The organism is Algoriella xinjiangensis, assembly GCF_900115015.1.
GTDB lineage: Bacteria > Bacteroidota > Bacteroidia > Flavobacteriales > Weeksellaceae > Empedobacter > Empedobacter xinjiangensis.
The window spans coordinates 1-57671 of sequence record NZ_FOUZ01000009.1 but is presented as its reverse complement, the minus strand read 5'-3'; the positions used below and the strand labels follow the sequence as shown (position 1 = coordinate 57671).

Below are 57671 nucleotides of genomic sequence, written 5' to 3'. Positions count from 1 at the left end.
TTGATCGTTTGTTTTTAAGCGAATTTTTAGAGCTTCTTCAAAATAATAAATTGCCGAAACAGATTCCTTTTTTTCTAAATAACAAATTCCAAGATTATTAAAAAGATTCGCTTCTAAAGCAACATCGTTTATGGTTTCGTTTATTTTACTTGCTTTCTCGAAATAACTTAATGCTTTGTCAAAATTTTTCTTTTTCAAGTAAATTCCACCACTATTATTTAGAATTTTAAGCTCTAAAATCAACTTCTTTTTGGTGTCTTTTAATTTTGCATGATCTAATTCTACAAGTGCTTTATCATAAAATTTTAAAGCTTCTCCAAAATTATGTTGCAATTGATAAACGTTTCCTAAGTGGATAAATAACTCTACTTTATATTCTAAGTATTTTTGATTTGTAGGCGATGACAAAAGCTTTGTTTCGATAATTTTTGCAGCTTTCAGATAATATTCGAGCGAAGTCACATAATTTCCACGAGCTAAATAGATATTACCTAAAAGTCGGTAAACATCTACTTTATCTGTGTCATCGGATAAATTATCAATTAGTTGATTTGCCTTTTTGCTGTAAAACAATGCAGAATCTAAATTTACATTTATAAGTTCGTCCGATTTTTTTAGATACTTCTCTATCTTATCTTTTGCAGAAGGTTTTGAGGTAATTTTATCTTGTGCATTTAGGTTGGTAAAAAGAAAAATGATTAAAAAAAATAACTTACAATTCATCTGTGTTTCCGCTTAATTTTCCGAGAATATTTTTTTGCTAATAGTTCAAATATACTACGAAAAAAAGCATCTTCGCTTTACAACGAAGATGCTTTTTTATATTAATTTACTATATTTTTATTGTTTACTTAACAACAGTATCTTTTTTAACTACTGTAGAATCTTCAACTGGTGCGGCTATAGGTTTTACATCGCTAGAATATCCAACAACAATTCCGTCTAACTTATCAACTTTTTTTACTTTAAACGTTTCGGTACCTGATGCGCCTTTAAAAGAAACTTTATAAACAGCTTCATAAACAGTTTTATCACCATCCTCTAAAGGTGTTACCTTTTCGATATTATAAACATCTACTGGTCCAAATGCTTTAATCGGAGCCATTAAATCTTCTACATTTACACCTTCTACTTTTGAAGAAAGCGAATCTGGTTTTTCTGCTCTATATTTATACACGTCCAAAACAGCTTCTTCCACTTTATATTGTGGTAAATCCGTATTTTTATTACATGCTGTTAAGGCTAACATACCTCCTACCATAAGTACAATACTTGCTTTCATAATTCTATATTTTGTGTTAATTCATTATAACTAATATAGTAATTATTTGAATTATAAATAAGTATTTTTTTAAAATTCAATTAGATAGATAATAAAAAAGTGAATTTTTCACAAAATTCACTTTTTATCTTTTCTCTAAAAATCTTTTAAACATCAAGTTTCACATAAAAACCTTCGTGCCCTCTGACGTTAAAAACGCTGTTATCCTCAAAGATTAAATATTGTGCTTTTATACCTTTCAAAACGCCTTCTATTTCGGGTGTTTTTTTAAGGTTTAATGATTTTACTTTTTCTGGATAAGAAATAACCGGATAATCTAATTGATAAACAGTTGGCTCTTCAACCAAAAATTGCTGAAAATCTGTTCCAATTACATTTTTTATTTCTTGGTATTTTTCAAATAAATTAACTTTAGGCACTTCGTTTTTCAACATACGTTGCCAATTGGTTTTATCTGCAATTACATCTTTCAATGCAACCTCTATCATTCCTGCTTCGTAACGATTAGCTGTTCGTGCAATAACAATAGCTTCGGATGCGCCTTGATCTATCCAACGTGTCGGAATTTGTGTTTCGCGTGTTACACCAACTTTTACACCCGACGAATTTGCTAAATAAACAATATGCGGTTGCAACTCAAACTTCTGTTCCCATTCCAAATCACGTTGCGCAATTCCTAAATGAGCCGTAGAAAGTTCTGGACTAATAATACTTGGATTAGCTTCTGGCAATGTAAAAAAACAGTTTTTACAATATCCCATACTATAAACTTCTTTATCCAAATGACAACCCAAACACTCGTAGTGATCAAACGAAATTTTAATCTTTTTACCCAATAATTGGTTCATGACAATAAAATCATTCTTGAAATTCCAATAATACTTTATCGGATTTCCATTTTCTGTCATCATTTTACGAATTTGTCCTTCAAACTGCATCTTACTATCTAAAGTTTAATTATTTTTGTGTAAATCTACAAAACTTTTAGCGGATGGGAATAGTCAATAAGATTATGGAAATTATGATGCGTAGCAAAATGAATGTTATCGAAGAAAGCATCAAAAATCCGATTGGTACACAAGAACGTGTATTGTTTGACAACATAAAAAAAGCTAAATCTACTATTTATGGAAAAGAGTTTGGTTTTGATGAAATAAAGAAAATTCATCAATTTCAACAACAAGTTCCAGCTGTTCATTACGAAGATTTTGAGCCTTATATTGAGCTTGCTCGTAAAGGCGAAAAAGATGTAGCTTGGCATGGTAAAATCAAATGGTTTGCAAAATCATCTGGAACAACGAATGCCAAAAGTAAATTTATTCCGATTAGTGACGAATCTCTCGAAGATTGCCATTATGCGGCAGGAAAAACAATGTTCGCGTTGTATTTAAACGCTTATCCCGAGACGGATATTTTTATGCACAAAAACCTACGAATTGGTGGTAGTAGCGAGTTATATCAAAAATATGACACACGTTTTGGCGATTTATCAGCAATTTTGATTGATAATCTTCCTTTTTATGCAGAAATGAAAAATATTCCGAATCGTGAAATTTCGTTGATGCCAGATTGGGCAACTAAAATGCAAGCAATTATTAATGCAACAAAAAACGAAGATGTTGGCTCTTTAACAGGCGTACCTTCGTGGATGATGGTTGTTTTACAAAGACTTTTAGCCGAAACGGGTAAAAATTATTTGGATGAATTATGGCCTAATTTAGAAGTATTTTTTCATGGTGGAATTAGTTTTAAACCTTACCAAGAAAACTACAACTCTATAACGCAAAAAAAATTAAATTACTTCGAACTTTATAATGCTTCCGAAGGTTTTTTTGGAATTCAAGATCAATTAAATAACAAAGATTTATTGTTGCTTTTGGATAACGGAATCTTTTACGAATTTATTCCGATGGAAGAATTTGGCTCATCAGATCAACGTTATTTAACAATTGCCGATGTAGAAGTTGATAAAAATTACGCCATGGTTATTACGACAAATGGTGGTTTGTGGCGCTATATAATTGGCGACACCGTTCGTTTTACGTCAACCAATCCGCATAGAATTGTGGTTTCTGGTCGAACAAAACATTATATCAATGCGTTTGGTGAAGAATTAATGATAGAAAATGCCGAAGAAGCTTTGAAACGCGCTTGTGACAAAACAAATGCAATTGTTTCTGAATATAGTGCTGGCCCTATTTTTATGAAAGATAAAGAAAAAGGCGCACATGAATGGGTGATAGAATTTGATAAAGAACCTACCGATTTTGATACTTTTATTGATGCATTAGATAAAAATTTACAAGAAGTAAATTCGGATTACGAAGCAAAACGTTACAACAATATGACGCTTAATCGCCCTATTGTACATAAGGCAAGAAAAAAATTGTTTATCGAATGGATGGCTTCTCGAGGAAAACTCGGCGGACAAAATAAAGTTCCTCGTTTGGCAAATACAAGAGAATATATAGAACCACTTATTGCATTAAATAATCAAGGTTAACAAAAAAGAGAATCAAAATTGATTCTCTTTTTTTATTGGTAAATAACGATTTAGGAAATTAAAAAAAACTAAATTTACTAAAGAGAAAAAATACCTATTAATGCTAAATAAAAATTTATTAGAACTTAAATTTCATCAAATTGTTGAAAATAAGTTTCAAATCTACAACAGTCTTTTCATGAGTTTGCCTTATGAAAAGATGTTGAACATCGGTTCGCTAATTCCTTTTTTGTACGATGAAAGTCAAAAAGGATTACCCGAAGGTAAATCGCCAACAGAGATTATTACTAACTTTTTTGAGAAATACACCGATTTAAAAACAGAAAAGGAACAAATTGATTTGATGTTTCGAATGATACAATACATCGAGCGCCAAGTAGTTTTGTTTGATAGTATAGAAGATGCTGCATTTCCTTCGTTGCATTCTGAAAACGAAAAAGGAAGTTTAGAAAGCATTTACCATATTGCGCAATCGCAAGGAAAACTGAAACAAGTTAGAGAGCGTATCGAAGATTTTACGACAAGAGTTGTCTTTACAGCGCATCCAACACAGTTTTATCCGACAAATGTTCAGCAAATTATTCAAGATTTGCGCGATGCAATTCAGCAAGATTCGGTGAGTAAAATTGATATGTTGTTGCAACAATTAGGAAAAACTCCTTTTATAAACGAGGAAAAACCAACACCTTACGACGAAGCTGTTTCGATTATTTATTACCTACAAAACGTTTATTATCAAACTATTGGCAGACTATACAATGAAGTAAATCAATTGTTTTTTACAGAAAAACATCCGCTTAAATCGCCGATTATACAATTAGGTTTTTGGCCTGGTGGAGATCGTGACGGAAATCCATTTGTTACAGCAGAAATCACTTGGAAAGTTGCAAGTTTACTGCGAACAAGTATTTTAAAAGTCTATTATAAACATTTAAAAATAGTTCAGCGTCGTTTAACATTCAAGCATGTTTCTCAACCGTTGAAAGAATTAAATGATTTGATTTATAAAAATATGTTCGATGAAAATGGAACGATTTATTTGGATGACATCAAATCAAGATTACAACGAATTCGCACAATTTTGATTGAAGAACATAATAGCACTTTTCTGAATATTTTAGATGATTTTATTATGCGCGTCGAGATTTTCGGGTTGCATTTTGCATCGTTAGATATTCGTCAAGATTCGCGTATTCATCAAAAAGTAATCAATCAAATTGTCGAAAAATATACTGGAATTAATTTGGACAATGCTACAGAAGATGAAAAGATAGAAATCTTAACAAATCCTTCATTTGTTGCAAATCCAGCCGATTTTGAAGAAGAAATTGTAGTTGATACCATCAAAAATGTCTATCAATTAAAAGATATTCAAAAACGAAACGGTGAAACAGGCGTTAATCGTTACATAATCTCCAATTCTGAAACAATTTTTGATGTCTTAAATGTTTATGCTTTATTCAAATTTTGTGGTTATAAAGATGAAGATATTAAGTTTGATATTATGCCACTTTTCGAGACTATTCATGGTTTAGATGGTGCAGAAACAACAATGAATAAACTGTATAATTTACCCGTTTATCAAGCTCATTTAGAAAGACGTAATAAAAAACAATCTATTATGTTAGGGTTTTCTGATGGAACAAAAGATGGTGGATATATAAAAGCGAATTGGGAAATTTATCGTACAAAAGAAATCTTATCAAGCATTTCTGAGAAAAATCAAATCGAAGTTATTTTCTTTGATGGTCGTGGTGGACCACCTGCTCGAGGCGGTGGAAAAACGCACGAGTTTTATGCTTCGCAAGGAAAAACAATTGCAAATCACGAAATTCAAATTACGATACAAGGACAAACAATTACATCAAATTATGGAACTTTGCCTCAAGCAAAATACAATTTTGAACAATTGTATACGGCGGGTATTATTTCGGATGTTTTTTCATCAAATACAAGTCAAATTTCTCCTGATGAACGTGTTTTGATTGATAAATTGGCTACAATTAGTTATCAGAAATACGAAGATTTAAAAGCTCATCCTGCGTTTTTACCATATTTAGAAAACATGAGTACGCTAAATTATTACGGAAAAACAAATATCGGAAGTCGACCAAGTAAACGTGGTGGAGATAAAAAATTAGCGTTTGAAGATTTACGCGCCATTCCTTTTGTAGGTTCTTGGAGCCAATTAAAACAAAACATTCCGGGTTATTTTGGTGTTGGAACGGCTATTAATGAACTTAAAAAACAAGGACATTTAGACGAAGTTAAAGATTTATTTAAAAACTCAGGCTTCTTTAAAACCTTAATTCAAAACAGTATGATGTCGATGGAAAAAACATATTTTCCGCTAACATCTTACATGAAAGATGATGCAGAATATGGCGAATTTTGGACGATTTTATTTGATGAATATAATCTTTCTAAAGAATTATGTTTAGAGATTTCTGGCTATTCTAGCTTGATGCAAGACGAACCGTTAAACAAATCGTCGGTACAATTGCGCGAAAAAATTGTATTGCCTTTGTTAACAATTCAGCAATTTGCATTAAACAAAATTCATCACGATAGTCCATTAAAAGAAACCTACGAACAAATGGTGATGCGTTCGTTATTTGGAAACATCAATGCAAGTAGAAATTCGGCTTAATTCTAAAAATATCTTAATACCTTCGCATTGATGGAGAAAATTATTTTAGGAATAGATCCTGGAACAATGGTGATGGGTTATGGTTTGATTGAAGTAAAAAACAACAAAGTTCGACTGATTACTTTGGACGAATTGTTGTTGCATAAACTTCCGAATCAGGAAATGAAATTGAAAAAGATTTTCGAAAAAACATTGGCCATTATCGATCAATATCATCCTGACGAATTAGCTATCGAAGCGCAATTTTTTGGTGTAAATGTACAATCAATGTTAAAACTTGGTCGTGCGCAAGGCGTTTGCATTGCTGCGTGTTTGTACCGCGACATTCCGATTGTAGAATATGCGCCAAAAAAGATTAAAATGGCGATTACAGGAAACGGAAATGCATCAAAAGAGCAAGTTGCTGGGATGTTGCAACATTTACTTGGTTTGAAAGAAATTCCGAAACGTTTGGATGCCACCGATGGATTAGCGGTTGCGGTTTGTCATTATCTAAATTCGGGAAAAGCATCGTCTAGTTCTACTGGTACAACAAAATCGAGCTCGAGCTGGGAATCATTTGTAAAAAATAATCCTAAACGAGCAAAATAAAAATATATTTGTAGTTGAATAGGTTAAACCAATTCATATAAAAATTAAAACGTCAAATGAAAAAATATGTAATCGTTGCCTCTGTTTGTGCAACACTTGGAAGTTCGTTCATCTTTTCTTGTAAAGACAATAATGCCAAAAATAACACGGCAATTACCGAAATTGTTTCTAAAATAGAACAGAATAAATATAAAATTGGGGATAAAATAATTATTCCGATTAATGATTTAGAAGGCGTTACAAAAGTTGTTGTTTCGGTTGACGAACGCGAAGTTCCAGCTGATTTTACAATTGATGGAAAAACAGTTGGTTTAGGAAATCATACCGTAAATTTAAAATTTTACAAAGGCGAGGAAGAAACTAATTCGCGCGATTTTACCTTTGTTGTTTATGCAAGCGAGCCTGCTAAGCAAATGACCTACGAGGTTGTAAATACATATCCACATAATCCGGATTATTTTACGCAAGGTTTCTATTTCAAGAACGGAAATATTTTTGAAGGAACTGGTTTACGCGAAGGTAAAACACGTTTGATTGAGTATAAATTAGGTGCAACAGAACCTACAAAATTATACCAAATAAAAGATGATGTTTTTGGTGAAGGAATTACAGAACTTAATGGATTTATTTATCAATTAACTTGGCAAGATCGTGCAATTTATAAGTATGATTTAAACTTTAATCAAATTGAAAAATACGATATGCCAGGACAAATTATCGAAGGTTGGGGAATTACAACTGTTGGTAACGAATTGGCGATAACAGAAGGTACGCAACGTATTCACTTTTTTGATGCAAATCTAAAATATCTAAGAACAATACAGGCTTTTGATAACGAACAACCGTATAGTTATTTAAATGAAATTGAATTTCACGATGGTTTAATTTATGCAAATGTTTACCTAAAAAGTGGACATTCTAACAATGATAACATTGTAGCAATTGATCCTGCAACTGGTGCTGTAAAAGGTGTTTTTAATTTTGCTGAACTAAAAGGAAAACAAGGAAATCCGCAAGCGAATGAGCTGAATGGAATTGCATTTAAAGACAACGGAAACATGTTGTTAACCGGTAAAAACTGGGATAAGATTTTCGAAATAAAAATCAATAAATAGAATTTTAAAAAAGGTTTGCTGTAAACAGCAAACCTTTTTTAATGAGAAAAGCTCGACCTGCAAAATCGAGCTTTTCTTAAACAAAAATCATCTAAAAAATTATAAGTAATATATTGATTGTGGAAAATTATATCCAAAATTGATCTTTCCAATCTGAGTTGGTTAACAGTAAATTAAAATGTTCTTTAATTACTTTTAACTTAGATTGTGTACTATTTTTTTCGAATTCTGGAAACATTTGTTTTTCCTCGAAACGAATATGCAAATCCAATTCTTCTTCTATATAAATCAAGCTTTTCATTGGATTTTTAACATCGATTTTGAATAATCTTTTCAATCGACGATGTTCTTTTAAAGCTCTTTTTACCAAATAATGTTCTTCATCTAGCAAAGCAAAAAGATAGTTTTCTTCTATCTCAAATTTCTTGAATAATATATTTTCTCCGTACCAATTTACATAATCTACCATGCGCTGCATTTCTACACCTTTATCAATTCCTGCACGGATATTCCAACAAAAAAACAATGTTTTGTGGTGTCTTTCACAAGCTTCATTCAGTTTCAATCCAACTTTATAGGTTGAATTAGAAAGATTGACTTGTGGCACATCGATAGTTAATTTCATGGTATGATTATTTATATTATTTTTTTAAATCGGATATTCGGATACGTTTATCTTATTTTATAAGAAACTTTTTTAATGTTTTAAGAATGCTAAGCCATTCTCGATATCATCAATCAAATTAAACATGGATGTTTGCTCAAGCATTTTTCTTAAATCATTACGAATTTCAAAAACACGACTATGCAAAGCACATGGTTTTTTGGCATCACATTCTACCAAACCTAAAATACAGCTGTGGTACAAACCGTCGCCATCTATTGCCTTGATGATATGAACTAGTTTTACTTCGTTTAAATGATCTGGATCCATCTCAAAACCTCCCATTTTTCCTTTTACAGATGCGATTACATTGGATCTTACCAATTGTTGCAAAATTTTTGCAGTGTATGCTTCTGGAGAATTAATGGATTTTGAGATTTGCTTTAGATTTACACGTTTTCCTGCAACAGATTCTTGTGCAATAAATACACAAGCCTTAATACCATATTCGCACGCTTTTGAAAACATCTATTTAACTTTCTTAATTATGGTTCAAATATACGTTTTATTTTAAATCGGACAAATTTATCTTTATTAAATTTTAAGAAATAAAAAAACCACTCAAAAATTTGAGTGGTTTAATTGTTATGATGTTAAATCAGAAATTAATCTTCATCTTCGTCTTGAGCATCTTTAACAGCATTACGAGAAGTACGGATAGCCACTACTACTGCGTTGTCTGGATGTGCGAATGTATAGTTTTCATTTTTCAATGATTCTACATACATTTTGTGACCAATTCTCATTGGTGTGATATCGATAACGATTTCATCAGGTAAGTTTGCAGGAATAGCACGAACTTTTAATTTACGCATGTTGAAACGTAAAACCCCTCCAACTACTAAACCACGAGCACGACCTACTAAACGAACTGGAACTTCCATTGTTACTGGTTTGTCGTCGCTTAATTGATAAAAATCTACGTGTAAGATTTTATCATTAACTGGGTGAAATTGGATATCTTGTAAGATAGCTTGAATTTTAGTTCCATCAGCTAACTCGATAGAAGCTGTATGAGCATCTGGTGTATAAACTAAACCTTTGAATGCTTTTTCTTCAGCTGAAAAGTGGATAGGATCTCCTGAACCATAAACCACACAAGGTACTTGTTCAGCATTACGTAGGTTACGTGTCGCCACTTTACCTAAGTCTTCTCTTTTTACACCTTGAATTGTAATTGACTTCATAATATAATATTTAATAAAAATTTATTAATTTTAATGTAACCTATTAAATAACAAAACGTTGACTAATAGATTTGTTGCTATGTACTAAATGCATAACATCAGCAAAAAGCGGAGCGCAAGATAATACTTTTATTTTAGAAACTGAATTATTTTTTAATGGAATACTATCAGTTACAGCAATTTCGTCTAACATAGAGTTTTCTAAACGCTCGTAAGCTGGTCCAGAAAGTACAGCATGTGTCGCAATAGCACGAACAGATTTTGCTCCTTTAGACATAATCAATTCAGCCGCTTTAGCTAACGTACCTGCAGTATCAATCATATCATCAACCAAAATAACGTTTTTACCTGTTACATCTCCAATCAACATCATACTGTCTACTTGGTTGGCAACTTTACGTTCTTTGTGACAAATAACAATATCTGCACTTAGATATTTTGCATAAGTATTTGCACGTTTTGCACCACCCATATCTGGAGAAGCAATACAAATATTATCTAAACCTAATCCTTTAATGTACTCAACAAAAATTGTTGATGCAAAAATATGATCTACTGGTATTTCAAAAAATCCTTGAATTTGATCAGCATGTAAATCCATTGTCATTACACGAGTTGCACCTGCTGTCATTAACATTTTTGCGACCAATTTTGCTCCAATTGGAACACGAGGTGCATCTTTACGATCTTGACGAGCAAATCCAAAATAAGGAATAACTGCTGTAATGCTTCTTGCTGATGCACGTTTTGCAGCATCACACATTAATAACAATTCCATTAAATTATCATTTGGTTGCATAGTAGAACCAATTAAGAAAACGCGCGCGCCACGAATTGGTTGTTCGAAAGCTGGTACGAATTCGCCATCGCTAAACTCGACGATTTTAGATTTACCAAGTTCTTGACCATATTGTTCAGCAATTTTAGTTGCCAATTCTATTGATCCTCTAGTTGTGAAAAGAAATGCAGATTGTTCCATTGTTTTGTTTGGGAATTAATTATGCAAAATTAATTGAAATGAATCAAAAAATAAAGAAAATTTATGAAATTTAATTTTAGGCACGATGTTTGAAAATTATACGGCATAATGTTTGTGAAGCAATATATGACATTTGTTATGTTTAGGCGTTTTTTAACACTTATTACAAGCATTTTAACAGTAAAGTGTATAATTTTGTATTTAAATATATCCTCATGAAAAAGATTTCATACCTATTAAGTATAATTGGATTAGGAGTTTTAGCTCACGCACAAGAAGTTGAAGTTTCTGAACCGGTTAGTAATGATTACAACAAATGGTCTATCGAGGCCAATGGTGGTGCTGTAAAAGCTAGAAAAGCATTTGCGCCAGGTTACTATTCTGAAACACCTAGTTTTTTCCACGCTGATTTTGGTGTACGTTATATGTTCAACCCAAAGTTTGGTTTAAAATTAGATGGTGGTTACGACCGTATTAAAGAAGGTGAAGGTGTTAAAAACTTCAAATCTAATTACTATAGAGTAGATTTACAAGGGGTTGTTAACGTAGGTCGTGTTTTAAATTTTGAAACATGGACTAACAGACTTGGATTATTAGCACACGGTGGTGCTGGTATCTCTATGATGAATAATGATGCAACTGATGGTGCTGATGGTAAATTATTCAAAGACAACGATAACATGGCAAATGTTATGGTTGGTTTAACACCACAATTAAGATTAACTGATCGTGTAGTTTTAACAGGAGATTTATCTTATATCAGAAACATTCGTCAAAATGTAACTTTTGATGGAACATCTGAAACTTCAGGTTCAGGATTTGGAGGTGAGATTTGGAATGCAACAGTAGGTTTAACATTTTACTTAGGTAAAAACCAAAAACATGCAGACTGGGTTTACGAACCAACAAGATCTGACTTAGAAGATAGAATCTCTAACATCGAACAAATGTTAAAAGATACTGATGGTGATGGTGTTGCTGATTACTTAGATCAAGAACCAGATTCAGCTCCAGGAGCAGTTGTAGATACTAAAGGTGTTACAATTGACCATAACGGAAACGGAATTCCAGATAATATCGAAGAATATATCAAACAAAATACTGGTGGAAATACAACTATCGTTAACGATGCTGATTTCTTAGAGCAAATGATTAACAGTGGTATTATCAACGTATATTTCGATTACAATTCTGATAAACCATACCAACAATCAGTTGGAGGTATCAAATTTGTATCTGAATTCTTAAAAGCTAAACCAAATGCTCAAATCGACATCTTAGGTTTTGCTGATCCAGTTGGAGGAGACGCTTTCAATAAAGATTTATCTCGTAGAAGAGCAGAAAACGTAAAAGCAATTTTAGTTAGTCAAGGTGCTAATGCATCTCAATTAAATACAGTTGCAGAAGGTGAAGACAAAGAATTTAAAAATTCTCAAGTTTCTTCTCATCAATTAGCAAGAAGAGTTGTTTTCAGAGTAAAATAATTCATACTTAATATAAAATATTAATCAGGAATAGATTTACCCTATAAAAGGAGGTCTATTTCTGATTTTTTTTTATCTTTACCTTTACTTAAAATTACTATAAATTTGAATCCCTTTAACCAACATTTTAACGCGCCTAGATGGGTCGTGTTAATAATTGATATACTAATAGTTTTTATTAGTTATATCGCGAGTAACTTTATTCTTAATAGTTTTTTGAACACATTTAGTTTAGAAAAATTATTGTTTAAGTTACCTATTGTTGTTATTCTATATTTTATATGTTTCTTATACTTTAAAACATATAAAGGAATTGTTAAAAAAACAGGATTAAAAGATGCTGAAAATGTATTTATATCAAATATTTCTGCATTTCTTATACTTTTACTTATCTCATTTGTCTTTCGAAAATTTATCGAAAGTGGAAGTCAAGAAACAAATATATTTTCACTTCTATTTAGAATGTCCTATTCTGTAATCTTCGTACACTTATTCATCACAACAGTTATAATGGTTGTAGCAAGATTATACTACAAATGGATTTATGATTATTTTTTTAGTAAAAACATAGGTATTGAAAAAGTATTAATTTACGGAGCTGGAGATTCAGGATATATCACAAGAGATATACTTCAAAACGACACACAATACAATATAAAGGTTATTGGATTTATTGATGATAATCCAAGTAAAATCGGGAAAATTGTAGATGGAGTTAAAATTTATTCAATAAATGATATAACGAATCAATTTGTTGAAAAACATAACATTTCTGAGATTATTATCTCAATACAAAATGTAAAAACGAATCAATTACTAAATTTATCTAAATCTTTAGAAGAACTTCCTGTTAAGATTAAAATAATTCCTCCAATATCTAAATGGATTGATGGAACTTATAAATCAAAACAAATCAAGGAATTAAAAATTGAAGATTTATTAGGTAGAGAATCTATAAAACTCGATAATCCAATTATTAATCAAAATTTACAAGGTAAAAAAGTATTAATTACAGGAGCTGCAGGTTCTATCGGAAGTGAGATTGCGAGACAAATAGCTGTTATGGATATCGAACAATTAATTTTGATAGATCAAGCGGAATCAGCATTATACGATATACAACAAACTTTAAAAAATAAGATCAGCGAAGAAAAACAAGACAAAATACATTATATTGTTTCGAGCGTTAGAGATCAAAAAAGGATGTCTAGCCTTTTTAACAAGTATAGACCACAGGTTGTTTTTCATGCAGCAGCGTACAAACATGTACCGTTAATGGAAAAATTTCCTTACGAAGCAATTAATACAAATATATACGGAACCAAAATTATTGCTGATTTAGCAAATGAATTTGAAGCTGAAAAATTTGTTATGGTTTCTACAGATAAGGCCGTAAACCCCACTAACGTTATGGGCGCGACAAAAAGAGTTGCCGAAATATATGTTAATTGTATAAGCAGAATTTCGAAAACAAATTATATTGTAACACGATTTGGTAATGTTTTAGGCTCAAACGGATCGGTTATACCATTGTTTAAAAGACAATTAGATTACGGCGGACCATTAACTGTAACACACCCAGATATCACTCGATTTTTCATGACAATTCCAGAAGCTTGTCAATTAGTACTAGAAGCTGCAATTATGGGAAAAGGTGGCGAGATATTTGTATTTGACATGGGCGAATCGATGAAAATAATTGATTTAGCAAAAAGAATGATTAGACTAAGCGGCTATAAATATCCTGAAGAAATTGATATTAAAATTGTAGGTTTACGACCAGGAGAAAAAATATACGAAGAATTACTAGCTACCGATGAAAATACGGTTAAGACACATCACGAGAAAATAATGATCGCAAAAGTAAACACAGATAAATGCGATAAAAATAAAATTTTAATTGAAGAATTGTGCCTAATGTCTTCGCAAATTGATAAACATGAGCACGTTGTTAATTTGGTTGCTAGAATAAAAGAAATTGTACCCGAATTTAAATCTAAAAATTCAGAGTTTGAAAAACTTGATAATTTAACTTATGAAAAATAATATTTCTAAAATTTTAATTGTACTAATCACACTGATTATCTCTTCTTGTGCATCTAAAAAAGATTTGGTCTATTTTCAAGGCGAACAAGAATCACATACAAAATACGAGGATTATATTCCTAGAATACAATCTTCAGATATGTTAGCAATATCAATAACTGCAGCTGATATAAAAGCAACTGAGCCTTTTAATCAACAAAGTGTTTATCAACTAAATTCTGCTGTACAAAATAATCCTTATGCTAAAGTTTATACGGTAGATGAGCAAGGCAATATTAACTATCCTATTATTGGACAAATAAAAGTTGGTGGATTAACACGTACAGAAGCTGAAAACGAATTAAAATCAAAATTATCAAAATACATAGTTAATCCAGGAGTTAATATCAATTTCACTAATTTTAGAATTAGTGTTTTAGGAGAGGTAGCAAAACCAGGTAACTTTACAGTTCCTAATGAACGAGTTTCTATACTTGATGCAATTGGAATGGCTGGAGATTTAACTATAAACGGTGTTCGTAGCAATATAATGGTCATTAGAGAACAAAATGGTCAGAAACAAACATATAATGTTGATTTAACATCTAAAGATGTTTTAAACTCTCCTGTTTACTACTTAGCTCAAAATGATGTTGTATACGTAGAGCCAAATAGTGCCAAAATTTCGGCTTCAAAGTTTACGCCTAATTATTCATTATGGATTTCTGTAGCTGGTGTTATTATTTCTGTTATTTCTGTTATAGCTAAATAAAAAAATGAGTAAGAATCAAAATAATTTCGAAGATAACTTCGAAAAATCTGAAGAAGATATTAATATTAGACAAATTCTTGAACAATATTTATATTATTGGAAATGGTTTGTTATTGGTATAGTTGTATCCTTAATATTTGCTTTTTTGTATGTTAAGTATACACAAAAACAGTATCAAGTTTCTGCAAAAATATTGTTGAATGAAAAAGAATCATCAACTGGAGAATTAGCAGGGTTGATGGATCAAGCTATGCTTGGAGGAGGTTCAACAAATTCTGAAGTTGGTGATCAAATTGATGTTTTAACATCAAAACGTCTATTAACTAAAGTTATTGAGAAAAATAATTTAAATATTCAATATTTCAGTGTTGGTAGAGTTTCTGAAATAGAATTGACTCATGAAAATTCTCCTATTAGATTTATTTTTCTTAACGAAGAAAGTAAAAATAGTGATAAACTAAATGATCAATATTTGATTACTATTTTATCAACTACAAAATTTAAGTTAGAAAATAAAGCATCTGGAAAAACAAATGAATATGCTTTTGGACAAAAAATTTCTGATAAATTCGGAAACTTCATCATAAGTCCAAATAAAGACATAAAAAAACATATTGATAGTGAATATTTAGTTTCAGTAAAATCAATTGACCAAACTGTTAACAATCTTCAAAAAAGATTAAATATTTCGCCTAATAGTGAGAAAACATCTAAGATTATTAATTTTTCTTTAATTGGTCCTGTTCCTGATGTTTCAAAGAAAATAATTGATGACTTAATACTAATCTATAACTCAGATTTAGTTAATGATAATCATAAATTGACTGAAGCAACATCTAAATTCATCAACTCTCGATTAGAAATTGTAACAAATGATTTACATGGTGTTGATAAAAACTTAGAGCAATATAAAGTTAGTAACAACATTACTGATGTAACTTCTGAAGCAAATATATTTTTAGAAAGTGCTGCTGATAATGATAAAAAATTATTAGAATCATCTACACAATTACAGCTTGTAGATTATATGAATTCTACATTAAATTCTACAAAAACAGATTTACTACCTTCTAATATTGGATTAGAAGATAAATCTATTTCATCAGAAATTGCTTCGTATAACGAATTGGTTTTAGCAAAAGAAGATATGTTAAAATCTGTTACAAACGAGCATCCAAATGTTATTAAGTTACAAGAGCAGATAAATGATATAAAACGAAACTTAAAAAGTAGTTTACGTTTATACAAGAATAATACACAAACAACTTTAAATTCTATACAAAATAAGCAAAATCAAATTGCAAGTAGAATTCAAAAAGTACCTAGCCAAGAGCGTGGTTTTAGAGATATTTCTCGTCAACAACAAATTGTAGAAGCTTTATATCTTTTCTTATTACAAAAACGTGAAGAAAATGAGATAAAATCTGCTGCGACACCAGAAAATATAAAAGTTATAGATTTTGCTTATGATTCTAAAATTCCAGTATCCCCTAAAAAAAGTATAATATTTTTAGGCGCTTTGGTGTTAGGATTTATTATTCCTTTTGTATTAATCTATATTTATAAATTATTAAATAACAACGTAAACTCTAAAGAAGATGTAGAGGATGCTGTAGGAGCACCAATCGCCGGTCAAGTACCTAAAAGTGAAACTTCTATTATCGAACATAATGATAATTCGAGTGTTGCCGAAGCATTTAGAATCTTGAGAACAAATGTTAATTTCTTAATGAAAAATAGCAAAGAATCTCAATGTATCTACATTACCTCTACAACAAGTGGAGAAGGAAAAACATTTATCTCAACCAACTTAGCACAAATTTTAACCATGTCTGGTAAATCTGTTCTTTTAATTGGTGCTGATATTCGTAGTCCAAAAGTATTAGATTATCTAAATATTGCAGACCAATACAGACATCGTTATGGTGTTACTGAGTATTTGATTTCAGAGGATATAAAATTGGAAGAAATTATCATTAAAAATCCTGCTAACTATAAATTTGATGTAATCTATTCAGGTCAAATTGCACCAAATCCTTCAGAATTATTAATGAATGGTCGTTTTAATGATATTGTAAATTATGGTAAACAACATTACGATTATGTTTTAGTAGATACTGCGCCAGTAAGTTTGGTTACAGATACATTATTAATTGCTGATGATGCAGATTTAACAATGTACGTTGTACGTGCAAATTATTTAGACAAACGTATGTTGGCTATTCCACATGATTTATACAAAGAAAATCGTCTTAAAAACATGGCGATGGTTGTTAATGATGTCGACTTTACCAAAGGATATGGTTATGGTTACGGTTATGGTTATGGAGAAAATCATAACACTGACTCTTGGTTTAAAAACCTATTTAAGAAAAAATAGTATAAAAACTACATAATAAAAAAACCACTTCGTTACGAAGTGGTTTTTTTGTATAATTATATATAAATAATAATTTATTGTCTTTGTCTTACTGCTTCGTAAACGCAAATTGCTGCTGCATTACTTACGTTTAAAGAATCTACAAAACCTAACATCGGAATTTTGATTAATGCAGCAGAATTATCTGCCCAAAAATCTGATAAACCAGTTGCTTCTGTTCCTAAAATAATGGCCGAACCTGATGTAAAATCAGCGTCATATAAACTAATTGTTTCATCTCTCAAAAAAGTAGAAATAACTTGTACTTTATTTTCTTTCAAAAAGTTTAAAACTTCTTCTTTAGATGCTGATGCAATTTTATTGGTAAATAATGTACCAACCGAAGAGCGAATAACGTTTGGATTAAAAAAATCGACTGTTTCATCACAAACAATTACAGCATCTACTTTTGCTCCATCTCCAGTTCTTAAAACTGCACCTAAATTTCCTGGTTTTTCTACAGCTTCTAAAACGATAACCAACGGATTTTCGGGTAATTTTAATGTTGATAAATTAGATGATTTTGTTTTATAAACACCAATAATTCCACCAGTTGATTTACGATAAGCTAATTTCTCGAAAACTATGCGAGTAATTTCGAACATTTTTGCGCGACCAAAATCAATAGTTGATTCATAAATATCTTCACAAACATATATTTCAACTGCTTCGTAACCGCCTTTTACAGCCAATTCATTTTCTTGTTTACCTTCAACAATAAATAAACCTTGGGTTTTACGTTCTCTTGATTTTTCTTGCAGTTTAAGCAAGTTTTTAATCTTTGGATTCTGAAGACTTTCTATTTGCATGCTGCAAAATTACTTCTTTTTCGTGCAATATTTTGCACAAATTTAGTTTACAATTATTATCAGTTAAAAAACTCATTATCAACAACCTTCAATTTATATTCAGTATAAACTTATATTTTTTGTACCTTTGCCCCTTAAAATCAGAATTTTCGTATGACCAAAGATGGAAAAATAGAATTGATGGCTCCCGCTGGGAACTTCGAATCGTTACAGGCTGCTTTAGATAATGGTGCTGATTCTGTATACTTCGGAGTAGATCAGTTGAACATGCGTGCGAGAGCATCAATCAATTTTACAATGGGTGATTTACCAGAAATCGTAAATCGTTGTGAAGAGAAAGGTGTGCGTTCTTACCTTACATTAAATACAATTATATATGATCACGATTTATCGTTAATCAAAACCCTTTTAGATCAAGCAAAAGAAGCTAAAATTACGGCTGTTATTGCGATGGATCAATCGGTTATTGCTTATGCAAGACAAATCGGGATGGAAATCCACATTTCGACTCAAATTAATGTGACGAATATTGAAACCGTAAAGTTTTATGCAATGTTTGCAGATACTATGGTTTTGTCTCGTGAATTGAGTTTGAAACAAGTAAAAAAGATCGCAGAAAGTATTATCAAAGACGATGTTCGTGGACCAAGTGGAAACTTAGTAGAAGTAGAGATTTTTGGACACGGTGCATTGTGTATGGCTGTTTCGGGAAAATGTTACTTAAGCTTACACTCGCACAATTCATCTGCAAATCGTGGTGCTTGTAAACAAAATTGCCGTAAAAAATATACGGTTATTGACCAAGAATCTGGTTTCGAGATTGAGTTGGATAACGAGTATATGATGTCGCCTAAAGATTTATGTACGATGGAATTTTTGGATCAGGTTGCTGATGCAGGAATCAAAGTATTAAAAATTGAAGGTCGTGGTCGTTCTCCAGAATATGTTGCAACAGTTATTCGTTGTTACCGCGAAGCAATAGACTCTATTGTTGATGGAACTTATTCGGCAGAAAAAGTTGATTATTGGATGGGATTATTACAAACCGTATACAATCGTGGTTTTTGGTCGGGTTATTACTTAGGTCAAAAATTAGGAGAATGGTCTGCAATTCCAGGATCTATGGCAACTCAGAAAAAAGTTTACATTGGTAAAGGACAACATTATTTTCCAAAATCAAGTATCGGACAATTTACAATTGATGCGTATGATTTAAAAGTTGGTGATTTAATTTTAGTTACTGGTCCAACAACAGGTGCGCAAGAAATGGTTGTAGAATCGATGATGATTGATGATGTTTCGGGCGAATTAGCAACGAAAGGAGATAATATCACCATACCAATGAAGTTTAGAATTCGTCCTTCAGACAAATTATACAAATTGGTAAAAGAGGAACAAACCGGAGCGAAAGAAGATAATGTTGAAGAGGAAACTTATTCTCATTAATCAAAAAACAATAACATGGTTATAATAACGCTTCAGCGCGATAAATGTATTGGTTGTAACTATTGTTATGAGTTAGCACCAGAACGTTTCCGAATGTCAAAAAAAGACGGAAAATCTGTCCTTTTAAAATCAATAGATAAAAAAGGATTTCATACTCTGAAAGATCCAGATCATTCTGTTGCCGATAATTGCGATCGTGCGGCAAAAGCTTGCCCCGTAAACATTATTTCGGTTAAAGAGATTTAGAATAAAAAATATATTAATCATAAAAAGTCATCAAGCAATTGATGGCTTTTTTTGTGATTAAATCTTTAAAAGTTTTAATCTTTGATACATATCATTTTATCATTTTTAAAAACTATCTTATCTTAGTCGAGAATTAACACATCTTTGATACAATAATACATATACATTATGAGTTCGTACGAATATTATAACTTCCCGATTCAGCTAGTGAACGGTTTTTTAGACAATTCTAAGAAAGTATTAATTGATATCTCACATTATTGCATTTATAGAGTTTTTGTCGATAATTTCGAAAAATATTCAGGCTCTTTTACAGGTTACCAAAAAGCATGTGAAGATTTTGGAATAGAATTTAAAAATGTTGCAGAAGCCTATCAAAACGGAAAAACTTGGTACGAAGAAACAATTGATAAAAGTCCGATGGTTGGTATGACTTCTGAAATGTACTGGGATTATATGAACAATGATAAAACCGAATTTGAGAAAGTTTGCTTGCTAGGAGATTTAGCTTTTAAGAGTATTTTGGGCGCAAAATCGTATATTAAATTAGACAATAAATATTGGTTTAGTCGTATGGATGGTGCTGTAAAATCTATTCTGAAAGAAGATATTTCGCCAAAATTACAACGTTATTTAAATGAATATCAGACCAAAAAAATTAAAAATCAATTAATCGCAAATTGGGGATTAGCTTCATATTCTCGCTACAACAGAGGTTTTTATGTAAGTTATAAAATGACTTTAGAAGATTTGGCTTATCATGCAGAAAAAATCAGAAAATCTACACAAGATAAAAAGATAAAAAATGATGTTAAATCTGCGCACGAAAAAGCGATGGAACGTTTGGCAAAAGAAAATGAAATAAATTAGATTTATCAATTTTGAAAAAATAAAAATCCCTCATTCAATCAGAATGAGGGATTTTTTTGTTTCTGTGGAGCTGGCGGGATTCGAACCCGCGTCCAAACAAGCAACAAATAAGCTTTCTACATGCTTAGTTTATTTTTAATTTTCGACGATATCCTGAGAATAAACACTCTGTCAACCGCTTATCATCTTAGATCTCGAAATCCATCCGATGCACTAGGATTTCTATTCTTACTTTCCCGTGTCCCTATATCAAACGCCGTAAGTCAAGGCTTTTGAGGGACATTCAGCTTCTATACCTTGTATAGACGTGGCAAATTCTTACTTAATTCAGAATTATGCAGCTAAAGCGTACTCTTCGTTGCCAGTTAAAAGGTTGAAGTGCCTGATTAAAGTGAGTACACAACATATCACTGCATGCTTACTTACCCATTGGCCCTGCTGTCAAAACCAGTCAGCCCCGTAAGTATCCGTCAATTATATAATCAACGGATGGCAAATATACAAAATTGATACCAAACTTTATTAACTTTTTCTAAACATAATATTTCAATCAAAATAATTAATTTAGAGAAAATTAAATAACAAAAAATATAAATTATGGGAAATCCAGTTAATATTCCAACGTTTAAAGATCATTATGACAATTACATTAATGGTCAATTTACACCTCCTACCGAAGGCAAATATTTTGATGTTATTACACCTATTACGGGTAAAGTTTTTACACAAGCAGCACATTCTTCTGAAGCAGATTTAACAAAAGCAGTAGATGCAGCACACGAAGCATTTAAAAGCTGGAGTGTTACTTCGGCAACAGAAAGAAGTATTTTATTGAATAAAATTGCGGATCGAATGGAGCAACATCTACAAGAAATTGCGGCTGTTGAAACTTACGATAACGGAAAACCAGTTCGTGAAACCCTAAATGCAGATATTCCTTTAGCAATTGATCATTTCAGATATTTTGCATCAGTTATTCGTGCAGAAGAAGGTTCTATTAATGAGTTAGATAAAGATACAGTTTCGATAATTATTCACGAACCAATCGGTGTTGTGGCTCAAATTATTCCATGGAATTTCCCAATTTTGATGGCTATTTGGAAATTAGCGCCAGCATTAGCTGCAGGAAATTGTGTGGTTTTAAAACCCGCAGAATCTACTCCTATTTCTATTCTATATTTATTCGAAATTATTGGTGATCTTTTACCTCCAGGTGTTGTAAATATTGTGAATGGTTTTGGTGGAGAATTAGGACGCGCATTGGTTACAAATCCTAAAGTAAACAAAGCTGCTTTTACAGGTTCTACTGCTACAGGTCGTTTCGTAATGCAATATGCTACAGAAAATATTATTCCAGTAACGTTAGAATTGGGCGGGAAATCTCCAAATGTTTTCTTCGAATCTGTGATGGATCATGATGATGATTTCTTAGATAAAGCCATAGAAGGTGCCGTATTATTTGCACTTAATCAAGGTGAAATTTGTACTTGTCCTTCTCGATTATTAATTCAAGAATCTATCTATGATAAATTTATTGAACGAGTTGTAGCGCGTGTAAATGCAATAAAAGCAGGAAATCCACTTGATCCAGAAACAATGATTGGTGCACAAGCTTCGCAAATTCAGTACGATAAAATTTTAGGTTATATCAAATTAGGAAAAGAAGAAGGTGCAGAAGTTTTGACTGGTGGTGATGCCAATCATTTACAAGGCGAATGCGAAAGCGGTTATTATATCAAACCTACATTATTAAAAGGAAACAATAAAATGCGTGTGTTTCAAGAAGAAATTTTTGGACCTGTTTTAGCCGTTACAACTTTTAAAGATGAAGCCGAAGCAATAGAACTTGCAAACGATACAATTTATGGTTTAGGAGCAGGTGTTTGGACGCGTGATGCGCATCAATTGTACCAAGTTCCGCGTGCAATACAAGCTGGTCGTGTTTGGGTTAATCAATACCATAGTTATCCTGCTGGTGCGCCTTTCGGAGGTTATAAACAATCTGGTATTGGTCGTGAAAATCATAAAATGATGTTAGATCATTACCGTCAAACCAAAAATATGTTGGTTTCGTACAGCAAAAAGAAACTTGGTTTCTTTTAGTCAAAATTAATAGTCAAATCATCAAAATTAATCCGTTATGAAAAGAGTTGATGCAACCGATAAAGCTAAAAATCTTATTCAGCAGTTAAAAGAAAAACATGGTGATTTGATGTTTTATCAAGCTGGTGGATGCTGCGAAGGCACGCAACCACAATGTTTCAGGAAAGGAGAATTTTATCTTCGTTACAAAGATGTTTGCATCGGAACAATTGAGGATATTGAGTTTTGGGTAGATAAAGATTTGTTTGAATATTGGAAACATGCACATTTCGAATTAGATGTAATTGATGCAATTGGCGCGGGCGGTTTTTCGTTAGAAGTTCCGCTTGGCAAAACATTTAAAGTCAATTATAGAATTTTTACACAAGACGAAATAAATCTATTGGACGAAGTAAAATTGAATACATAAAAAGAAAAGCCATTTGCAATGCAAATGGCTTTTTTATCATTTTAAATCTTAGGATTAACCTAAAATTTCTATTGCTTTATTAATACGTGCAACTGTTTCTTCTTTTCCTAATGTTGCCATAATCAACGGAACATCTGGACCTTGTAATGCGCCAACTAAACTTAAACGTAAAGGCATTCCAATTTTTCCGAAACCAATTTCTTGTGCAGTTACAAAATCTGCCATTGCATCGTGTAAAACTTCTGGTGTAAATTCTGAAGCATTTAAAACTTCGATAAATTTAGTTAAAATCTCTTTTGAATCTTCTTTCCAAGCTTTTTTTGCTGCTTTTTCATCGTAAATAGAAGGAGCTATATAAAATAATTTACCTTGTTCAAAAATATCTTTCACAAAGTTGGCACGTTCTTTTAATAATTCAATCACTTTTGAATCTAAAGTTACATTTGCTTCGATTCCGTTTTCTTTTAAAACTTCTTCAAAAGCAGGTAATAATTCTTCTGTCGATTTTAATTGTACATATTGATGATTAAACCAAGTTGCTTTTTCTGGAGAAAAACGTGCACCCGATTTCGAAACTTTTTCTAAACTAAACGCTTGTATTAATTCGTCCATCGTAAAAATTTCTTGATCTGTACCAGGATTCCAACCCAATAAAGCTAACATATTAAGCACTGCATCTGGTAAATAACCTTCTTGTTTATATCCTTTCGCAATTCCTTCTTCTGTTTTCCATTCCATCGGAAACACAGGAAAACCATGTTTATCACCATCACGTTTACTCAATTTTCCTTTACCTTCTGGTTTTAGGATTAATGGTAAATGTGCAAATCTTGGCGCTTCCCATCCAAAACCATCATACAATAATTCGTGTAATGGCATTGATGGTAACCATTCTTCTCCACGAATTACATGCGTAATTCCCATCAAATGATCGTCTACAATATTCGCTAAATGGTATGTTGGCATTCCGTCAGATTTAAACAAAACTTTATCGTCTAAAGTTTTTGCATCGATAGAAATTTTACCACGAATCATGTCATCTAATAAAACCGTGCGTTCGTCATCAATTTTGAAACGTACAACATAAGGTGTTTCATTGTCAAGTAAATTCTTCGTTTCAGCTTCTGTTAATGAAAGCGAATTTTTTAATTGTCCACGAGTTGACCAATTGTAGATAAATGTTTCTTTATTTTCTTCTGCTTTTGCACGTGCTGCGTCTAATTCTTCAGCTGTATCAAATGCATAATATGCTTTTCCGTTTGCTAATAATTCTTCTACATAACCTTTGTAGATTTCTTTACGTTCTGATTGACGGTATGGACCTAAATCTCCTCCAAAACCAACACCTTCATCAGGAACTAAGCCTAACCATTTTAACGAATCGATTATATATTGCTCAGCACCTTCCACATAACGTGTTTGGTCTGTATCCTCAATTCTTAATAAGAATTTTCCGTTATTATGTTTTGCGAAAAGATAATTGTATAACGCTGTACGTACTCCTCCGATGTGTAATGCACCTGTTGGACTGGGCGCAAATCTTACACGAACTTCTTTTGCCATTGTATCAAAATTTTTGCAAATTTAAGATGTTCAATTCTATAATAGATAGTTATTTTAAAATATTCTATTTTTTTATCTTCGTAAAAGATTAAATGATCCTATTATTTAGTTCTTAAAAATCACAAAAAATGAAATTATATTCAATAGAAACCGGAAATTTTAAATTAGACGGTGGCGCAATGTTCGGAATTGTACCAAAATCAATTTGGCAAAAAACAAATCCAGCCGACGAAAAAAACTTAATTGATTTGGCAATGAGATGCCTTTTGATTGAAGATGGCGAACGATTAATATTAATTGATACCGGAATTGGAAACAAACAAAACGAGAAGTTTTTTGGCTTTTATTATTTATGGGGCGATTTTTCTTTAGACGCTTCTCTTGCAAAACATGGTTTTAATCGCGAAGATATTACAGATGTTTTTTTAACACATTTGCATTTTGATCATTGTGGTGGCGCAATACAATATAACAAGGAGAAAGATTATTTAGAAGCATCGTTTAAAAATGCAAAATTTTGGTCGAATGAAAGTCATTGGGATTGGGCAATAAATCCTAATCAACGCGAAAAAGCATCTTTTTTACAAGAAAATATTTTACCGCTAAAAGAAAGTGGACAATTAAATATGATTGATTTACCAACAAATGGATCAGTTTTAGAAAATTCGCCACTTGGTTTTGATATTCTTTTTGTAGACGGACATACCGAAAAACAAATGTTGCCAATAATCACATACAAAGGCAAAAAAATCGTTTACATTGCCGATTTAATCCCAACTGTAGGGCATATTCCACCAATCTATGTAATTGGTTTTGATACGCGACCTTTAATTACACTTGACGAAAAAAATGACTTTTTACAAAAAGCAGTCGAAAATGATTATATTTTGTTTTTTGAGCATGATCATATCAATGAATTGGCTACCTTAAAGTTAACAGAAAAAGGTGTGAGATTAGATCAAACCTATTCATTTTCAGAGGTTTTCGATTCAATCTAAACCCATAATCATATCGCAAATGATTTCACAAATTCAGAAAAATATTTTCATACCTTTGTGTTGTCATTTTTAAAAAATTAGAACAATGGGATGTGGATCTTGTGGTACTTCTAATAGTGGCCTTCCGAAAGGATGTAACAATAATGGTGCTTGTGGCACTGATGGTTGTGGAAAATTATCAGTTTTCGATTGGTTATCAAACATGAAACTACCTAATGGACAAGAAAGGTTCAATTTTGTAGAAGTTCGTTTCAAGAATGATCGAAAGTTTTATTATAAAAACGAAAACAACATATCTTTAAATATAGGCGAAGTTGTCGCTGTTGAAGGAACGCCCGGTCATGATATCGGGGTTGTTACACTTACCGGAGAGCTGGTTAGAATCCAAATGAAAAAAAAGAATCTTACCTGGGAAGGGGAAGATATCAAAAAAGTATACCGTAAAGCGAATCAAAAAGACATCGAAACTTGGCATGAGTTTCGTGAAAGAGAAAAACAAACAATGATAGATTCTCGTATCATGGCTAAAAACCATGGTTTAGAGATGAAAATTTGTGATGTTGAATATCAAGGTGATGGCGCAAAAGTTACGTTTTATTATACGGCCGAAGGTCGTGTCGATTTCCGACAATTAATCAAAGATTACGCAAGTAAATTTGCTGTAAGAATTGAGATGAAACAAATCGGCTATCGTCAAGAAGCAGCTAAAATTGGTGGAATTGGATCTTGTGGACGCGAATTATGTTGTTCTACTTGGTTAACAGATTTCCGTTCGGTTAGTACAGCTGCTGCACGTTATCAACAATTGTCAATAAACTCGCAAAAACTTGCAGGACAATGTGGTAAATTAAAATGTTGTTTAAATTTTGAGTTAGATTCTTATTTAGATGCATTAAATACTTTTCCGTCAATGGAAAGCCGCTTTGAAACAGAAAAAGGTTGGACACACTGTGTAAAAATAGATGTTTTCAAAAAAGAAATGTGGTTTGCCTACGAAAGAGGTGGAGTTGTTTGGTATAAATTTTCGGTAGAAGATATTCAAGAATTTTTAGCAATGAGTGCTAAAGGTCTAAAAACAGAACCTTTAGAAGAATTAGCGAAAAATGTAGAAGAAGTTAAACCAGATTTTACAGATGTTATTGGTGAAGATTCTTTAGAGCGTTTTGAGCGTAAAGAGAAACAAAAAAGTAAACGCAAAAAAATCAAGAAACCAACAAATCCTACTGCTGAAAAAGCAAACGCGAATACAAACGCTATAAAACCTCAACCTGCGAAACAAAAGCAGCCAAATGAGGCGAAAGATGCGCCAAATCGTGTTGAAAATAAACCTGGTAAAAATCCGAATCAGTCTAAAAAGAATAATCAAAATAGACCGCAAAAAAATTCGAATCCAAACCAAAACCCAAATCAGCAGAAACAAAATCCGCCAAAAGAAAAGCAACAGCCAACTCAAAACGGAGATCAAAAACAAGTACAACAAAATCCTGATCAGCCAAAGGAACAAGGAGCAAATCGCAATCGTAATCAACAGAAACGAAAACCGAATACTCCGAATCCGAACAGTCAAAATAATCCAGCGAATCAGGAAAATCAACAGCCTAAAAAGCTTCCTCAGCAAAATAATCAAACTGCTGAACCAAAAAAGACGAATGTTTCGGGAGAAAATCAGAATAACGATACAGAACCGAATCCTAATAAATCGAAGAATCGAAATAAAAAAAGATTTAATCGTGGGCCAAAACCAGATAATACGCAACAGTAGTTTGCTTTTTATTTTTATCTTTTTATTGTTTAGCTGCGAAGCAAAACATTACTATCAAGATACAAAAGATGTTAAAGATCAATGGAAAAACAATCAACCTCAGACGTTTACGTTTGAGGTTAAAGATGATAAACCTGCGGCTGTAAACATTGGATTTGTCTTAAGAAATAATACGTCGTATGAATATAGTAACTTATATTTGTTCACGAAATTTATTGATCCTAAAGGAAATGAGATGGTTGATACGTTGCAGTATTACATCGCAAATCCCGACGGAAGTTGGATTGGTAAAGGAATGACAACAAAAGAAATGATGTTAGTTTATCGCGAAAAATTACCAATTAAAGACACAGGACGCTACCAACTGAAAGTTTGGCAAGGTATGCGTACAAAAAATTTAAAAGGAATTGAAGACATTAGTTTGATTGTTGATAAAGCTGAATAATACAGAATGAAAAACAATAATACCCCTAAAACAAGCACAGTTTCTAAAGCAAAAAAGAAATTTGGTGGCTATTCATTTACCAAAAAAATAATTGTTACCATTTGGGTCTTATTTTTTGGTGCAGTATTGGGCGTTTTCGGAATTTTTTGGGCAGCATCTAACGGATGGTTAGGTGAAATACCAAACGTTCGAGATTTAGAAAATCCTGATATTTATGTTTCATCAGAAATTATTTCTTCTGATGGCGTTTTACTTGATCGTTTTGAAGCAGAACGTAGAACACCAGTTGATTACAAAGAATTACCACCTCATTTAGTTGATGCATTATTAGCAAAAGAGGATGTTAGATTTTTTGAACATTCGGGTGTAGATATAAAAGCAGCATTTCGTGCAATTTCGTCTGCTGGTGAATCTGGTGGAGGTTCTACCATTACACAACAGTTGGCAAAACAATTGTACACAAAAGATCCTGCATCTAACAAAATAACACGTGTTTTACAAAAACTAAAAGAATGGGTTACATCTGTTCAATTAGAAAAATTATACACAAAAGAGGAAATCATCGCAATGTATTTCAATAAGTTTGACTTTATTTATGGAGCCAAAGGAATTGAATCTGCATCAAAAGTTTATTTTAATAAATCGACAAAAGATTTAACTTTAGACGAAGCTGCTACATTGGTTTCGATGTTCCAAAATCCAGTTGCATTTAATCCTGTTAAACATCCCGAAGTTTCTAAAGAAAAAAGAAATCTTGTATTAGATCAGATGATGAAATACAACAAGATTTCGCAAGCAGAAGGTGAAGAAGCGAAAGCTGCGCCTTTGGTAACGGATAAGCAAGACATTATGAAACATGATGACTCGCATTCTGCATACTTTAAAACTGCCTTGAGAAAAGAGATTAGTGATTGGATGGTTGAGTACGAAAAGGAAACTGGAAAATCCTATAATCTTGAAAAAGATGGTCTTAAAATCTATGTTACTTTAGATTCGAGAATGCAAGCAATTGCAGAAGAAGCAGTACAAAAACAATTAAAAGTTTTACAAGATCAATTTTTTGGAGAGCAACGTGGACGTAGTTTAGCGCCGTTTTATAACGTAACAAGCGACAAAAGACAACGCATTTTTAAACAAGCAATGCAACGTACAGATTTGTTTAAAAAGATGAAAGCTGAAGGTAAATCTGATGCCGAAATTGAAACTGTATTTACAACGCCTCGCGATTCTGTTCAATTCTTTACTTGGAATGGAATTCAATACAAAAAAGGAAAAACTTTGATGGATTCTATCGAATACCACAAACATATTTTACAAGCTGGTTTAATGTCTATGGATCCTACAGACGGAACTATAAAAGCTTGGGTTGGAGGTATTGATTGGAATTATTTCAAATTTGACCACGTAAAACAAGCACGTCGTCAGGTTGGTTCTACTTTCAAACCATTTGTTTATGCAACTGCAATTAATCAATTAGGTTTAACACCATGTCATACTGTTTCTAATGAGCGTATTCCTGGTAAATGGTCGCCGCGTAATGCGAATGGTCGTTATGGAGGTTCGCAAGATTTAAGAACTGCTTTGGCATATTCTACCAATGTTGTTGCTGCACGTTTGATTATGCAAACAGGCGTAGAACCTGTTATTCAAATGGCACGCGATTTAGGTGTAGAATCTCCAATTATTAAAGATCCTACAATTGCATTAGGTTCTGCCGATTTATCATTATACGAAATGGTTGGGGCAATGAGTGCTTTTGCAAATGGAGGAATTTATATTAAGCCTCAATTAATTTTAAGAATAGAAGATAAACAAGGAAAAGTTATCCGCGATTATACACCAAAAACAAGAGAAGTTGTTAATGAGTATGTTGCTTATACAATGATTGATTTGATGAAAGGTGTTGTAGACAGAGGTTCTGGTGCGCGTCTTAGAAATCGTTATAACATAACAGCAGAAGTTGCTGGTAAAACAGGTACAACAAACGAAAACTCGGATGGTTGGTTTATGGGATTAACGCCAAACTTGGTAACAGGTGTTTGGGTTGGAGCAGAAGACCGATTTGCCCATTTCGAAAGTACCGCAACCGGTCAAGGTGCAAATACGGCCTTACCAGTTTGGGCATATTACATGCAAGGAGTTTATAAAGAAGGTGGCAAATTTGGCGTAACAGCTAGTGATAAATTTGAGAAACCAAAAGACATAGAAAAACGTTGGGATTGTTCTAATACATACGGATTCCATCAGTATGATGAAATCTACGATCCAGGGCCTATTATAGAAGGTAGTGGTGGAGAAAGTGTAGGAGAAAACTACGAAGTTCCAGATCCTGAAGAAGGTCAATAAAAAATATTATATCGATAAAAAAACCACTCGTAATGAGTGGTTTTTTTATCGATATAATTTCTAGTTAATTTCGTTTTGTTCTTTTTCTTTCTTGGCTTTCTGTTTTTTCAGAAAATCACGAATCGTCATATAACTCAACAAGACAATTAATGCAGCAACTAAAATATAATTTGCATAAGTAAACATATTTGCAATTGTATCATCTACTACTTCGATTGGTGCAATTGGTTGATCTTTCATTTTTTATTTATGATGAATTAAGTTATTCCGTTTAATTCAAAGATACAAAATCTTAACTTATCAAATCTTTAAGGTGAACATTCAAAATTATTTCTTCTTTTTCTTTTTTCTTCCCCACCAAATCATAAATCCGGTAACAGGCATAGATGCAATCATTAAACTGATGATAAACGCAATAATTTTTGTAGGAAGACCTAAAATATCGCCAACATGAATATCGTAATTAGCACCAACGGCTTTTTCGCCAAAATTTTTGTCTTTATAATCTATTCTTTTTAGTAATTCGCCCGAATTTTCATCAAAAATTAAACTGCTGTACTTATGATATGAATAAGAAAGATGTTGTACATAAATCTCGAAATTCGGATGTTCGTGATCGTCCATGTGCGGATGTCCTAAATCTATACTAAATGCAAAAGTATCTGGAAATGTTTCTCTTGTTTTTTGGGCAACTTTGTCTAAAGTTGTATCATTTCGCATTTCAATTGGGGCTTTTGTGGTGTATTCAGAATAATCTGGCAGAGCTGTTTTTCCTCCAGAAAACACAAAATACATTGCGGCTTGTATCACAAAAAAAGCATAAAAAAGTCCCGTAATTGCAAATACTACTGCTAAAATAGAACTGTAAAAGCCAAAAATATTATGTAAATCATAATTTTTACGTTTCCAGTTTTTTATATTTTTCCAACGAAACCAAAAACGTTGTTTACGAGCTGCTTTATTTTTTGGCCACCAAAGAATGATCCCAGAAATAAGCATGATAACGAATATAATTACCGGAATTCCGACAACATAAGTTCCCCATGATTCTTTGAGTAAAAAACTCCAATGAATCATTTTTACAATTTGAAAAAAGCCGTTTTTTTCATCATAAACCTGCAATACTTTTCCTGTGTACGGATTTACATACGCAACTTGATAAATAGGATATTCGTCAAAATAATTCCAAGCTTTATTATTGTGTTCAAACCAATAAAAGCGATATGAGCGATTTTCATCCATTGGAATATTTACCCAATGAATAGGAAATTCTTCTTTTACTTGCTCGTTCACTTTATCTTCTAAAACTTTTAGAGGAAGAATATTTTTTTGCGCAATATTAGTTTCTCCATGATAAATGACTTCTTTTCTTTGATAATTTTCAATTTCATCTTTAAAAACATACAAAGCGCCAGTAATCGAAATAATAAAGATTAGAAGTCCAATTCCTAAGCCAAACCAAAGATGTAGCTTAGCTGCCCAAAGTTTCCAAATTGATTTTTTCTTTGCTATTTTCGTCATCTATTAAAATTTATACGTAATACTTCCTAAAGCATTTACCAATTGTTGCGGATTAGCTGTTGTAAAACCTACCCAATAATGTTGATTCGTAAAATTGTCAACTTTAACACCTATTCTAAATTTCTTTGTGTCGTAAAAAGCACTTGCGTTTAACACTAAATATTTTGGAAGAATAAATATACTTTCGCCAGTTACATTACCGTTTGCATCTATAATATTGTTATTAATTTCTCTATGATCGTTTGCATAATTTCCGCCAAGACCAAAACCAAGACCTTTTAAACTACCATCAAGAATTTGATAACTTGCATATAAACTTGCTAACCAAGGCGAACCTGCAGTTCCTGGTCTTCTACCTTTTGTTGTTGCATCGGCATCTAAATATTTTGAGTCATTATAACTTACTCCTCCAACCAGAGAAAGTCCTTTTAGCAAATAAGCATTTACTTCTAATTCTACACCTTTACTTCTAAGTTCACCAGCTTGTGTTTGTATTGCAAAAGCACCAGCATAACCAGTTGTAACTAAAGTATTTTTTACATTGATATTATAGTAACTCAATGTTGCGTTAACTTTTCCTCTGATTAAACTTGTTTTTAAACCACCTTCAAATTGATTGGCTCTTTCTGGATCTGATAAAAGAGAAGTTCCTGTAGCATCAGCAGTATAATATCCATTGCTTTTGAAACTGTTTTGGTAATTTCCGAAAACAGAAAATTTATCTTTTATAACTTCATAAACAACACCAAATTTTGGAGAAAAAGCAGATTGATTGTATGGTTTTACATCATTAATCCATAATTTACCACCTTCAAAATTATTGCTTTCATAGCGAAGTGCTGCCATAATATTAAGTCCAGAAATTGGTGTAAAAACATTGGCGATATATCCACTGTATGTATTTTGATCATCCGTTTGGTCGTATGTACTTACATTGTCAGGATTACTGTATAAGGCATCTAATACGTCTGAATTAAATGTACTTGCGTAATCGTAACCATTTGCAGGAACTGTATCAAAAAATCCTTTTGTAAGATATTTGTAACGTAATCTGTTTTTGATTTTCATATAATCAAATCCAACAACAGTTCTGTTGCGCATATCATTTCCAAATTTATAATCGAAATTGAAATTTTGTTGAAGTTGGAAATATGTTTTCTTACTATTATCAGTAGATTGATCTGCTCTACTTACATACAATTGATTATCTGATGGATTGATAGCTGCTGTAAAATAAGGATTGTATCCATCCGAAAAAGTATACGCTGTACTAATATTAGTAGAAGAACTAATGTTAGTATTGATTTTATAATTTGCTTGCCCAAAAATATTACGAACTTTTGCCTTTGTGTACATGCCGTCGCCGTAATAAGATTGTTTATAATTTAATCCTAATTTTTCTAAATCTTTGGCATTATCAACTCCTGTAGTTTCTTTTGATAAATAGAAAAAAGATTGTTCTGGCGTCGATTTCGTATCATACATTTCATACTCTAAACTCAGCGTCAATTTATCATTTACTTTATACAATAACGAAGGTGTAAAAGCAGTGTACGTATTTTTTGCATTAGCTTTCTGAAAAGTTCCAGAATTGGTATAAGCTGTATTTACACGAAACATAAGCTTATTATCTTTTGTAAGTGGTGCATTTACATCTGCCTGTGCTCTATAATAGTTATAACTACCACCTACCACAGAAATATTACCGCCAAAAGTTTCATACGGTTTTTTTGTAATTCGATTTACAGCTCCACCATAAGACGTTACATTACTACCATACAATGTTGCGGAAGGACCTTTTAAAACCTCTAATTTTTCAATATTTACGGCATCAATAGATGTTGTTACTGGTGCAACCATACCATCTCGTAATGAATTATTAGATACAAAACCTCTTAATGCAATATATGCTCCTCCATCTCCTGCTCTGTTAGTTGCACTCCACATTTTCTGAATTCCAGTTACATTTCGATAGGCATCATCAACTGAATAAATCATTTGATTTTCAAAAAATATTTTATCAACTGTAGAAAATAATTGTGGATTTTCTATTGCCTTTAAAGGCATTTTATTCACATATTCAGAATCTTTTTTTAGCGTTGCGTTTATAATTACACCTTCAAGTTCACTGATTTGTACTGAATCTTTTTTTTCTTCTTGTGCATAACTTGTCATTGCTGCAAGCATCGCTAAATTGAATATATATTTTTTCATTTGTTATTGATTTTTAAAATAATTATGGTCTAATTACTTATAAAGTTTTGCAAATTTATATGTAATTCTTATTTATTCTAAATTAATTTTAGTTAAATTTTTAAGATTCTTTCTGACAAGAATAAATTCCACTTTTACTTAACATTACCTATCTTTGTAACCATATAGATTTTAAGCAAATGTGTCAACCAAAAAGATATACTGTTACAGCGGCTTTACCTTATGCAAATGGACCAATTCATATTGGTCATATGGCTGGGGTTTATGTACCGTCTGATATTTACGCGCGTTTTTTAAGAAGAAAAGGAAAAGATGTAGCCTTTATTGGAGGTTCTGATGAGCATGGTATTCCAATTACAATTCGTGCTAAAAATGAAGGTGTTACACCACAAGATATCGTAGATCGTTACCACGAAAATATCAAAACAACATTAGAAAATTTCGGTGTTACATTTGATATTTATTCTCGTACAACATCTACAAAACACAAAGAAGTTTCGCAAGATTTTTTCAAAACATTATACGATAATGGGAAGTTTACAGAAGATGTAACCGAGCAATATTATGATGAAGAAGCACACGAATTTTTAGCAGATAGATACATTAGAGGAGAATGTCCTAAATGTGGAAATCCTGATGCTTATGGCGATCAATGCGAAAAATGTGGAACTACTTTAAGCCCAGAAGAATTAATAAATCCTCGTTCTGCATTAAGCGGAAATACGCCAATACGAAAAGAGACAAAAAACTGGTATTTACCTCTAGATCAATACGATTCGTTTTTAAAAGAATGGATTTTAGATGGTCATAAAAATGATTGGAAATCGAGTGTTTATGGTCAAGTAAAATCATGGTTAGACGATGGTTTAAAACCTCGTGCAATGACGCGTGATTTAAACTGGGGAATTCCAGTTCCTGTAGAAGGAGCGGAAGGAAAAGTAATGTATGTTTGGTTTGATGCGCCTATTGGTTATATCTCATTTACACAAGAATGGGCAGAGCAAAATGGGAAAAACTGGAAAGATTATTGGCAAAACGAAGAAACGAAATTAGTTCATTTCATCGGAAAAGATAATATCGTTTTCCATTGTATCATTTTTCCTGTAATGATGAAAGCGCACGGCGATTATATTATGCCAGATAATGTACCTGCAAACGAGTTTTTAAATTTAGAAGATGATAAAATTTCAACTTCTAGAAATTGGGCTGTTTGGGCGCACGAATATTTAGTAGATTTTCCAAATCAACAAGATACTTTACGTTATGTTTTGACGGCAAATATGCCCGAAAATAAAGACAATAATTTTACATGGAAAGATTTTCAAACCAAAAATAACTCAGAATTAGTAGGTATTTTAGGAAACTTTATTAACCGTGTAATGGTACTTTCTCACAAATATTACGAAGGAATTGTTCCTGAAAAAACAGTGGAATTTGAAGAAGTTACTTTAATCAAATATTTTGGACAGCGCATTGCAGCACATATCGAAAAATATGAATTTCGTGCAGCATTAACAGAATATATGAATTTAGCACGTTTAGGAAATCAATTTTTACAAGCACAAGAGCCTTGGAAAAAAGGAGATGACCCAGAAGTTGTAAAAGGAATTATGTATACGGCAACTCAAATTGCAGCAGCTTTAGCACAATTTGGAGAACCATTTATTCCATTTTCATCGGCTAAAATGCTAAAAATGATGAATCTTGAGCAATTGAATTGGGACGAATTAGAATCGACTGATGAATATATTGCAACAGGACATCAATTAGGAGAATCAGAATTAATTTTTGCAAAGATTGAAGATGAAGCAATCGAAGCACAAATCAATAAATTACAAGAAAGTAAAGTCAAAAATAATATGACAAACCCAAATGCAGAGCCTCAAAAAGAATTAATTTCTTTTGATGATTTTCAGAAAATGGATATTCGTATCGGAACAATTTTAGAAGCGAAAAAAGTAGAGAAAGCAGATAAATTATTCGAATTAAAAGTTGATACCGGAATGGATGTTCGTACAATTGTTTCTGGTATTGCAGAGCATTTTACGTTAGAAGAAATTGTTGGTAAACAAGCAATGGTTTTAGCAAATTTAGCGCCTCGTAAAATTCGTGGAATAGAATCTAATGGAATGTTATTATTTGCTGATAAAGCGGACGGTAAATTAACGTTTGTTAATCCTGAAGACGAAACACCAAACGGTGTACAAGTTGGATAATTAGATACATAAAAATATTATTATACAAAAAAACCACTTCGTAATGAAGTGGTTTTTTTTATTGTAAATTATCTTAAGGATTTGTTGGAAACGTAAACGAATCGTCTTTGTTTGGATTATTTCGTTTAGAATCCGTAGAATCTTCTTTCTTTATTTGGTGTTCATTCAATTCATGAGCCGCTGTAAATGATGTAACCATTGTGTTTAACATTTCTGAAGCTTGTGTTGGCGAATTTGGTAAAAGCACTAATTTGCTTCCTGATTTTTCTCCAATTGCTTGTAATGTATCATAATGTTGCGTTACAACAATCAAAGCAGAAGCTTCTTGCGATGTAATTCCTGCACCGTTCAAAACATCTACAGATTCTAATAAACCTTTTGCAATTTCGCGGCGTTGATCTGCAATACCTTGTCCTTGCAAACGTTTTGATTCTGCTTCGGCTCTGGCTTTTTCTACGATTAAAATTCGTGCAGCGTCACCTTCATATTGTGCGGCAATTTTTTCGCGTTCGGCAGCATTAATACGGTTCATGGCGTGTTTTACTTGCTCATCAGGATCAATATCGGTTACTAAAGTTTTGATAATATCATAACCATACGTATTCATAGCTTCTTGCAACTCGCCTTTTACAGCAATTGCGATATCGTCTTTTTTCTCGAAAACATCGTCTAAACGAAGTTTCGGAACCTCAGCACGAACAACATCAAATACATACGACGTAATCTGTGTATAAGGATTATCTAGTTTATAAAATGCATCGTAAACTTGATCTTTTATCACTTGATATTGAACAGATATTTTTAATCGAACAAAAACATCATCTTTTGTTTTAGTTTCGACAACAACATCTAATTGTTGAATTTTTAAGGATACTTTTCCTGCAATTTTGTCTACAATCGGAATTTTGAATTGTAAACCTGGCGTACGAACACTATGAAATTTACCAAATCGTTCTAACACAATTGCGGTTTGTTGTTTTACAGTAAAAAATAACAAAAAAAGAATAATTATACCTACAAAAATAGCTATACCAAAATATTGCATAAGTTGATGTTTTTTAATTTATTGAGTTAAGATATAAAAAAAATTAGGAATGTTACTATAACATTCCTAATTCAAATTTTGCTTCTTCGCTCATCATATCTTTTTCCCAAGGCGGTTCAAAAGTAATTTCTACGTAACATTTTGTTACATATTCTATTTCTTCTACGCGTTGTTCTACTTCTCTTGGAAGTGTTTCGGCAACTGGACAGTTTGGAGATGTAAGTGACATGGTTACTTTAACTTCTCCGTCTTCATTAACCTCAGCATCATATATTAAGCCTAATTCGTAAATATCAACAGGAATCTCTGGATCGTAGACAGATTTAAATTTCTCTACTAATCTTTCTCCTATCGAGTCTATTTGTTGTTCTGTTAATGCCATTGTTATCAACTCTAATTATTTACAAATGTACGAATAGTTTGTGTTAGGTGGAATTTTTCTAAATAACTATTTTTAATGATTTAAAATTAAAAATTTATAGGAAAAGAAAATCGCTTTGTCGGAGAGCCCGAAAAAGCGATTTTACAAACACGAAGAACTTTTTTATTAGAAAAGTTTTATCATTATATATTACAGTATTATAAACCTACTGTCCATCCTTTTGCCCAAGTTGGCGTATCTACACCAGAACCTGCACCTGTATTATTTGCTTTAGAATATGCTTTTGTAACGTCTGCTACTGCACCTCCCGATGTTTTACCTGTTGCCTCTACACCAACATTGATAAATTGTACATTTTTAAGAAATAAATCTGTCGGAATCCAGCTTAAAGTTGCGTCATGCTCTATATCAATACCTTTTGCCCAATTAGCTAATACAAAATTCTCAAATTTACCTTTTGTACCTACGCGTAATTTAAGTGCTTGGTTTTCTCCTTCTCCAACATAAGTTGATCCTAAACCAATTAATGTTGCATTTTTGATTGTTGGATTAGATATTGGCGTTAATAAATTGTTTGATGAATTATTATCTGCTTCTATACCTCTGTTTCCTTTGCTGCGACCTTCTTTACCGTACCAAAATTCGTTTGTACCATTCCAACCTTCAGTCCAGTCAAATTGATCATCTTCGTTTTCATTCGAAACAATGTATTTTGTATTTACTGTTCCTCCAAAAAACTCAATACCATCGTCAGAACCTGCATATAATTGTACATATTCTATTTTAGTACCGCTACCAACTCCGAATAATGAAAGTCCATTAAATTCTTTTTCGCTGTTATAAATTGCTCCAGCATACTCAATACGTGTATAAGTAATTGTTCCTGAATTATCATTTGAAACATCACCACCATAAGTTAATTGAGAAACCTCTGCTGTTGCAGATTTTGCTTTGTTAATTGGTGCTTTACCACATAAAACTACACCTCCCCAAGATCCTGGTGTTTTTTTATCAGAACTAAATACGACTGGTTTGTCAGCAGTACCGTTTGCAAAAATTTGACCTCCTTGTGCTACAGCAATATAAGAAGATGTACCACCGTTTGCGATAATTTGTGTTCCTGCAGGAATAGTTAAAACTGCACCTTCGTCAACTTGTAAACTTCCTGTTAAATAATATACTTTAGAAGCGTCTAATGTTACTTTATCTCCGCTTTTTAATTCTCCTTTAAAATCTTGTGGATTTGCAACAAACCCAGAAGGATTTGTATCTCCTCCTTTATTATCATCGTCATTATTACAGCTTACTAAAGCTAAAGATGAAATTGCACCTACTAAGAATAATCTTGAAATTGATTTTTTCATAATTGAAATGTTTTATTGTGTTTGTATGTTTTTAAAATTGATAGTTTACAGATAAATTAAAGTTTAATCCTTTTTTGTAGCTAAGTGTAATTGCATCTCCGTTTGAGTTTTCTTGAACACGATCTATTGTTGGATTTAAAAGGTTTTTAGCAGAAAAATTGATTCCTATATTTTTATTTAATCTAGAACGAAGAATAAAATCTAACGTACTAAAACCTTTGTCTACTTGATTTCCTCTTGTTTCTGTTCCCAATGCATAAATTCTGTCCGAGAAATAGTTGTAAGCAACCGTAGCCATTAAACTACCGCCTTGCTCCCATTTTTTAGAATATGAAATGTCTGCATTCGTTATTAAGTCTGATGCTCCTGTAAATGCATCTTCTTTGTTTGTGAAATTTGTATTAATACGTTGTCCATTAAACAATGTTTCTTCATAAACTTTATCATTGTTTAACTCTTGATTAGAATACATATAAGCCGCATTTAAACCAACTGTTATTTGCTCTGGATTAGATGTTTTGTTGTCATAAATCGCTTTACGAACTTCTAATTCTGCACCAACTGCATATCCCCAATCTCCTGAATTTACATAAGAAATATCGTTAGAAGATGATGCAATAGTTGTTGTATTGATTGGATCTTGAATGTATTTTCCAAAACCACCAAACGAAACTACTTCTCCATTTTTAGGAAACCATTCCCACTTAATATCTGCATTGTAATTTGTAGATGGATATAACATTGGATTTCCTCTAAATGTCTCTGTAACATCTTCGTAAACAAACATTGCTGTTTCTTTAAACTGAGGTAAAGTATATGTTTTTGACGTTGCAAAACGTAAGTTTTGTTTGTCTGTTAATTTATAACGTAAAGCTAAACTTGGTAAAAGTTCAAATTGGTCAAAAGAGTTTTTTCCTTTTGATAAAGCAGTGTACCAATCAATACTTTGTTTAAGATATTCTGCACGAACCCCTAAAAGTGCTGTTAAACGATCTGTAAAATTATATTCAATTTCTACAAAACCAACTTGTATATCTTTTTGTCCAGTATAAGTTTGCGAACGATAACCGCCTTTACCATCCATATCAAATGTTTCTATCGTATACAACTTATCATATCCAAAATTTGATTGGTTAAAAATCGCGTCTAAATTATTTGGATCAACAACAATTCCGCTTTGAGTCAATTTTAAGTTAAATTGATTTGCCTCAAAATCTCTTTCTTTGTGACGAGCTTGATATCCAACAGAAATTTTTGCTTTATAATCTTTTAAATCTCCGCCCAAAGTAAAGTTGTATTCTAAATTTGCAGAAATTTCATTTTCATTTAATTTTTGAAAATAACGGTTACTTAATGACGCATCTTGAGAAGCTAAAGTATATTGACCTGATTGTTTGTTTAGACGCATTGTATTTTGCAAACGATCTGGCATATCTTGATTTACTGCGTTATATGATAATCCCCAATGAAACTCCGAACGACTATTTAATTTGTGATCTCCTAACAATTGGTTGACAAAAACTTGATTCTTTTCGTATGTTGCTCTACGAATAAAACCATTGTCATCTTCGGCTAAATCTCTAATAAATCCTTTGTATTCTTGTAAACTTTGGGTTGTATTATTTATAAAAATACTGTTAGCTCTTAACTTGTTATTTGCATTAAAATCATAATACAAATTAACCATACCTGTTGTGTTTGTAGAATAGCTATTTTTTGTATAATCATTAAAACCTTTCAAGTTTTTACCTTCTGCATCTACAGTTCGTGCAATTCCGTTTTCTATACTTTGTGCTGAATTATCGAAAGAAGCTGATGCAAAAAAGCCAAATTTTGAGCCATTATCAAACTTGTAACTTTTTCCACCTTTTACATTAAAACCTCCTGCAACAGCAGATTTTGTTTGTGGATTGAAACTATTTTTGAAAAAATAGCCATTTGTTGCATTTGCCGGAATTTTTGTATTTTGAAATCCAAACCAATTTGGACCATCTTGTAATTTAAAATCTTTCTCAGAAATCGCATTCGAATTAAGATTCAAACCTGTACCAATTTCAAAAAAACCTTTTCCTTCGTATAATTTAGAGGCAATATCAATATTTGCACCTCCAAAATCAGCCATCATTCTAACGTTAAATGTTTTGCTTAACGAAATATATTCAATGATATCTGTCGGAAATAATTCTAATTTGATATTTTTATTACTCGGATTTTCTGACGGAAGTGGTAAACCGTTTAAAGATGTATAATTATAACGATCTCCTAAACCGCGTACAAAAACATCTCCAGAACCTTCTTGTTTAGTCACACCAGCCATTTTTGCAACAGCAGATGCCGCATCACTCACACCTTTTCTTTCTAATTCTGCAGAACCTATACTTTCTACAATTTTGATTGATTTTTTCTGTAAGTTCAACAAATTTGCTTCAGACGATTTACTTTTTGTTGCCGTTACAACAGCAGTTGATAAATCAATTTTACCATCTTTAAAATCTTCTGGTTGCAGATATAAATTAACCGCATCAGTATCAGTTAAACTTTTTGTGATAATTTGATAACCATCAACTTTCAATTCTATTTGATAAACATCATCCGGAACAGAAACTTCATAATGACCTTTCTCATCCGTTTTTGCTTGAATATTTAAACCTTCAATCGTGAAATTTTTTCCAGAAATTGGTTGATTTGATTTTTGATCAAATAGAGTTCCTTCTAACTTAATATTAGTTTGTGCAAACAATGCAGCCGAGCCTAATAATAAAAGTAAAGTTAAATTGCGTTTCATTTTGTGTTGTTATCTTCGTGTTTGTTGTTTGCAAAGTTGTTGATAACGAATCAAAAACATTTTTAGAAATTGTAAAGGTTTTGTTACTTAATTGTTATCAAATTGCCGTAATTTTAAATGAATGTTAAGAAATCGCATTGGTTGATTTACACTAAGATTTAAGCTTAATTTTACATCGATTATTTTTTTAGTCATTTACAAACAATTATGAAGAACATTAAAATTTTATTAGTTGACGACGAGCCAGATATTTTAGAATTTATTGGCTACAACTTAAAAAAAGAAGGTTTTGACGTAGAAACTGCGCAAAACGGAATGGAAGGTTTAAAACAAGCTAAAATTTTTCGACCAGATTTAATCTTATTAGATGTCATGATGCCACAAATGGACGGAATGGAAATGTGTGCGGAACTAAGAAAATTAGATTCTTTTAAAGATACATTAGTCGTTTTTCTTTCTGCTCGTGCCGAAGATTTTTCTCAATTAGCAGGTTACGACGCTGGTGCAAATGATTATATTTTAAAACCAATTAAACCAAAAGTTTTAATTAGCAAATTAAACGCACTTCTAAAGCTAAAACAACCAAATGAAGCGCCAAAAGAAGAACACATTCAATTAAATAATTTTGATATTAACCGCGAAACTTACAAAGTAACTTTTCAGGGAACTGAGTTTTTATTACCTAGAAAAGAGTTTGAATTAATCGCGCTTTTAGCTTCAAATCCAGAACGCGTTTTCAAAAGAGAAGAAATTCTTGAAAAAGTTTGGGGAAGCGAAGTTGTTGTTGGCGGACGTACAATTGACGTACACATGCGCAAACTACGCGAAAAATTTGGGAACGATCGTTTCTCAACAATCAAAGGAATTGGATATAAAATCAATGATTAAAAGCTAAATGGCTTCAAATTTCAAAGTACAAAACATATTTCTATATGCTTTATTAAGCACATTTATTTTAGCTATAGGATTTGTTTTGTTTTCTTATTTATGGTTCGGGAATATTGATTTTATTCTGCGAGAAAACTATTTTTTTATCAGTTTAATGGCGTTTTTACTTTGTGTATTAACTGCATTTTATTGGTTTTTCTTAAAAAATCAACGCCGTCGAGATTTTACCGAAATCTCGAAAAACATTCCACATTTTCAGACAAATCACATCGATTTCGAAGAACTTTCTCAAAAAATATCAACCATTACAGAAGATCAATCCAAAGAAATTGATCATTTAAATGAACGCGAAAATTATCGCCGCGATTTTTTAGGAAATATTTCGCACGAACTAAAAACACCTTTATTTTCGGTGCAAGGTTATTTATTAACTTTGATTGAAGGCGGAATGGATGACGAATCTATCCGTGATAAATACTTAAACCGAATCAATAAATCGGTGGATAGATTGATTTATTTGGTAAAAGATTTGGACATGATTTCGGAGTTAGAACGTGGACGAATTAATATCGAGTTTACAACCTTTAATTTAACTGCACTTGTGCAAGATGTAATTGATTTATTGGAAATAAAAGCAGAAAAAAATAACATCAGATTAACGCTAAATTATCCTATAAATCAGCCAATAAAAGTAGTTGGTGATATTCAGAAAATACAACAAGTGTTGATTAATTTAATTGTAAATGCAATCAATTATTCAAATCCAGATACCGAAGTTAAAATTGATTTTGATGATTTTGATGATAAAATTCAAGTCCTAATAAAAGACCAAGGTGTTGGAATAAAACAAGATGATTTGGATCGTATTTTTGAGCGTTTTTATCGTGTAGATAAATCTAGAAATCGTAACAATGGTGGTTCTGGACTAGGTTTAGCAATTGTAAAACATATTTTAGGTGCACACAATCAAAAAATATATGTAAACAGCAAAGTAGGAAAAGGATCTACTTTTTCTTTCTATTTACAAAAAGCTTAGTAGACCTCTTTTTTCTTAGTAAATTTTAATGTTATACTGTGTTTAAAAACCTTTAATGTATCATTATTTTGCTCTTTCCAAATATAATATGGCGGTTTAATATTCAGCACACATCCTTTGTTGTTTAAAGAATCGCTTAATAAATCTGCATACAAAACGGTATCATTTTTTATAAAAGATTGGTCTTTATAATTAATCAAATAATAATCTTTCTTCAAATAAAGCGGGTCTTTTACACGTAACGTAGAATCTTTATCATCCATATTCCATTTTATATGAATAGGATTAAAGCCATCTTCGTAACTCACAAAAATTCGTGTTGTATTAATGATATGTCTTACAGAAAAAATCAGGGCAACAAAAAATACGACTACACCGATATAATAAAATATCAATTCTTTTTTCATAATGGTTTGGTTTAGGTGTTGAGTATTAACGTACAAATATCGACAATCTTCCTTAAAAGATAAGTAAAAAATGTAAATTTGCGTATAATTTAATTTTAATATAATCTTCAGTAATGCAATATAATCCGAATGAAATCGAAGCAAAATGGCAAAAATTTTGGTTCGAAGACAAGACGTTCAAAGCTGATAATAAATCAGATAAACCCAAATTTTATGTATTAGATATGTTCCCTTACCCTTCTGGTGCCGGCTTGCACGTAGGTCATCCACTTGGATACATTGCGTCTGATATCTATTCGAGATACAAAAAACTGAAAGGTTTTAATGTCTTACATCCAATGGGATACGATTCTTTTGGTTTGCCTGCAGAGCAATATGCGATACAAACGGGGCAACATCCTGCAATTACGACAAAAGTAAATATTGAAGGTGGTGTAGATAAACAAGGAAATATTATCGCAGGGTACGAAAACCAAATGAAAAAAATTGGTTTAGGTTACGATTGGGATCGTGAAATTCGCACATCAAATCCTGATTATTATAAATGGACGCAATGGATTTTTAATCAATTATTTGATTCATATTATGATGTTAATTCGGATAAAGCAGAACCAATTTCTAAATTAGTCGAAACATTTTCTACAGAAGGAAATTCAACTATAAATGCAATTGCAGACGAAGACATCGAAATCTTTACAGCTGAGCAATGGAACGCTTACACAGAACAAGAACAACAAGCAATTTTATTAAAATATCGTTTAACATTTTTAGCTGAAGCAGAAGTAAACTGGTGTCCAGATTTAGGAACAGTTTTAGCAAATGACGAAGTAATTAACGGCTTATCAGAACGTGGTGGATTTCCAGTTGTGCGTAAAAAAATGACACAATGGATGATGCGTATCACGGCTTATGCAGACCGTTTATTAACTGGTTTAGATGGTTTAGATTGGCCAGACCCTATCAAAGAATCGCAACGCAATTGGATTGGAAAATCTCAAGGTGCGTCAATTTTCTTTGGAATTAATGGTCATAACGATAAAATAGAAGTTTTTACAACGCGTCCTGATACAGTTTTCGGCGTTTCTTATGTTACTTTGGCACCAGAGCATCCTTTGGTTTCTCAAATTACAACAGCAGAAAATAAAGCGAAAGTTGATGCGTATGTAGATTATACTTCAAAACGTTCGGAACGTGATCGTTTGGCTGATGCAAAAAACATTACAGGAGAATTTACAGGTGCTTACGCAATACATCCATTTACAGGAAAACAAGTTCCGATTTGGATTGGCGATTACGTTTTAGCATCTTACGGAACCGGAGCTGTAATGGCTGTTCCTGCTGGTGACGAGCGTGATTTTGCTTTTGCAAATCACTTCAATTTACCAATTATTAATATTTTTAAAGGACAAGATATTTCTGAAGCTGCTTTTGGAGAAAAAGGCGGATTCGAATTACAAGCTTCTGATTTCTTAAATGGTTTAGATTATAAAGAAGCCGTACAAAAAGCAATTGAAACTTTAGAAGAAAATGATTTTGGAAAAGGTAAAACAAACTTCCGTTTACGCGAAGCTGTTTTCTCTCGCCAACGTTATTGGGGAGAACCTGTTCCGGTTTATTTTAAAGAAGGAATGCCTTATACAATCCCTACAGAAGCTTTGCCAATCATCTTACCAGAAGTTGACGAATATTTACCAACCAAAGAAGGTGAGCCACCTTTGGGTCGCGCTACACAATGGGCTTTTGATACAACAACAAACCAAGTTGTAGACAATACTTTAATCGATAATAAAACAATTTTTGCTATCGAATTGAACACTATGCCAGGTTGGGCGGGTTCTTCTTGGTATTGGTTACGTTATATGGACGCAAAAAATGAGAACGAATTTGTTTCTCAAGATGCGGTTAATTATTGGGAAAATGTAGATTTATACATGGGTGGATCAGAGCATGCAACTGGTCACTTATTGTACTCTCGTTTTTGGCAAAAATTCTTATTCGATAAAGGATTAGTTCCGACAGATGAATATGCAAAAAAATTAATCAACCAAGGAATGATTCTTGGAATGAGCGCGTTTGCTTATAAAGTAGTACCAAAATATGAAATAGATGATAAATTATACATTTTAGAATTAAAAAACCCATTGTTCATCCCTTTTAATTATTATAAAAATACTCAAGCAAAACTTGATAAATATGATGACTCTTGGGGTACAATTATTAATGACAAAGATTTAATTTGGAATCAGTATCATTACGATATTTTAAAGAAAATAGAAAAAATACAGCCTGACATTTACAAGGGACAAGAACCTGATTTTACAATTCAAAAAATCCACGTAGACGTTAACATGTTAAAAGATGGTGGTGATGAATTAGATACAGACCAATTTAGAGCTTGGAGAGAAGATTATACGAATGCAGAATTTATTTTAGAAGACGGAAAATACATCACAGGTCGTGAAGTAGAAAAAATGTCGAAATCTAAATTCAATGTTATTTCTCCTGATACAATTTGTGACGAATATGGAGCAGATTCTTTGCGTTTGTACGAAATGTTTTTAGGTCCATTAGAACAAACAAAACCGTGGAATACACAAGGTTTATCTGGCGTTTATTCGTTCTTGAAAAAATTCTGGAGATTATTTCATTCAGGTTCAGAAGAAACATTTTTTGTATCAGATGACGAACCAACAAAAGAAGAAATGAAAGTGTTGCATCAAACCATCAAAAAAGTGGACGAAGATGTAAACAATTTCTCTTTCAATACATCGGTTTCAACATTTATGATTGCGGTTAACGAATTAGGAAAATTAAAATCGAACAAACGTTCAATTTTAGAGCCTTTAGCAATTGTTATTTCGCCTTATGCGCCACATATTGCAGAAGAATTATGGTCTAAATTAGGTAACGAAACATCTGTAGCAAAAGCTGATTTCCCAATTTTCGAAGAAAAATGGTTGGTTGCAGACGCAAAAGAATATCCAGTTTCTTTTAATGGTAAAATGAAATTCTTATTAGAATTACCTTTATCATTATCGAAAGATGAAATTCAAGAAATCGTGATGAACGACGAACGTACAATAAAACAATTAGGAGACAGAACGCCTAAAAATATTATTATCGTACCAGGAAAAATCATCAATATTGTAGGATAATTTTCAAATCAATATAAATTAAAAACGCTGAGCATTGCTCGGCGTTTTTTTATTTTAAATTATTTATATCTTTAAATTAAACTTATCACATGAAATATTTACCAATTCTAGAAACAGAGCGTTTAATTATTCGACCAATTTCTATGGACGATTTAGATGGTCTTTTTGAAATGGATTCTCAACCAGAAGTTCATATCTATTTAAAAAATGAACCAATAAAAACGATTGATCAAACAAAAAAAATAATTGAAGATCTGGTAATTCAATATGAAAAATTGGGGCATGGTCGACTTGCAGTAATCGAAAAAGAATCTGGTAATTTTATTGGTTGGACGGGTTTTAAATACATCGAAGAAAAAGATAAAATCAATAATAAAATCGATTTTTTAGACTTTGGTTATCGCTATAAAAAAGAAGTTTGGGGAAAAGGTTATGCGACTGAAGCAGCAAAGGCTTGCATTGATTTTTATAATCAGAACATGAAAGAGATAAAACTAAATGCACTTACGCATATCGACAATATAGCTTCGCGAAAAGTTTTAGAAAAAGTTGGTTTTCAGGTGACAGAAACATTTCATTTTGATTTGTGGAATCTGGATTGTTATTGGTATGAATTTAAATAAAACTGATTCATTTTCTGATTCATTTTTTCTTCAATTGATTATTTACGTAAATAATCAATTTTATGAAACGAAAAAAAATAATTGGGATGAAAATCATAATATTTATTATACCTATGATTTTGCCGATTATGACCGAAAAAAATATGGTTTAAACATAAATTATAGTCCAGTTTTTACGTTATTTAAAGGAGTTACATTAATGCCAAAAGCAGGAATTGGAATAAAACATCGTAACATAAACTATTCAAATAGTGTAAATTTACAAGAAGCTGAAAATGCTTCTTGGGGATGGATGTACCATTCTTTGTACAGATAATATTTATGAACAAAATGGCTCTGATACAAATTTAAATTTAAACCTTAACTTCAGAGTCGCTTATCAATTTTAAAAAAACATGAAAAATATACTTCTAACTGCAATTTGTACATTATCATTTCAAATGAGTTTTGCGCAAAAAATCTCAACAAATGAGTATGAAATTAAAACAAATTTAGACGATTTTAATCTAAAAGGAAAGGTTGAAAAAATTGTTTCTACCGCAACAGATGTGCAAGGAAATACAACCACTTTACCTTTTTTAGATAACGAATTTTTTAATCAAGTTGCATTAGAATTTAATAACAAAGGAAACCTTACAAAACGGTCTAATTATTTGGATTATCGAGGAAAACTAGCTGTTTATAACTATGTTAATTACAATTACAATAACTCAAATTTAATTGATAAACAGACGAATACAGTTATTAACAATGGTGAAGATCCTAAACGAATTGCTTCGGAAAAAACATTTGATTACGACAATCAAAATCGATTGATAAAATTAGATGAAAAGATTGAAGGAAAATCATCAAAATCTGTCTATGAAACTGTTTTTAATTACTCCAATAAATTAGATAAAATTACAACGAAAGTTGAAGGTTCTACGATTTCTGAAAACAACTTGACTTACAATAAAAATGGGTTTTTAGTTTTAGAAGAAACTAGTTCTTTTGACGGAAAAAAAGGAAGAAAATCATATTATATGTATGATGGAAAAATACCCGTTTTTCGAGAAGAAGTTGTTGGAAATACAAGTAAAATAAGCTTTTTTGAAAACGGAAATATTTCTAAAATTCAGGTTTTTGACGCCAATAAAAAGTTAGATTATCAAGCGGATTTAAATTCGAAAAATGAAATTGTAAACTTCAAAAAACAATCTTTCAAAAATGGTCAAAGTGTCTTATCAACTTATCAAGTTGAGTATAATTATGATACGAAAGGTAATTGGACAAAAGCAAATGTAACTTCCGACAATGGATTAAAATTTGTTGTGTCACGTGCAATTACTTATTATTAATAAAAAAACAAAAGGTTGAGCTAAGCTCAACCTTTTTCCACAAATAAATAACACACTACTTTTTAATAATTTTAAAAGTAGAATTGTTAACTTTTATGATGTAAACACCTTTTGGTAAATTAGAAACCTCTAATTGATTTTTTCCTTTTTGTAGTGTTTTCTCTGTAATTTTAGTTCCTGTAATGTTATAAATTTCTGCTTTATCAGCTTCTTTTACTTCTATAAATAAGACATTGTTCACAGGATTTGGATAAATATTAACCGCAGATTTAGTCAAATCATTTGTACCTAAAACAGCTGTAGAAATCGTCATTAATTGCTCCACAACTTTTCCGTTTGAATTGAATGAAACTTTAATTTTAGCTGTTCCATTTTTTAATGGATTAATTACTAATTCATCATTTTCATTAATCGAAACTTCTGCGATATCATCATTTTCAATAATTTCTAATTCTTTTACAATTGCTGAAGCAAGATTATCTGTATCCGAAACTTTATCTTTTAAATCAATTGTTGTAGCAGAATTGATGTGATAAGTCGCCTCTAAATCAGTGATTTTTGGCGCTGCATTATCCTGAAAAACAGGTAAAGCAGGAAACCAATAATATGCAGAAAGTTTTACTGTATTAATTAATTCTCCTTTGTTTGTAATGGTATGCGCCCAGTTTTGTTCAGAATTTGCACCCCAACCAGCACCAACTGTTGTTAAAATTAAATTATCCGAAGCAGGATCTATTCGTAAACCAGCCCCATAAATTGTTTGCTTTGGCGTTGTATCTTGCCCAGGAACTTTAGCAAAAGCTTCGTCAAACTTCTCTGTTGTTGCATCAAATTTTATGATATTAATTCCCGAAGCAAAGTAAATATCGTTAGATTGTGTGGCTGCGCAATAACTACCAGCATTCCAAAATCCCCACGTATTTGCAATTTTAGCCGTTGGTATACTAACTTCTGTTGTTTGTAAAGTTGTGGGATCTATTTTTACCAATTTCGTATCTAATGCACCCCAAATATTACCATCTTTAGTTTGTACTAGCGAAATAAATTTTCCTGCAACAGCTTGTTTGATTGTATTTTTAATTGGATCGATAACTAAAATTCCTCCATTTTGTGATGTCGCAAAAACATATTTAGACGTACGAACCATGACTGCAATTTGTCCAACTTTATCCGTTCCCTCTACCAAAGCGCCAATTTGTAACTTCTCGATATCAAACAAATAAATTCCTTTACTTGTCCCGATGTATCCTTTTTTTGCATCAACACCAACAAAAGTTCTTCCATCACCACCAATAGTTCCGAAAGTTGCTTTTTGCTCTAATGTTTTAGCATCTGCAACAACCAAACGATTTCCTTGTTTAGAAATAAGATAAAAGTTATCGCCATAAATTGTTCCGTATTGCGTTGTTACACCTAATTCTTCGGTAGGATTTGTTGTTTTATAAATGTTATAATCAACCGTATTGTCTTTATTTACGAAATTGACTGATCCATTTGAATGACCAAACCAATCTTCGTTCACAATAAAAAAACCATCTGTATATTGTTTTGTCTGTCCAAAAGCTGTTTGTATCGTTAAAAGTGATACGACTGAAAGTAGAATTTTTTTCATAATTATTTTTAAAATCATTAAAAAGTATTGCCTCAAAAAGAGACAATACTGTACACAAATAAATAACACACCACTTTTCTAAATCAGAAAAAATAGCCTTGTTAAGTTTTTTAAATTATTAGTTTGTAATTTTTTCGACTTTTAATTTATCCATTGTAAAATATAAAGCCGTATTCGCGCCCCATTGTCCTACATCAGTCGTTTCTAAGAAAAATAACAAGTATTTTACTTCGCCTAAAGCAGACAAATCAACATCTTGCCAATTTGTTGAAATAGTGTTAACACCGTTTCTAAAGTCTACGAAGTAATGAGTGACAGGTTTTTCTGTTGTTAATTGTTTAGCTGCTGTAACACCGTAGATATGAACGGCAAAATAATCACCTTTTTCAAATTTTCTTGCATAACTGTCTCCATTCAAAATACCATAATAAGGCCAAGGTGCAATTGCTAATTTTACGTTTTTAGCTTTGTATTTTGATGTTTCGTCAACAATTTCTACTACACTAGAAAATCTGTCTACGTTTACTTCTTTACCAAATTGTAATACGCTTTCTGCCGGTTTATGATCTGCAAAAGAAACTAAGAATGGTTTTCCTACACCATCTGCACCACCTTTTGCCATTGTTCCCCATTGGTTATCTAACCAACCTCCAGTTGCTATTTGGTCAGAGTTATCCGAACTGTTAGATACCGTGAAGCCCATCCATGTATAATATTCTGGCCAAGCTGTGTGTTTGAATTTGAAAATACCTGATGTTAATTCGGCGTCTTCTTTATATGTACCAGACCAAATTTTTCCTCCAGCAGTTGCTGTTCCGTCTGACAAATCAAATTTTGATAAATCAAGTGTTTCATATTTCAGTTGATCAACTAATTCGGTTGTATCGTCATCATTATTACAAGAGGATAAAAATAAAATTGATGAGGATATGAATAATAATTGAACGAATAATTTCTTTGAGAATTTAAAATTCATTTGATAGTTTTTATAATGTTTATAAATGTAAATCGTAAGCGCCTGTAACTTCTGTTGAAATTTCGCCTAACCAACCTGCTTCTTGATTGGTTGCTGTGTAAACTTTGATAAAATCAATTCCCATCAATTTTACTTTGTTTCCGTTTTTATCAACTGCCCAATCGATGTCAATATTTGAATCTTCCGAACTATTTTGTCCATTATCGGCATAACCGTACGCATATTGTTTACCTGTCCAAATTCCATTATTTTCTGTATAATTATTTGGTAAAAGCGAACCTGAAAATTTTAACTGATTATCACCAAACCACAATGGATAATAAGACTGTTTGTGGTAAACATTTTTCGTTTTGTATCCAGAATTTCCTTGATTATCTGTCCATTTTATATATTGAGGATTTGGAACAACATCTTCTACAGTTGGTTTTTGGAACTCAATCGAATAATTTTTGATTGTTTTTGGATTTGTATATTCGCTTCCTGCAATTTCGTACCATTCGTTATCGTCTGGCACACCATTTTTATTTTTGTCAAAGGCAACCATAATAATTCCAGGTTCAGAAGATCCAGCAAAACCATTTCCTAAAACTTTAAAATCGCGCTGATCTGTTTTATTGATAATTGTATGATCAAATCCGAAAACAACATAACCACCGTAACCTCCTAAAGAAATCATAGTTGATTTTTCTCCAATCAACGCTTTTCCGGCTTTTGTAACCATTGCAGCTTTTGTATCACCAGCTTCATACAAAGGCAATTTGTTTGTAAACTGACCTACAGAAGGTAAATAATCAAAAACTTGCGCAATATATTTGCTATACGTCGAAGTTTCTTGTTGCACTTTGACCGTTGTTTTTAGATTGGCTGATTTTGAAGCACTTTTAATTTCTAAAGTCAAATCGTAAGAACCTGCTTTGTCCGAAACAAATCCTAAAGTTTGTTCGTTTCCAACAACTTCATTTCCTAATTTCCATGTAAAAGTTGCGTTTTCGTAACCAGAAATTGTAGGTTCTACTGTTAAAGCTTTAAGACGAGTTACATCGTAAGAACTGTTTAATTTTGCATCATCTGTCGATACAAGCGTATCATCGTCGCTACAGCTTTGTAAAAAAGCAATGCTCAATGCTGTTAATAAAATTTTTGAGTATTTCATGTGTAAGATTTATTTATAAACAAAGGCAAAATGTGCTGGAATATTTCCGGTTGCGGTCTTCCATTTAAATGCACCATTTTTATCAAAACAATAGACGTAACCCATCGATACATAATTTCCAACATCTGTAATATAAATGTCTTTTGTAACTGGATTAACAGCGATTCCGTAAGGAGTTTCGATGTTTTTTATGACAGGATCATTCACCAAATTTGTGTTAATTATTTCTTCTGTTTTGGTGTCAATAATTCCGTAAGATTTGGTGTACTCAAACGTTGTGTAGTTAAATTCGTTTGAGTAATAATATAATTTATTGTCTACAATTGTAAAATTAGAAACGGGTAAATTAAACTTTTTCTTGATTTTACGCGTTTTCGAATCAATCACATATAAATTTGAAGGAATCGAATAATAATCTCCTCTAGAAGTTACATACAAATCACCATCGCTGTCTTTTTTAATACGGTGTAAATTAACTTCGACATCAATTTTTTCGGTTTCTTTAAATGTTTTTAAATCAATTACAGAAACTGTTTTATCATATTGCGGAACACGATATCCACCTGAATTAGCAACATAAAGATTATTATCAACAATTTCTAATTCATCTGGTTGATAACCTACCGTAACTTCTCGTGTAATTTTAAGCGTCAACGTATCTATTTCTACCACTTTTCCTAAAGGCGCTTTTGGGTCAATAGTTACTGGACCTGCGTAAGATGTTGCATAAGCTTTTCCGTTTGCAAAATTGATATATCGTCCATTTTCTAACGGAATAGTTGCAATGTGTTTTGCCGTTTTAAGCTCCATCACTTCAATAAAATTAGAAACATTAATTACTGCATATAGTTTATTCCCATATACTTTTATATCGTTCCCAACATCGCCCAATTCCTTTACCATAGTAGGATTGGCAGTTGCATATATATTACGATTATACACACCTTTTGTAAAATCCATATAATCTATCGTTGCCGTATTACTTCCCATATTACCTTCGTTCAGTAAATAAAATCCTGCAACTTCGGTTTTTTCTGGCGTTGTAATTTCATCTTCTTCCTTGTCTATCACATACACATCTTGTTGACAGCTATATAAAGTTATCAAAGCAAGAAAACAGCTTGTAATTACTTTTAAATTTCTCATAAGTTTACGCTTAGTATTAATTTGAATTGACGACCTGGCATTGGATAATTTGAGACAATATCATACTGTTGATTCAAAACATTATTTAATTCGAATGAAGTTTTAAATGAATATTGATTGATTTTAAATTCTTTATGAACTCCTAAATCATTTGTAAACCAAGGATTAAGTCGATTATATTTGTTATTATCTTGATGAACATTGTAGCGTTCGCCAACATAAATAAAGCTGTAGTTAAAATTCCATGTTTTGTAAGCTGTGCTCAACACAAAAGATCCGCTGTGTTTCGCAGTGAATGGAATTTGATTTTTGTAGTAACTTTTTTTAGAATCAGAATAATCCAGCGCTTCTAAAAAACTATAATTAAGCAAAGGAGAAATTTCGACTTCGCCTAACTGAAATGTGGAACGAATTTTAACATCCAAACCTTTCATTTTAGTCAAACCAATATTTAGCATCGTAAATCGAAATAAACTTCCCGACTCCGCAGCTGTAATTTTATCTTTCACTTCATTATAATACGCATCAACTTGAGCCGTAAAATTTTTGAAGAAATTAGAAGACGATTTAGCATACGTAAAGCCAATATTGTATTGTTTAGAGTACTCTGGTTTTAGATTCGCATAACCAACTTGGGTATAATACAAATCGTTAAAAGTTGGCATTCTAAATATATTCTTGTAAAATGCTCTTACAGTAAAATCTACGGAAGAAAATGGTTGATAATTCGCAATAATACTTGGCGTCCAAACATTTTTATCAGGCGATTTGGTATTCATTTCCACTTTTTCTTGCACAAAAGTTCCCAATAAACTTCCTTGTACATTTAATCTTCCAAATCGATAAGTGGACGCAAATGCAACAAGGTTTGTAAAGCGTTGTGGATAAGAGAAATTCTTTAAATCTGCATCTAAATTATTGTACTGAAAATCAGTTGAAGCACTAATATCCCATTTGTTATTAATCGAATATATATTTGCCCAAGACGCATAAAATTCGCGTTGTGTATATTTATTTTCTGTTTTAACAGTAGAAACTGTATCTGTAAAATGAGTAAAATCGTAAGCAAATTTGGCGCTTAACCTTGATTGAAATTTTTTAAATCGTTTTTCATACTGACCTTGTACAAAATAGTTTTTATCGACCAAGGTTTGTCCTCGTCCATCAAATCGACCACGAACAATTGCGGCAGGAATTCCTCTGTCAGATTCGTACAAATATCCTTTTACATTCCAATTCGAAAAATATCCTTTTCCAACCAATCCTAATTCGATGCGTTTTGCTTCAACTTGACCATCTCTTCTCGTTAATATGGTGTCATAAGCTGTAGAACCATCCAAATTTTTGCGCTGGTATCTAAATTTATACTTCCCGTTTGTTTTGAGATATTCTGCACTTAAAACTGCTGCCAAACGATTATTTATTTTTTGTTCAATTCGGGTTGATGGATTGATTAATTGTATAGATCCTAGCTTATATCGAAGTGTAATATTTGTTTTTTTATCGCCTATAAAACTAGGTCTTTTGGTTTGAAGATAAATGGCAGACGCCGACGCATAATCTTTTGCAGATTGAAAAATATTACTTTTTTGACCGTTGTAAAGACTGATAATTTCCATATCATCCAACGAAAATTTTCCTAAATCTACAATTCCATTTTGCGCATTTCCTAATTGTATTCCGTCATAAAAAACACCTACATGTTGCGTTCCCATTCCGCGAACATCAATTGTTTTTAAACCACCAACTCCACCATAATCTTTTAGTTGTACACCGGCAAAATAACGCACAGCATCGGCAACAGAATGACTATTTAAGGCACGCAATTGCTCTCCTTTTAATTCCTGAACCGGAATAATAGATTTTTCGTTAGTAGTTAAAATTTCGACTTGCTGTAACTGCAAAATACTATCCTGAACAATTTGTGCATGTGCAAAATTATTTCCAAGTAATATTAAACAACAACAAATTAAAGTATAAAGATTTCTCATTAGCGTTAATTAGCTGTTGCTAACGAGAGTATATGAAGTAAAATTTAGACAAGTTACACCTATCCAAAAATATGTTCTTCACGCTTTAGTCCCCGAAAGCATTCAAAAATTATCATTTTGGTAGGTCTTCTGACTTACTCCTTTTTAGAAAATCCTTCCCATTCTATGTGAACAGTGGATAAACAAGTTTCTAAAAATATGGAGCTTACAGCAGCGGGTCTGTTCAGGATTTTCACCTGATTCCCTGTTACGGAACGGTTAAGTTCGCACCAAATGTTTTTCAAAAATAGTTAATATATCTCTAATATTCTACACTTTTGATAAATTAACAGTCTGATTATTATAAACAAAAAAAGTTAACGAATTGTCAACTTTATATTATTCTTTTATTTTTTGAATTTCGATTAATTCTTTCGTTTCATCAACATAAACCGAAATATTTTCGTAATTCCACTTATCAAATTCTTTCTTTCCTTTGATCAAAGCTTTTCCAGTTCCTTTAGATCCTTTTATTGGTACCGAAATATCTGCAACACCTTTATCATTAGAAACAGCAATATTTCCACTAAAAATACCGTCAGTTTCTATATTAGTTCCTAATTGTTGTTCAACTTCTGGATTATGATTGATAATACTTATTGCATGGCTTGTAACATCATTATCATTAACAACCTTACTTATTCCCCAAAACGCACCACCAATCAATAAGACAATAAATAAACCAATAAAAGATAAACAACCTATTGGTACAGCCCATTTCCAATTACGTTTAAACCAATTTTCTTTTGGGATTAATTGATTATTAAATTCAGTTTCTTGCATATTAATTTAGATTATAAGCTAATATATTAAAAAGACGAATAACTTGAAGATTTAGTTTTGAGTGATGAATATTTAGAAGTAAGATATAAGACTTAAGTCCTAAGTTTATAAGAAAAGCAACCTGTCATTCAGAGCGCAGCGAAGAATCTACTCCGTCATCCTGAACTCGTTTCAGGAACGCACAAGTTAAGTTTAGAGTTCTAAGTAATAAGTCTTTAAATCTTAAGTCTTAGTACTCTTTTCCTTGACTTTACTCCATAAAAAAAGTCTCAAGAAATAAATCTTGAGACTCTTTATAAAAACTGGCGACGACCTACTCTCCCGCAATAG

47 protein-coding genes, 1 other RNA gene and 1 riboswitch (1 of these 49 running past the window's edge) are annotated in these 57671 nt (G+C 31.9%); of the genes, 24 read left to right on the top strand and 24 right to left on the bottom strand.

Features of this window, described 5'->3' with window-relative positions; genetic code table 11:
- The 3 genes from BM072_RS09710 to BM072_RS09700 form a co-directional block, all read right to left on the bottom strand.
- Window positions 1-723, bottom strand: partial view of a tetratricopeptide repeat protein gene (locus BM072_RS09710; RefSeq protein WP_092908474.1) — the 5' end (the start) only. It extends 951 nt beyond the left edge of the window; 723 of the gene's 1674 nt are visible here — the first part of the coding sequence; it begins with the start codon at window positions 721-723; the stop codon falls past the left edge of the window.
- Between the two features lie 124 nt (window positions 724-847).
- Window positions 848-1282: a hypothetical protein gene (locus BM072_RS09705; RefSeq protein ID WP_092908473.1), complete on the bottom strand. Its 435-nt coding sequence runs from the start codon at window positions 1280-1282 to the stop codon at window positions 848-850.
- Window positions 1283-1428: 146 nt separating this feature from the next.
- Window positions 1429-2220 (bottom strand): DUF2797 domain-containing protein, encoded by a 792-nt coding sequence (locus BM072_RS09700; RefSeq protein WP_092908472.1) that lies wholly within the window; start codon window positions 2218-2220, stop codon window positions 1429-1431.
- 53 nt (window positions 2221-2273) lie between these two features.
- Between BM072_RS09700 and BM072_RS09695 the strand changes: the two genes are divergently transcribed.
- From BM072_RS09695 to BM072_RS09680, 4 genes are all read left to right on the top strand, one after another.
- Entirely contained in the window at window positions 2274-3785 is a 1512-nt protein-coding gene (locus BM072_RS09695) for a GH3 auxin-responsive promoter family protein (RefSeq protein ID WP_177190300.1), read from the top strand.
- A 100-nt stretch (window positions 3786-3885) separates the two neighbouring features.
- Entirely contained in the window at window positions 3886-6435 is a 2550-nt protein-coding gene (locus BM072_RS09690; protein ID WP_092908471.1) for a phosphoenolpyruvate carboxylase, read from the top strand.
- Between the two features lie 30 nt (window positions 6436-6465).
- Window positions 6466-7026 carry a crossover junction endodeoxyribonuclease RuvC gene (ruvC, locus tag BM072_RS09685; RefSeq protein WP_092908470.1) on the top strand — a complete coding sequence of 187 codons (561 nt, stop codon included), beginning with the start codon at window positions 6466-6468 and terminating at the stop codon, window positions 7024-7026.
- 56 nt (window positions 7027-7082) lie between these two features.
- On the top strand, window positions 7083-8141 hold the full coding sequence (locus tag BM072_RS09680; RefSeq protein ID WP_092908469.1) for a glutaminyl-peptide cyclotransferase: 1059 nt from the start codon (window positions 7083-7085) through the stop codon (window positions 8139-8141).
- 127 nt (window positions 8142-8268) lie between these two features.
- Here the strand turns inward: BM072_RS09680 and BM072_RS09675 are convergent, their stop codons facing one another.
- From BM072_RS09675 to BM072_RS09660, 4 genes are all read right to left on the bottom strand, one after another.
- Window positions 8269-8766, bottom strand: coding sequence for a hypothetical protein (locus BM072_RS09675; protein ID WP_092908468.1), 498 nt, complete (start codon window positions 8764-8766; stop codon window positions 8269-8271).
- Between the two features lie 72 nt (window positions 8767-8838).
- Complete coding sequence (locus tag BM072_RS09670) at window positions 8839-9273, bottom strand: RrF2 family transcriptional regulator (protein WP_092908467.1); 435 nt, start codon at window positions 9271-9273, stop codon at window positions 8839-8841.
- A 137-nt stretch (window positions 9274-9410) separates the two neighbouring features.
- Window positions 9411-9992, bottom strand: coding sequence for a 50S ribosomal protein L25/general stress protein Ctc (locus tag BM072_RS09665; RefSeq protein WP_092908466.1), 582 nt, complete (start codon window positions 9990-9992; stop codon window positions 9411-9413).
- Between the two features lie 43 nt (window positions 9993-10035).
- On the bottom strand, window positions 10036-10971 hold the full coding sequence (locus BM072_RS09660) for a ribose-phosphate pyrophosphokinase (protein WP_092908465.1): 936 nt from the start codon (window positions 10969-10971) through the stop codon (window positions 10036-10038).
- Between the two features lie 215 nt (window positions 10972-11186).
- Here BM072_RS09660 and BM072_RS09655 point away from each other — a divergent pair, with 215 nt between their 5' ends.
- From BM072_RS09655 to BM072_RS09640, 4 genes are all read left to right on the top strand, one after another.
- Window positions 11187-12455, top strand: a complete 1269-nt coding sequence (locus tag BM072_RS09655; protein ID WP_092908464.1) for an OmpA family protein — start codon at window positions 11187-11189, stop codon at window positions 12453-12455.
- A gap of 105 nt (window positions 12456-12560) precedes the next feature.
- A complete protein-coding gene (locus tag BM072_RS09650) occupies window positions 12561-14501 on the top strand; it encodes a polysaccharide biosynthesis protein (RefSeq protein ID WP_245752118.1) in 1941 nt (646 codons plus the stop codon).
- Window positions 14491-15252: a polysaccharide biosynthesis/export family protein gene (locus BM072_RS09645; RefSeq protein WP_092908462.1), complete on the top strand. Its 762-nt coding sequence runs from the start codon at window positions 14491-14493 to the stop codon at window positions 15250-15252. The genes BM072_RS09650 and BM072_RS09645 overlap by 11 nt, the downstream gene beginning before the upstream one ends.
- Window positions 15253-15256: 4 nt before the next feature.
- On the top strand, window positions 15257-17632 hold the full coding sequence (locus tag BM072_RS09640) for a GumC family protein (RefSeq protein ID WP_092908461.1): 2376 nt from the start codon (window positions 15257-15259) through the stop codon (window positions 17630-17632).
- Between the two features lie 74 nt (window positions 17633-17706).
- Here BM072_RS09640 and BM072_RS09635 read toward each other — a convergent pair whose 3' ends face one another.
- A complete protein-coding gene (locus BM072_RS09635; protein ID WP_092908460.1) occupies window positions 17707-18480 on the bottom strand; it encodes a TrmH family RNA methyltransferase in 774 nt (257 codons plus the stop codon).
- Between the two features lie 153 nt (window positions 18481-18633).
- On the opposite strand from BM072_RS09635, the gene BM072_RS09630 reads away from it, so the two are divergent.
- The 3 genes from BM072_RS09630 to BM072_RS09620 all read left to right on the top strand — a co-directional run bounded on the left by BM072_RS09630 (window position 18634) and on the right by BM072_RS09620 (window position 21042).
- Complete coding sequence (locus BM072_RS09630) at window positions 18634-19926, top strand: peptidase U32 family protein (RefSeq protein WP_092908459.1); 1293 nt, start codon at window positions 18634-18636, stop codon at window positions 19924-19926.
- 15 nt (window positions 19927-19941) lie between these two features.
- The gene (locus tag BM072_RS09625; RefSeq protein WP_092908458.1) at window positions 19942-20172 is read left to right on the top strand and encodes a ferredoxin; all 231 of its coding nucleotides are present in this window, start codon (window positions 19942-19944) and stop codon (window positions 20170-20172) included.
- Window positions 20173-20340: 168 nt separating this feature from the next.
- Window positions 20341-21042 carry a hypothetical protein gene (locus BM072_RS09620; protein WP_092908457.1) on the top strand — a complete coding sequence of 234 codons (702 nt, stop codon included), beginning with the start codon at window positions 20341-20343 and terminating at the stop codon, window positions 21040-21042.
- A 62-nt stretch (window positions 21043-21104) separates the two neighbouring features.
- Here the strand turns inward: BM072_RS09620 and ssrA are convergent.
- Window positions 21105-21501, bottom strand: a transfer-messenger RNA (tmRNA) gene (ssrA, locus tag BM072_RS09615).
- A gap of 138 nt (window positions 21502-21639) precedes the next feature.
- Between ssrA and BM072_RS09610 the strand changes: the two genes are divergently transcribed.
- Together BM072_RS09610 and BM072_RS09605 are read left to right on the top strand one after the other, a co-directional pair.
- Complete coding sequence (locus BM072_RS09610) at window positions 21640-23145, top strand: aldehyde dehydrogenase family protein (RefSeq protein WP_092908456.1); 1506 nt, start codon at window positions 21640-21642, stop codon at window positions 23143-23145.
- 37 nt (window positions 23146-23182) lie between these two features.
- Window positions 23183-23554 carry a DUF779 domain-containing protein gene (locus tag BM072_RS09605; protein ID WP_092908455.1) on the top strand — a complete coding sequence of 124 codons (372 nt, stop codon included), beginning with the start codon at window positions 23183-23185 and terminating at the stop codon, window positions 23552-23554.
- Window positions 23555-23608: 54 nt separating this feature from the next.
- Here BM072_RS09605 and gltX read toward each other — a convergent pair whose 3' ends face one another.
- Window positions 23609-25117 carry a glutamate--tRNA ligase gene (gene gltX / locus BM072_RS09600; protein ID WP_092908454.1) on the bottom strand — a complete coding sequence of 503 codons (1509 nt, stop codon included), beginning with the start codon at window positions 25115-25117 and terminating at the stop codon, window positions 23609-23611.
- A gap of 128 nt (window positions 25118-25245) precedes the next feature.
- Here gltX and BM072_RS09595 point away from each other — a divergent pair, with 128 nt between their 5' ends.
- The 4 genes from BM072_RS09595 (at window position 25246) to BM072_RS09580 (ending at window position 30668) form a co-directional block, all read left to right on the top strand.
- Entirely contained in the window at window positions 25246-26115 is an 870-nt protein-coding gene (locus BM072_RS09595) for an MBL fold metallo-hydrolase (protein ID WP_092908453.1), read from the top strand.
- 85 nt (window positions 26116-26200) lie between these two features.
- Complete coding sequence (locus BM072_RS09590; RefSeq protein ID WP_092908452.1) at window positions 26201-27877, top strand: regulatory iron-sulfur-containing complex subunit RicT; 1677 nt, start codon at window positions 26201-26203, stop codon at window positions 27875-27877.
- A 1-nt stretch (window position 27878) separates the two neighbouring features.
- Window positions 27879-28322 (top strand): gliding motility lipoprotein GldH, encoded by a 444-nt coding sequence (locus tag BM072_RS09585; RefSeq protein ID WP_245752117.1) that lies wholly within the window; start codon window positions 27879-27881, stop codon window positions 28320-28322.
- A 6-nt stretch (window positions 28323-28328) separates the two neighbouring features.
- Window positions 28329-30668, top strand: a complete 2340-nt coding sequence (locus tag BM072_RS09580) for a penicillin-binding protein 1A (RefSeq protein WP_092908451.1) — start codon at window positions 28329-28331, stop codon at window positions 30666-30668.
- A gap of 60 nt (window positions 30669-30728) precedes the next feature.
- Here the strand turns inward: BM072_RS09580 and BM072_RS09575 are convergent, their stop codons facing one another.
- The 3 genes from BM072_RS09575 to BM072_RS09565 form a co-directional block, all read right to left on the bottom strand.
- Window positions 30729-30908 (bottom strand): hypothetical protein, encoded by a 180-nt coding sequence (locus BM072_RS09575; protein WP_092908450.1) that lies wholly within the window; start codon window positions 30906-30908, stop codon window positions 30729-30731.
- Window positions 30909-30995: 87 nt separating this feature from the next.
- The gene (locus tag BM072_RS09570; RefSeq protein WP_092908449.1) at window positions 30996-32189 is read right to left on the bottom strand and encodes a PepSY-associated TM helix domain-containing protein; all 1194 of its coding nucleotides are present in this window, start codon (window positions 32187-32189) and stop codon (window positions 30996-30998) included.
- A gap of 3 nt (window positions 32190-32192) precedes the next feature.
- Entirely contained in the window at window positions 32193-34403 is a 2211-nt protein-coding gene (locus tag BM072_RS09565; RefSeq protein ID WP_092908448.1) for a TonB-dependent siderophore receptor, read from the bottom strand.
- 179 nt (window positions 34404-34582) lie between these two features.
- On the opposite strand from BM072_RS09565, the gene metG reads away from it, so the two are divergent.
- Window positions 34583-36619, top strand: a complete 2037-nt coding sequence (metG, locus tag BM072_RS09560; protein WP_092908447.1) for a methionine--tRNA ligase — start codon at window positions 34583-34585, stop codon at window positions 36617-36619.
- 73 nt (window positions 36620-36692) lie between these two features.
- Here the strand turns inward: metG and BM072_RS09555 are convergent, their stop codons facing one another.
- From BM072_RS09555 to BM072_RS09540, 4 genes are all read right to left on the bottom strand, one after another.
- A complete protein-coding gene (locus BM072_RS09555; protein ID WP_092908446.1) occupies window positions 36693-37664 on the bottom strand; it encodes an SPFH domain-containing protein in 972 nt (323 codons plus the stop codon).
- A gap of 55 nt (window positions 37665-37719) precedes the next feature.
- Window positions 37720-38046 (bottom strand): iron-sulfur cluster assembly protein, encoded by a 327-nt coding sequence (locus tag BM072_RS09550; protein ID WP_092908445.1) that lies wholly within the window; start codon window positions 38044-38046, stop codon window positions 37720-37722.
- 197 nt (window positions 38047-38243) lie between these two features.
- Window positions 38244-39410, bottom strand: coding sequence for a hypothetical protein (locus tag BM072_RS09545; RefSeq protein WP_092908444.1), 1167 nt, complete (start codon window positions 39408-39410; stop codon window positions 38244-38246).
- A 31-nt stretch (window positions 39411-39441) separates the two neighbouring features.
- A complete protein-coding gene (locus BM072_RS09540; protein ID WP_092908443.1) occupies window positions 39442-42195 on the bottom strand; it encodes a TonB-dependent receptor domain-containing protein in 2754 nt (917 codons plus the stop codon).
- A gap of 207 nt (window positions 42196-42402) precedes the next feature.
- On the opposite strand from BM072_RS09540, the gene BM072_RS09535 reads away from it, so the two are divergent.
- Complete coding sequence (locus BM072_RS09535; RefSeq protein ID WP_092908442.1) at window positions 42403-43083, top strand: response regulator transcription factor; 681 nt, start codon at window positions 42403-42405, stop codon at window positions 43081-43083.
- 7 nt (window positions 43084-43090) lie between these two features.
- Window positions 43091-44119, top strand: a complete 1029-nt coding sequence (locus tag BM072_RS09530; RefSeq protein WP_092908441.1) for a sensor histidine kinase — start codon at window positions 43091-43093, stop codon at window positions 44117-44119.
- On the opposite strand, the gene BM072_RS09525 is transcribed toward BM072_RS09530, so the two are convergent.
- On the bottom strand, window positions 44116-44526 hold the full coding sequence (locus tag BM072_RS09525) for a hypothetical protein (RefSeq protein WP_092908440.1): 411 nt from the start codon (window positions 44524-44526) through the stop codon (window positions 44116-44118). The genes BM072_RS09530 and BM072_RS09525 overlap by 4 nt on opposite strands.
- Window positions 44527-44639: 113 nt before the next feature.
- Between BM072_RS09525 and BM072_RS09520 the strand changes: the two genes are divergently transcribed.
- The 4 genes from BM072_RS09520 (at window position 44640) to BM072_RS09505 (ending at window position 49641) form a co-directional block, all read left to right on the top strand.
- Window positions 44640-47681, top strand: coding sequence for a leucine--tRNA ligase (locus BM072_RS09520; RefSeq protein ID WP_092908439.1), 3042 nt, complete (start codon window positions 44640-44642; stop codon window positions 47679-47681).
- 89 nt (window positions 47682-47770) lie between these two features.
- On the top strand, window positions 47771-48304 hold the full coding sequence (locus tag BM072_RS09515; protein ID WP_092908438.1) for a GNAT family N-acetyltransferase: 534 nt from the start codon (window positions 47771-47773) through the stop codon (window positions 48302-48304).
- Window positions 48291-48620, top strand: a complete 330-nt coding sequence (locus BM072_RS09510) for a hypothetical protein (RefSeq protein WP_092908437.1) — start codon at window positions 48291-48293, stop codon at window positions 48618-48620. Before BM072_RS09515 ends, BM072_RS09510 begins: the two co-directional genes overlap by 14 nt.
- Window positions 48621-48699: 79 nt before the next feature.
- The gene (locus BM072_RS09505; protein ID WP_125113470.1) at window positions 48700-49641 is read left to right on the top strand and encodes a hypothetical protein; all 942 of its coding nucleotides are present in this window, start codon (window positions 48700-48702) and stop codon (window positions 49639-49641) included.
- Window positions 49642-49696: 55 nt separating this feature from the next.
- On the opposite strand, the gene BM072_RS09500 is transcribed toward BM072_RS09505, so the two are convergent.
- The 6 genes from BM072_RS09500 to BM072_RS09475 form a co-directional block, all read right to left on the bottom strand.
- Window positions 49697-51253, bottom strand: coding sequence for a T9SS type A sorting domain-containing protein (locus tag BM072_RS09500; RefSeq protein WP_245752115.1), 1557 nt, complete (start codon window positions 51251-51253; stop codon window positions 49697-49699).
- 118 nt (window positions 51254-51371) lie between these two features.
- Window positions 51372-52229 carry a DUF4465 domain-containing protein gene (locus tag BM072_RS09495; protein ID WP_092908434.1) on the bottom strand — a complete coding sequence of 286 codons (858 nt, stop codon included), beginning with the start codon at window positions 52227-52229 and terminating at the stop codon, window positions 51372-51374.
- A 19-nt stretch (window positions 52230-52248) separates the two neighbouring features.
- Window positions 52249-53382, bottom strand: coding sequence for a PKD-like domain-containing protein (locus tag BM072_RS09490; protein WP_092908433.1), 1134 nt, complete (start codon window positions 53380-53382; stop codon window positions 52249-52251).
- A gap of 9 nt (window positions 53383-53391) precedes the next feature.
- Window positions 53392-54528, bottom strand: coding sequence for a YncE family protein (locus BM072_RS09485; RefSeq protein ID WP_092908432.1), 1137 nt, complete (start codon window positions 54526-54528; stop codon window positions 53392-53394).
- Window positions 54525-56519 carry a TonB-dependent receptor gene (locus BM072_RS09480; protein WP_092908431.1) on the bottom strand — a complete coding sequence of 665 codons (1995 nt, stop codon included), beginning with the start codon at window positions 56517-56519 and terminating at the stop codon, window positions 54525-54527. The genes BM072_RS09485 and BM072_RS09480 overlap by 4 nt, the downstream gene beginning before the upstream one ends.
- Window positions 56520-56620: 101 nt before the next feature.
- Window positions 56621-56808, bottom strand: a riboswitch (cobalamin riboswitch).
- An 89-nt stretch (window positions 56809-56897) separates the two neighbouring features.
- Window positions 56898-57341, bottom strand: a complete 444-nt coding sequence (locus BM072_RS09475) for a cytochrome c oxidase assembly factor Coa1 family protein (protein ID WP_092908430.1) — start codon at window positions 57339-57341, stop codon at window positions 56898-56900.
- Window positions 57342-57671 lie beyond the last annotated feature (330 nt).

Excerpts from the sequence above, each read along its gene's own strand:
- BM072_RS09515 (WP_092908438.1), top strand. The coding sequence starts at position 47,771 with ATGAAATATTTACCAATTCTAGAAACAGAGCGTTTAATTATTCGACCA.
- BM072_RS09525 (WP_092908440.1), bottom strand. The coding sequence starts at position 44,526 with ATGAAAAAAGAATTGATATTTTATTATATCGGTGTAGTCGTATTTTTT.
- gltX (WP_092908454.1), bottom strand. The coding sequence starts at position 25,117 with ATGGCAAAAGAAGTTCGTGTAAGATTTGCGCCCAGTCCAACAGGTGCA.
- BM072_RS09550 (WP_092908445.1), bottom strand. The coding sequence starts at position 38,046 with ATGGCATTAACAGAACAACAAATAGACTCGATAGGAGAAAGATTAGTA.
- BM072_RS09480 (WP_092908431.1), bottom strand. The coding sequence starts at position 56,519 with ATGAGAAATCTTTATACTTTAATTTGTTGTTGTTTAATATTACTTGGA.
- BM072_RS09540 (WP_092908443.1), bottom strand. The coding sequence starts at position 42,195 with ATGAAACGCAATTTAACTTTACTTTTATTATTAGGCTCGGCTGCATTG.
- BM072_RS09555 (WP_092908446.1), bottom strand. The coding sequence starts at position 37,664 with ATGCAATATTTTGGTATAGCTATTTTTGTAGGTATAATTATTCTTTTT.
- BM072_RS09660 (WP_092908465.1), bottom strand. The coding sequence starts at position 10,971 with ATGGAACAATCTGCATTTCTTTTCACAACTAGAGGATCAATAGAATTG.
- BM072_RS09655 (WP_092908464.1), top strand. The coding sequence starts at position 11,187 with ATGAAAAAGATTTCATACCTATTAAGTATAATTGGATTAGGAGTTTTA.
- BM072_RS09590 (WP_092908452.1), top strand. The coding sequence starts at position 26,201 with ATGGGATGTGGATCTTGTGGTACTTCTAATAGTGGCCTTCCGAAAGGA.
- BM072_RS09575 (WP_092908450.1), bottom strand. The coding sequence starts at position 30,908 with ATGAAAGATCAACCAATTGCACCAATCGAAGTAGTAGATGATACAATT.
- BM072_RS09620 (WP_092908457.1), top strand. The coding sequence starts at position 20,341 with ATGAGTTCGTACGAATATTATAACTTCCCGATTCAGCTAGTGAACGGT.
- BM072_RS09675 (WP_092908468.1), bottom strand. The coding sequence starts at position 8,766 with ATGAAATTAACTATCGATGTGCCACAAGTCAATCTTTCTAATTCAACC.
- BM072_RS09640 (WP_092908461.1), top strand. The coding sequence starts at position 15,257 with ATGAGTAAGAATCAAAATAATTTCGAAGATAACTTCGAAAAATCTGAA.
- BM072_RS09630 (WP_092908459.1), top strand. The coding sequence starts at position 18,634 with ATGACCAAAGATGGAAAAATAGAATTGATGGCTCCCGCTGGGAACTTC.
- BM072_RS09510 (WP_092908437.1), top strand. The coding sequence starts at position 48,291 with ATGAATTTAAATAAAACTGATTCATTTTCTGATTCATTTTTTCTTCAA.
- BM072_RS09645 (WP_092908462.1), top strand. The coding sequence starts at position 14,491 with ATGAAAAATAATATTTCTAAAATTTTAATTGTACTAATCACACTGATT.
- BM072_RS09605 (WP_092908455.1), top strand. The coding sequence starts at position 23,183 with ATGAAAAGAGTTGATGCAACCGATAAAGCTAAAAATCTTATTCAGCAG.
- metG (WP_092908447.1), top strand. The coding sequence starts at position 34,583 with ATGTGTCAACCAAAAAGATATACTGTTACAGCGGCTTTACCTTATGCA.
- BM072_RS09485 (WP_092908432.1), bottom strand. The coding sequence starts at position 54,528 with ATGAGAAATTTAAAAGTAATTACAAGCTGTTTTCTTGCTTTGATAACT.
- BM072_RS09625 (WP_092908458.1), top strand. The coding sequence starts at position 19,942 with ATGGTTATAATAACGCTTCAGCGCGATAAATGTATTGGTTGTAACTAT.
- BM072_RS09690 (WP_092908471.1), top strand. The coding sequence starts at position 3,886 with ATGCTAAATAAAAATTTATTAGAACTTAAATTTCATCAAATTGTTGAA.
- BM072_RS09695 (WP_177190300.1), top strand. The coding sequence starts at position 2,274 with ATGGGAATAGTCAATAAGATTATGGAAATTATGATGCGTAGCAAAATG.
- BM072_RS09595 (WP_092908453.1), top strand. The coding sequence starts at position 25,246 with ATGAAATTATATTCAATAGAAACCGGAAATTTTAAATTAGACGGTGGC.
- BM072_RS09505 (WP_125113470.1), top strand. The coding sequence starts at position 48,700 with ATGAAAAATATACTTCTAACTGCAATTTGTACATTATCATTTCAAATG.
- ruvC (WP_092908470.1), top strand. The coding sequence starts at position 6,466 with ATGGAGAAAATTATTTTAGGAATAGATCCTGGAACAATGGTGATGGGT.
- BM072_RS09700 (WP_092908472.1), bottom strand. The coding sequence starts at position 2,220 with ATGCAGTTTGAAGGACAAATTCGTAAAATGATGACAGAAAATGGAAAT.
- BM072_RS09500 (WP_245752115.1), bottom strand. The coding sequence starts at position 51,253 with ATGAAAAAAATTCTACTTTCAGTCGTATCACTTTTAACGATACAAACA.
- BM072_RS09570 (WP_092908449.1), bottom strand. The coding sequence starts at position 32,189 with ATGACGAAAATAGCAAAGAAAAAATCAATTTGGAAACTTTGGGCAGCT.
- BM072_RS09530 (WP_092908441.1), top strand. The coding sequence starts at position 43,091 with ATGGCTTCAAATTTCAAAGTACAAAACATATTTCTATATGCTTTATTA.
- BM072_RS09610 (WP_092908456.1), top strand. The coding sequence starts at position 21,640 with ATGGGAAATCCAGTTAATATTCCAACGTTTAAAGATCATTATGACAAT.
- BM072_RS09580 (WP_092908451.1), top strand. The coding sequence starts at position 28,329 with ATGAAAAACAATAATACCCCTAAAACAAGCACAGTTTCTAAAGCAAAA.
- BM072_RS09665 (WP_092908466.1), bottom strand. The coding sequence starts at position 9,992 with ATGAAGTCAATTACAATTCAAGGTGTAAAAAGAGAAGACTTAGGTAAA.
- BM072_RS09490 (WP_092908433.1), bottom strand. The coding sequence starts at position 53,382 with ATGAAATACTCAAAAATTTTATTAACAGCATTGAGCATTGCTTTTTTA.
- BM072_RS09495 (WP_092908434.1), bottom strand. The coding sequence starts at position 52,229 with ATGAATTTTAAATTCTCAAAGAAATTATTCGTTCAATTATTATTCATA.
- BM072_RS09680 (WP_092908469.1), top strand. The coding sequence starts at position 7,083 with ATGAAAAAATATGTAATCGTTGCCTCTGTTTGTGCAACACTTGGAAGT.
- BM072_RS09565 (WP_092908448.1), bottom strand. The coding sequence starts at position 34,403 with ATGAAAAAATATATATTCAATTTAGCGATGCTTGCAGCAATGACAAGT.
- BM072_RS09535 (WP_092908442.1), top strand. The coding sequence starts at position 42,403 with ATGAAGAACATTAAAATTTTATTAGTTGACGACGAGCCAGATATTTTA.
- BM072_RS09475 (WP_092908430.1), bottom strand. The coding sequence starts at position 57,341 with ATGCAAGAAACTGAATTTAATAATCAATTAATCCCAAAAGAAAATTGG.
- BM072_RS09520 (WP_092908439.1), top strand. The coding sequence starts at position 44,640 with ATGCAATATAATCCGAATGAAATCGAAGCAAAATGGCAAAAATTTTGG.
- BM072_RS09670 (WP_092908467.1), bottom strand. The coding sequence starts at position 9,273 with ATGTTTTCAAAAGCGTGCGAATATGGTATTAAGGCTTGTGTATTTATT.
- BM072_RS09635 (WP_092908460.1), bottom strand. The coding sequence starts at position 18,480 with ATGCAAATAGAAAGTCTTCAGAATCCAAAGATTAAAAACTTGCTTAAA.
- BM072_RS09705 (WP_092908473.1), bottom strand. The coding sequence starts at position 1,282 with ATGAAAGCAAGTATTGTACTTATGGTAGGAGGTATGTTAGCCTTAACA.
- BM072_RS09545 (WP_092908444.1), bottom strand. The coding sequence starts at position 39,410 with ATGAAAAAATCAATTTCAAGATTATTCTTAGTAGGTGCAATTTCATCT.